At 75.4% G+C, this 57,011-nt stretch carries 52 protein-coding genes (2 of these 52 running past the window's edge); 28 read left to right on the top strand and 24 right to left on the bottom strand.

The annotated features are described in order from the left end of the window. The 3 genes from CRP39_RS23015 to CRP39_RS23025 all read right to left on the bottom strand — a co-directional run. Positions 1-99, bottom strand: the 5' portion of a protein-coding gene (locus CRP39_RS23015) for a MaoC family dehydratase (protein ID WP_097208820.1). The gene continues 756 nt to the left of window position 1, outside the view; only the first 99 of its 855 coding nucleotides appear in the window; the start codon lies at positions 97-99; its stop codon lies off the left edge, out of view. After that, positions 99-389 carry a hypothetical protein gene (locus CRP39_RS23020; RefSeq protein WP_245854055.1) on the bottom strand — a complete coding sequence of 97 codons (291 nt, stop codon included), beginning with the start codon at positions 387-389 and terminating at the stop codon, positions 99-101. The genes CRP39_RS23015 and CRP39_RS23020 overlap by 1 nt, the downstream gene beginning before the upstream one ends. An 84-nt stretch (positions 390-473) precedes the next feature. Further along, a complete protein-coding gene (locus CRP39_RS23025; RefSeq protein WP_097208723.1) occupies positions 474-1,757 on the bottom strand; it encodes an acetyl-CoA C-acetyltransferase in 1,284 nt (427 codons plus the stop codon). A gap of 88 nt (positions 1,758-1,845) precedes the next feature. On the opposite strand from CRP39_RS23025, the gene CRP39_RS23030 reads away from it, so the two are divergent. Together CRP39_RS23030 and CRP39_RS23035 are read left to right on the top strand one after the other, a co-directional pair. Continuing rightward, positions 1,846-2,499 carry a TetR family transcriptional regulator gene (locus CRP39_RS23030; protein ID WP_245854056.1) on the top strand — a complete coding sequence of 218 codons (654 nt, stop codon included), beginning with the start codon at positions 1,846-1,848 and terminating at the stop codon, positions 2,497-2,499. Then, positions 2,496-4,538: an acyl-CoA dehydrogenase family protein gene (locus CRP39_RS23035; RefSeq protein ID WP_097208725.1), complete on the top strand. Its 2,043-nt coding sequence runs from the start codon at positions 2,496-2,498 to the stop codon at positions 4,536-4,538. Before CRP39_RS23030 ends, CRP39_RS23035 begins: the two co-directional genes overlap by 4 nt. 157 nt (positions 4,539-4,695) lie before the next feature. Here the strand turns inward: CRP39_RS23035 and CRP39_RS23040 are convergent, their stop codons facing one another. Next, positions 4,696-6,231 carry an amidase gene (locus CRP39_RS23040; protein WP_097208726.1) on the bottom strand — a complete coding sequence of 512 codons (1,536 nt, stop codon included), beginning with the start codon at positions 6,229-6,231 and terminating at the stop codon, positions 4,696-4,698. 106 nt (positions 6,232-6,337) lie between these two features. Between CRP39_RS23040 and CRP39_RS23045 the strand changes: the two genes are divergently transcribed. Further along, positions 6,338-7,069 carry a trimeric intracellular cation channel family protein gene (locus CRP39_RS23045; RefSeq protein ID WP_097208727.1) on the top strand — a complete coding sequence of 244 codons (732 nt, stop codon included), beginning with the start codon at positions 6,338-6,340 and terminating at the stop codon, positions 7,067-7,069. A gap of 46 nt (positions 7,070-7,115) precedes the next feature. Here the strand turns inward: CRP39_RS23045 and CRP39_RS23050 are convergent, their stop codons facing one another. After that, complete coding sequence (locus tag CRP39_RS23050) at positions 7,116-9,956, bottom strand: SpoIIE family protein phosphatase (protein ID WP_097208728.1); 2,841 nt, start codon at positions 9,954-9,956, stop codon at positions 7,116-7,118. Positions 9,957-10,084: 128 nt separating this feature from the next. Here CRP39_RS23050 and CRP39_RS23055 point away from each other — a divergent pair, with 128 nt between their 5' ends. Both CRP39_RS23055 and CRP39_RS23060 read left to right on the top strand, forming a co-directional pair. After that, positions 10,085-11,236 carry an EAL domain-containing protein gene (locus CRP39_RS23055; RefSeq protein ID WP_245854057.1) on the top strand — a complete coding sequence of 384 codons (1,152 nt, stop codon included), beginning with the start codon at positions 10,085-10,087 and terminating at the stop codon, positions 11,234-11,236. Positions 11,237-11,346: 110 nt separating this feature from the next. Beyond that, the gene (locus CRP39_RS23060) at positions 11,347-11,520 is read left to right on the top strand and encodes a DUF1059 domain-containing protein (protein ID WP_097208729.1); all 174 of its coding nucleotides are present in this window, start codon (positions 11,347-11,349) and stop codon (positions 11,518-11,520) included. A gap of 57 nt (positions 11,521-11,577) precedes the next feature. Here CRP39_RS23060 and CRP39_RS23065 read toward each other — a convergent pair whose 3' ends face one another. Next, positions 11,578-12,501, bottom strand: a complete 924-nt coding sequence (locus CRP39_RS23065) for an aldo/keto reductase (RefSeq protein WP_097208730.1) — start codon at positions 12,499-12,501, stop codon at positions 11,578-11,580. Positions 12,502-12,729: 228 nt separating this feature from the next. On the opposite strand from CRP39_RS23065, the gene CRP39_RS23070 reads away from it, so the two are divergent. Further along, a complete protein-coding gene (locus CRP39_RS23070) occupies positions 12,730-13,014 on the top strand; it encodes an HU family DNA-binding protein (protein WP_089336247.1) in 285 nt (94 codons plus the stop codon). 229 nt (positions 13,015-13,243) lie between these two features. Beyond that, complete coding sequence (locus CRP39_RS23075) at positions 13,244-14,500, top strand: serine hydrolase domain-containing protein (RefSeq protein ID WP_097208731.1); 1,257 nt, start codon at positions 13,244-13,246, stop codon at positions 14,498-14,500. Between the two features lie 50 nt (positions 14,501-14,550). Here the strand turns inward: CRP39_RS23075 and CRP39_RS23080 are convergent, their stop codons facing one another. After that, the gene (locus CRP39_RS23080) at positions 14,551-15,012 is read right to left on the bottom strand and encodes a MaoC family dehydratase (protein ID WP_097208732.1); all 462 of its coding nucleotides are present in this window, start codon (positions 15,010-15,012) and stop codon (positions 14,551-14,553) included. A gap of 65 nt (positions 15,013-15,077) precedes the next feature. On the opposite strand from CRP39_RS23080, the gene folP reads away from it, so the two are divergent. The 4 genes from folP (at position 15,078) to CRP39_RS23100 (ending at position 18,555) form a co-directional block, all read left to right on the top strand. Next, the gene (gene folP, locus CRP39_RS23085; protein WP_097208733.1) at positions 15,078-15,938 is read left to right on the top strand and encodes a dihydropteroate synthase; all 861 of its coding nucleotides are present in this window, start codon (positions 15,078-15,080) and stop codon (positions 15,936-15,938) included. 65 nt (positions 15,939-16,003) lie between these two features. Continuing rightward, the gene (locus CRP39_RS23090) at positions 16,004-16,384 is read left to right on the top strand and encodes a VOC family protein (RefSeq protein ID WP_097208734.1); all 381 of its coding nucleotides are present in this window, start codon (positions 16,004-16,006) and stop codon (positions 16,382-16,384) included. A 55-nt stretch (positions 16,385-16,439) separates the two neighbouring features. Next, positions 16,440-16,865, top strand: coding sequence for a PaaI family thioesterase (locus CRP39_RS23095; protein ID WP_097208735.1), 426 nt, complete (start codon positions 16,440-16,442; stop codon positions 16,863-16,865). A 76-nt stretch (positions 16,866-16,941) separates the two neighbouring features. After that, complete coding sequence (locus CRP39_RS23100; protein WP_097208736.1) at positions 16,942-18,555, top strand: 4-coumarate--CoA ligase family protein; 1,614 nt, start codon at positions 16,942-16,944, stop codon at positions 18,553-18,555. On the opposite strand, the gene CRP39_RS23105 is transcribed toward CRP39_RS23100, so the two are convergent. After that, the gene (locus tag CRP39_RS23105) at positions 18,539-19,561 is read right to left on the bottom strand and encodes an AraC family transcriptional regulator (RefSeq protein WP_245854058.1); all 1,023 of its coding nucleotides are present in this window, start codon (positions 19,559-19,561) and stop codon (positions 18,539-18,541) included. The two genes, CRP39_RS23100 and CRP39_RS23105, sit on opposite strands and share 17 nt — an antisense overlap. Before the next feature lie 152 nt (positions 19,562-19,713). On the opposite strand from CRP39_RS23105, the gene CRP39_RS23110 reads away from it, so the two are divergent. Then, on the top strand, positions 19,714-20,385 hold the full coding sequence (locus tag CRP39_RS23110) for an NAD(P)-dependent oxidoreductase (protein ID WP_097208738.1): 672 nt from the start codon (positions 19,714-19,716) through the stop codon (positions 20,383-20,385). A 270-nt stretch (positions 20,386-20,655) separates the two neighbouring features. Then, positions 20,656-21,645: an NAD(P)H-quinone oxidoreductase gene (locus CRP39_RS23115; protein ID WP_097208739.1), complete on the top strand. Its 990-nt coding sequence runs from the start codon at positions 20,656-20,658 to the stop codon at positions 21,643-21,645. A gap of 78 nt (positions 21,646-21,723) precedes the next feature. Here the strand turns inward: CRP39_RS23115 and CRP39_RS23120 are convergent, their stop codons facing one another. Beyond that, the gene (locus tag CRP39_RS23120; protein ID WP_097208740.1) at positions 21,724-22,947 is read right to left on the bottom strand and encodes a cysteine desulfurase-like protein; all 1,224 of its coding nucleotides are present in this window, start codon (positions 22,945-22,947) and stop codon (positions 21,724-21,726) included. Between the two features lie 90 nt (positions 22,948-23,037). On the opposite strand from CRP39_RS23120, the gene CRP39_RS23125 reads away from it, so the two are divergent. Beyond that, on the top strand, positions 23,038-23,601 hold the full coding sequence (locus tag CRP39_RS23125) for a bacterial proteasome activator family protein (RefSeq protein ID WP_097208741.1): 564 nt from the start codon (positions 23,038-23,040) through the stop codon (positions 23,599-23,601). Positions 23,602-23,649: 48 nt separating this feature from the next. Here CRP39_RS23125 and CRP39_RS23130 read toward each other — a convergent pair whose 3' ends face one another. The 5 genes from CRP39_RS23130 to serS form a co-directional block, all read right to left on the bottom strand. After that, on the bottom strand, positions 23,650-23,931 hold the full coding sequence (locus tag CRP39_RS23130; RefSeq protein ID WP_183358965.1) for a hypothetical protein: 282 nt from the start codon (positions 23,929-23,931) through the stop codon (positions 23,650-23,652). 258 nt (positions 23,932-24,189) lie between these two features. Continuing rightward, positions 24,190-25,785, bottom strand: a complete 1,596-nt coding sequence (locus CRP39_RS23135) for a methyl-accepting chemotaxis protein (protein WP_172442595.1) — start codon at positions 25,783-25,785, stop codon at positions 24,190-24,192. Between the two features lie 198 nt (positions 25,786-25,983). Further along, positions 25,984-26,787: an HAD family hydrolase gene (locus CRP39_RS23140; RefSeq protein ID WP_097208742.1), complete on the bottom strand. Its 804-nt coding sequence runs from the start codon at positions 26,785-26,787 to the stop codon at positions 25,984-25,986. Between the two features lie 11 nt (positions 26,788-26,798). Next, positions 26,799-27,707, bottom strand: a complete 909-nt coding sequence (locus tag CRP39_RS23145) for an HAD family hydrolase (protein WP_097208743.1) — start codon at positions 27,705-27,707, stop codon at positions 26,799-26,801. Then, positions 27,704-28,999, bottom strand: a complete 1,296-nt coding sequence (gene serS / locus CRP39_RS23150; RefSeq protein WP_097208744.1) for a serine--tRNA ligase — start codon at positions 28,997-28,999, stop codon at positions 27,704-27,706. The genes CRP39_RS23145 and serS overlap by 4 nt, the downstream gene beginning before the upstream one ends. Before the next feature lie 147 nt (positions 29,000-29,146). Between serS and CRP39_RS23155 the strand changes: the two genes are divergently transcribed. The 3 genes from CRP39_RS23155 (at position 29,147) to CRP39_RS23165 (ending at position 31,346) form a co-directional block, all read left to right on the top strand. Continuing rightward, entirely contained in the window at positions 29,147-30,577 is a 1,431-nt protein-coding gene (locus CRP39_RS23155; protein ID WP_097208745.1) for a GuaB1 family IMP dehydrogenase-related protein, read from the top strand. A gap of 10 nt (positions 30,578-30,587) precedes the next feature. Continuing rightward, the gene (locus CRP39_RS23160) at positions 30,588-30,935 is read left to right on the top strand and encodes a metallopeptidase family protein (protein ID WP_097208746.1); all 348 of its coding nucleotides are present in this window, start codon (positions 30,588-30,590) and stop codon (positions 30,933-30,935) included. A gap of 81 nt (positions 30,936-31,016) precedes the next feature. Beyond that, positions 31,017-31,346 carry a GroES family chaperonin gene (locus tag CRP39_RS23165; RefSeq protein ID WP_245854059.1) on the top strand — a complete coding sequence of 110 codons (330 nt, stop codon included), beginning with the start codon at positions 31,017-31,019 and terminating at the stop codon, positions 31,344-31,346. Positions 31,347-31,419: 73 nt separating this feature from the next. Here CRP39_RS23165 and CRP39_RS23170 read toward each other — a convergent pair whose 3' ends face one another. Further along, the gene (locus CRP39_RS23170; RefSeq protein WP_097208747.1) at positions 31,420-31,914 is read right to left on the bottom strand and encodes a MarR family winged helix-turn-helix transcriptional regulator; all 495 of its coding nucleotides are present in this window, start codon (positions 31,912-31,914) and stop codon (positions 31,420-31,422) included. A gap of 79 nt (positions 31,915-31,993) precedes the next feature. On the opposite strand from CRP39_RS23170, the gene CRP39_RS23175 reads away from it, so the two are divergent. Then, positions 31,994-34,123 carry an MMPL family transporter gene (locus CRP39_RS23175; protein WP_097208748.1) on the top strand — a complete coding sequence of 710 codons (2,130 nt, stop codon included), beginning with the start codon at positions 31,994-31,996 and terminating at the stop codon, positions 34,121-34,123. Between the two features lie 61 nt (positions 34,124-34,184). Here CRP39_RS23175 and pheA read toward each other — a convergent pair whose 3' ends face one another. Next, the gene (pheA, locus tag CRP39_RS23180; protein ID WP_245854060.1) at positions 34,185-35,132 is read right to left on the bottom strand and encodes a prephenate dehydratase; all 948 of its coding nucleotides are present in this window, start codon (positions 35,130-35,132) and stop codon (positions 34,185-34,187) included. 110 nt (positions 35,133-35,242) lie between these two features. Here pheA and CRP39_RS23185 point away from each other — a divergent pair, with 110 nt between their 5' ends. The 3 genes from CRP39_RS23185 (at position 35,243) to larC (ending at position 41,024) form a co-directional block, all read left to right on the top strand. Next, a complete protein-coding gene (locus CRP39_RS23185; RefSeq protein ID WP_097208750.1) occupies positions 35,243-36,898 on the top strand; it encodes a GGDEF domain-containing protein in 1,656 nt (551 codons plus the stop codon). 113 nt (positions 36,899-37,011) lie between these two features. Continuing rightward, entirely contained in the window at positions 37,012-39,750 is a 2,739-nt protein-coding gene (locus tag CRP39_RS23190; protein WP_245854061.1) for a diguanylate cyclase domain-containing protein, read from the top strand. A gap of 101 nt (positions 39,751-39,851) precedes the next feature. Then, positions 39,852-41,024: a nickel pincer cofactor biosynthesis protein LarC gene (larC, locus tag CRP39_RS23195; protein WP_097208751.1), complete on the top strand. Its 1,173-nt coding sequence runs from the start codon at positions 39,852-39,854 to the stop codon at positions 41,022-41,024. Here the strand turns inward: larC and CRP39_RS23200 are convergent. Beyond that, positions 41,017-42,099: an MFS transporter gene (locus CRP39_RS23200; protein WP_097208752.1), complete on the bottom strand. Its 1,083-nt coding sequence runs from the start codon at positions 42,097-42,099 to the stop codon at positions 41,017-41,019. The genes larC and CRP39_RS23200 overlap by 8 nt on opposite strands. Positions 42,100-42,321: 222 nt before the next feature. Here CRP39_RS23200 and CRP39_RS23205 point away from each other — a divergent pair, with 222 nt between their 5' ends. Beyond that, positions 42,322-42,924 (top strand): TMEM165/GDT1 family protein, encoded by a 603-nt coding sequence (locus CRP39_RS23205; RefSeq protein ID WP_245854062.1) that lies wholly within the window; start codon positions 42,322-42,324, stop codon positions 42,922-42,924. Between the two features lie 128 nt (positions 42,925-43,052). Beyond that, a complete protein-coding gene (locus tag CRP39_RS23210; RefSeq protein WP_101811078.1) occupies positions 43,053-44,513 on the top strand; it encodes a GGDEF domain-containing protein in 1,461 nt (486 codons plus the stop codon). On the opposite strand, the gene CRP39_RS23215 is transcribed toward CRP39_RS23210, so the two are convergent. Next, a complete protein-coding gene (locus tag CRP39_RS23215; RefSeq protein WP_097208754.1) occupies positions 44,490-45,071 on the bottom strand; it encodes a TetR/AcrR family transcriptional regulator in 582 nt (193 codons plus the stop codon). The genes CRP39_RS23210 and CRP39_RS23215 overlap by 24 nt on opposite strands. A 66-nt stretch (positions 45,072-45,137) precedes the next feature. Between CRP39_RS23215 and CRP39_RS23220 the strand changes: the two genes are divergently transcribed. Further along, positions 45,138-45,518: a hypothetical protein gene (locus tag CRP39_RS23220; protein WP_097208755.1), complete on the top strand. Its 381-nt coding sequence runs from the start codon at positions 45,138-45,140 to the stop codon at positions 45,516-45,518. 7 nt (positions 45,519-45,525) lie between these two features. On the opposite strand, the gene CRP39_RS23225 is transcribed toward CRP39_RS23220, so the two are convergent. Beyond that, a complete protein-coding gene (locus tag CRP39_RS23225) occupies positions 45,526-46,431 on the bottom strand; it encodes a haloalkane dehalogenase (RefSeq protein WP_097208756.1) in 906 nt (301 codons plus the stop codon). A gap of 77 nt (positions 46,432-46,508) precedes the next feature. After that, positions 46,509-47,096, bottom strand: a complete 588-nt coding sequence (locus tag CRP39_RS23230) for a DinB family protein (protein WP_097208757.1) — start codon at positions 47,094-47,096, stop codon at positions 46,509-46,511. Between the two features lie 92 nt (positions 47,097-47,188). Between CRP39_RS23230 and CRP39_RS23235 the strand changes: the two genes are divergently transcribed. After that, positions 47,189-47,944: a MerR family transcriptional regulator gene (locus tag CRP39_RS23235; protein ID WP_097208758.1), complete on the top strand. Its 756-nt coding sequence runs from the start codon at positions 47,189-47,191 to the stop codon at positions 47,942-47,944. A gap of 73 nt (positions 47,945-48,017) precedes the next feature. Here CRP39_RS23235 and CRP39_RS23240 read toward each other — a convergent pair whose 3' ends face one another. After that, complete coding sequence (locus CRP39_RS23240; protein WP_245854063.1) at positions 48,018-48,827, bottom strand: methyltransferase domain-containing protein; 810 nt, start codon at positions 48,825-48,827, stop codon at positions 48,018-48,020. Positions 48,828-49,326: 499 nt separating this feature from the next. Here CRP39_RS23240 and CRP39_RS23245 point away from each other — a divergent pair, with 499 nt between their 5' ends. Further along, positions 49,327-50,418 carry an FUSC family protein gene (locus CRP39_RS23245; protein ID WP_097208760.1) on the top strand — a complete coding sequence of 364 codons (1,092 nt, stop codon included), beginning with the start codon at positions 49,327-49,329 and terminating at the stop codon, positions 50,416-50,418. Between the two features lie 67 nt (positions 50,419-50,485). Here the strand turns inward: CRP39_RS23245 and CRP39_RS23250 are convergent, their stop codons facing one another. Beyond that, on the bottom strand, positions 50,486-52,018 hold the full coding sequence (locus tag CRP39_RS23250) for a glycerol-3-phosphate dehydrogenase/oxidase (RefSeq protein WP_245854064.1): 1,533 nt from the start codon (positions 52,016-52,018) through the stop codon (positions 50,486-50,488). A 16-nt stretch (positions 52,019-52,034) separates the two neighbouring features. On the opposite strand from CRP39_RS23250, the gene CRP39_RS23255 reads away from it, so the two are divergent. Further along, positions 52,035-53,741 carry an FAD-binding oxidoreductase gene (locus tag CRP39_RS23255; protein WP_097208761.1) on the top strand — a complete coding sequence of 569 codons (1,707 nt, stop codon included), beginning with the start codon at positions 52,035-52,037 and terminating at the stop codon, positions 53,739-53,741. Between the two features lie 191 nt (positions 53,742-53,932). Here CRP39_RS23255 and CRP39_RS27075 read toward each other — a convergent pair whose 3' ends face one another. Both CRP39_RS27075 and CRP39_RS23260 read right to left on the bottom strand, forming a co-directional pair. After that, the gene (locus tag CRP39_RS27075; protein WP_172442597.1) at positions 53,933-54,097 is read right to left on the bottom strand and encodes a hypothetical protein; all 165 of its coding nucleotides are present in this window, start codon (positions 54,095-54,097) and stop codon (positions 53,933-53,935) included. Beyond that, complete coding sequence (locus tag CRP39_RS23260) at positions 54,090-55,538, bottom strand: FAD-binding oxidoreductase (RefSeq protein ID WP_097208762.1); 1,449 nt, start codon at positions 55,536-55,538, stop codon at positions 54,090-54,092. The genes CRP39_RS27075 and CRP39_RS23260 overlap by 8 nt, the downstream gene beginning before the upstream one ends. A 177-nt stretch (positions 55,539-55,715) precedes the next feature. On the opposite strand from CRP39_RS23260, the gene CRP39_RS23265 reads away from it, so the two are divergent. Further along, on the top strand, positions 55,716-57,011 hold the start of the coding sequence (locus tag CRP39_RS23265; protein ID WP_172442598.1) for an ATP-binding protein. It continues 2,112 nt past the right edge of the window; only the first 1,296 of its 3,408 coding nucleotides appear in the window; its start codon is at positions 55,716-55,718; the stop codon falls past the right edge of the window.

The raw sequence follows: 57,011 nt of genomic DNA on the forward strand, positions 1-57,011 counted from the left end.
GGTGTCCGGCAGCGCGCCCCCGCGTCCCCGCGCGGTCGCCGCCGCCCGCGCGAACAGCGCCGCCGTCGACGGCGCCTCCTCCAGTTCCCTGCGCGTCATCACGCCCCCAGCATCGACTGGCCGCACACCCGCACCACCTGGCCGTTGACCGCCGCGACCCCCGGTGAGGCCAGCCAGGCGATCGTCTCGCCGACGTCGACGGGCAGACCACCCTGCTGCAGGGAGTTGATCCGCGACCCGATCCCCCGGGTGCCCAACGGCATCCTCGCCGTCATCTCGGTGACGATGAAGCCCGGCGCGACCGCGACGGCGGGGCGGGGCAGCCCGAGCCGCTCGGTGATCGTCGCCCCGAGGCCCGAGGCAGCGAAGTCGCGGTACCGGTCACTCACGAGGTGGTTCCTCCCAGAAAGCGTCGGTTTCCGCGGAAACCGACGAGTGAGCGGCGTCGGTTTCCGCGGGAACCGACAGAGGGGTCAGGACTCGAGGATCGCGACGACGCCCTGGCCGCCGGCCGCGCAGATGGAGATCAAACCGCGCCTGCCCCGGCCGGCCTCGTGCAGCAGCTTCGCCAGCGTCGCGACGATGCGGCCGCCGGTCGCGGCGAACGGGTGCCCGGCGGCCAGCGACGAGCCGTTGACGTTCAGCTTCGACCGGTCGATCGGCCCCAGCGGTGCGTCGAGGCCGAGCTTCTCCCTGCAGAACGACGGGTCCTCCCAGGCCTTCAGCGTGGCGAGCACGGTGGAGGCGAAGGCCTCGTGGATCTCGTAGAAGTCGAAGTCCTGCAGCGTGAGGCCGTTGCGGGCCAGCAGCACCGGGACGGCGTGGGCCGGGGCCATGAGCAGCCCCTCACCGGCGTGCACGTGGTCGACCGCGGCGGTCTGGGCGTCGACGAGATGGGCCAGCACCGGCAGGTCGTGCGCCGCGGCCCACTCGTCGGAGGCCAGCAGGACGGCGGAGGCGCCGTCGGTGAGCGGGGTCGAGTTGCCCGCGGTCATCGTGGCGCCCTCACCCTTCCCGAAGACGGGCGTGAGGGCGGCCAGCTTCTCCACCGAGGTGTCCGGCCGCAGGTTCTGGTCGCGGGCCAGGCCGAGGTACGGGGTGACCAGGTCGTCGAAGAAGCCGCGGTCGTAGGCGGCGGCGAGGTTGCGGTGCGACGCGACGGCCAGCTCGTCCTGCTCATGGCGGCCGATCCCCCACTCCTTCGCGGTGATCGCCGCGTGGTCACCCATGGCCAGGCCGGTGCGCGGCTCGGCGTTGCGCGGCGCCTCGGGCACGAACATCCCCGGGCGCACGCCGGCGAGGGCCTTGAGCCGCTGCTGCACCGTCCTGGCGTTGCTGAGCGTGATCAGCACACGGCGCATCTCGTCGTGGATCGCCAGCGGGGCGTCGGAGGTGGTGTCGGCACCACCGGCGATGCCCGACTCGATCTGGCCGAGGGCGATCTTGTTGGCGACCAGGATCGCCGCCTCCAGCCCGGTGCCGCAGGCCTGCTGGACGTCGTAGGCGGGCGTGGTGGCCGCCAGCCGGGAGCCGAGGACGGACTCGCGGGTCAGGTTGAAGTCGCGCGCGTGCTTGAGGACGGCGCCGGCGACGACCTCGCCCAACAGCTGGCCCTGCAGGCCGAAGCGGGCGACCAGCCCGTCGAGGGTGGCCGTGAGCATGTCCTGGTTGGAGGCGGAGGCGTAGGCCCCGTTCGACCGGGCGAACGGGATGCGGTTGCCGCCGACGATCGCGGCCTGTCGCGTCTGCGGAGCCATGGGAGACCTCCCGGGTCGCTGCCGGACGGCAGAAATGGCCATTTCTGCCCTGTGCGCGGTACTCACGGTACTGGGTACCTTGGGTATCGTGGAACTCGGAGAATCGGGAGGACGCCGGCGCGACCGCCGGGACTCCCGCTGGGACGACCACCGCCGCGCCCGGCGCGAGCAACTGGTCGACGCGACCCTCGCCGCCGTCGGCCGGCACGGGGCCGGCGTGGGCATGGACGAGATCGCCGCCGCGGCCGGCACCAGCAAGGCCGCCGTATACCGGCACTTCGCCGACCGCACCGAGCTGCACGTGGCCGTCTGCGCACGGGTCGCCGCGCAGCTCACCGCCAAGCTGCGCGAGGCGATCACCTCGAGCACCGGGCCCCGGCAGATGGTCGCCGCCGCCGTCGACACCTACCTGGCGTTCCTCGAGGCCGACCCCGAGGTCTACCGCTTCGTCGTCCACCGGCCGGCCGGCGACCGTCCCTCGGCCCCCGACCCCATCGGCACCCTGTCCGACCTGGTCGGCGACCAGGCCGCGGCCCTGGTCGCCGTCGCCTTGGAACAGGCCGGCCGCGACCCCGCCGCCGCCGCGCCCTGGGGCCACGGCCTCGTCGGGCTGGTCCGCTCCGCCGCCGACTGGTGGCTGCAGGCCGACCGCCCCATGGCGCGGGCCGACCTCGCCGCCCACCTGACCGATCTCGCCTGGGCCGGCCTGTCCGGCGTCGTCCCCGAGGAGGACCAGAAGTGACATCGAACCTGCCGACCGCCGTCGACCCGCGGGCCCTGACCGAGGTGCTCGACGGCCGGTGGGCGCACGTCCGCCGCGACGCCCGCGAGCACCTGCACGACCCCGGACTGCTGCCCGTCTACGGCGAGAGCGTCGCCGAGGCGCGCGAGCGGGTGACGCGGGTGGCGCGGGTGCTCGCGGAGTCCGGCCGCGTGGCGCTCGGGTTCCCCAAGGAGTACGGCGGGGCGGACGACGCGGGCGGAGCGATCGTCTCGGTGGAGATGCTGGCCTTCCAGGACCTGTCGGTGATGGTGAAGGCCGGCGTCCAGTGGGGTCTGTTCGGCGGCGCCGTCCAGCTGCTCGGCACCGAGCGGCACCACGCCGCGTACCTGCGCGACATCATGAGCTTCGACCTGCCCGGCTGCTTCGCGATGACCGAGACCGGCCACGGCTCCGACGTCCAGCAGCTGCGGACGACGTGCACCTACGACCCCGCGACGCAGACGTTCGACCTGCACACGCCGCACGAGGCCGCCCGCAAGGACTACATCGGCAACGCGGCGAGGGACGGCCGGATGGCGGTCGTCTTCGCCCAGCTGGTCACCCAGGGCGAGGGCCGCGGCGTGCACGCCTGGCTGGTGCCGATCCGCGACGAGCAGGGCAACCCGCTGCCCGGCGTCACGATCGGCGACGACGGCCCCAAGGCCGGGCTCAACGGCGTCGACAACGGCCGGCTCAGCTTCGACCACGTGCGCGTGCCGCGCGAGATGCTGCTGGACCGCTACGGGCAGGTCGCCGAGGACGGCGCGTACACCAGCACCATCGAGCACGAGACCCGCCGCTTCTTCACCATGCTGGGCACGCTGGTCCGCGGCCGGGTCAGCGTCGGCGGATCGGCGTCGTCGGCCACGAAGCTCGCCCTCGACATCGCCGTCCGCTACGGGGAGGTGCGCCGCCAGTTCACCGCTCCCCGCGGGGACCGCGAGGTCGCGATCAACGACTACCTGGCGCACCAGCGCAAGCTGCTCCCCGCCCTGGCCGCCACCTACGCGTACACGTTCGCGCAGGAGGAGCTGGTCAGCACGATGCACGACGTCCAGGGGGCGGACCAGGTCGACGAGCGGGCGCAGCGGGAGCTGGAGTCCCGCGCCGCCGGACTCAAGGCCGCCCAGACCTGGCACGCCACCCGCACCATCCAGCTGTGCCGGGAGGCCTGCGGCGGCGCCGGCTACCTGCAGGAGAACCGGCTGCCGCACCTCAAGGCCGACACCGACGTCTTCACCACCTTCGAGGGCGACAACACCGTCCTGCTGCAGCTGGTCGCCAAGGGGCTGCTCACCGGCTACCGCGACGCCTTCGGCTCCCTCGACGGGTGGGGCCGGGTCGGGTTCGTCGCCGACATGGTCCGCGAGACCGTGCTGGAGCGGACCGCGGCCCGCGGGCTCATCGCCCGGCTGGTCGACGCCGTCCCCGGCCGGGACGACGAGGTGCCGATGCTCGACCGCGGCTGGCAGCTGAAGGTGTTCGAGGACCGCGAGAAGCACACCCTCGAGAGCGCCATCCGCCGGCTGCGCCGGGGCGCGGCCACCGCATCGAGCGCCACGCCCGCCCCCGACCCGTTCGACGTCTTCAACGACGTCCAGGACCACGTGCTGCAGGCCGCGCAGGCGCACATCGACCGGATCGTGCTCGAGGCGTTCGTCGCCGGCATCGAGCGCACCACGGACGACGCCGCCCGCGCCCTGCTCGACCGCCTCTGCGACCTCTACGCGTTGTCGACCGTCGAGGCGCACAAGGGCTGGTTCCTGGAGCACGGCCGGCTGACCGCCCCCCGGGCCAAGGCGCTCACCGCCACGGTCAACGCGCTGCTCAGGGAGCTGCGGCCGTACATGGTGACCCTGGTCGACGCCTTCGCCATCCCGGAGGACTGGAAGGGCGCGGCGATCCTCCGCGAGGAGGCGGCCCGCCAGGAGGCGATGCACGCTCACGACACGACGACCCACGACACCGTCCTGCCCGCGGGGACGGCGACGGCCGTGGAGGTCCCACCCGGCCAGTGAGGCCGCCGCTCCCCTCCCGTTCCCCCGCCGTCCCCCCTGCCTCCCCCCGCTCCGCCCCGCCCGCCTGGCCCCTCCCCTGCTCGCCTCCCGTTGCGGGGCGAGGGGCGCGGGCGCAGGGCGGGGTGGAGGGGGCGAGGCGAGGGGCGCGGGGAGCCGCTCAGCGGGCCGGTGGGCGCGGGAAGCCGCCGACCAGCTGCTCGAAGGCGTGCGCCACCTTCAGCGGCGTGGTGTCCTCGAACCGGCGGCCGACCAGCATCATCCCGACCGGTAGGCCCTGCGAGAGCCCCGCCGGGACGCTCGTGGCCGGGTGGCCGCTGACGTCGAACGGCGCGCAGTTGACGATCATCTCCAGCGCGCGGGCCACCCGGGTCTCCAGCGGGTCGTCCGGCGCCGGGATCTCCGGGGCGACCATCGGCACGGTGGGCATCACCAGCAGGTCGACGTCGGCGAGCGCGGCGTCGTACTGACGGCGGACCTCGGTCGCCAGGTTCCGGGCCATCGCGTAGTGCCGGGTCTGCTCCATCTCGTAGGACCACCGCCCGGCCAGCGCCACCGCGGTGACCGTCGGCGACCACTGGTCGACCACCTCGCGCCGCTGCCGCCCGTAGTGGGCGACCAGGTCCGGGTCGTAGCGGCCCTCGTAGTTCCAGCCGTAGGCGTTGCCCTCGATCATCTGCACCGTCGCGCCGTCGGTGGCGATGACGTTCCAGACGTGCAGCGCGTGCCGGTGCCACGGCAGGTCGAGGTCGACCACCTCGATGCCGAGCTCCCCCAGCCGCTGCGCGGCGGCCCGGACGGTGTCGTCCACACCGGGCTCGGAGAGCTCCTCCCAGCCGAAGCCCTGCGCGACCACCCCCACCCGCAGCCCCGCGACGTCCCCGCCGAGGGCGGCGGCGTACTGCTCGGGGGCGAGGCCGGCCGGCTGGCGGGGGTCGTGGCCGTCCCGGCCGGCGAGGACGTCGAGCATCGCGGCGGCGTCGGCGACCGTGCGCGTCATCGGGCCGAGGTGGTCGAGGGTCAGCTCGATCGGGAACGCCCCGGTGTAGGGCACCAGGCCGTGTGTGGGCTTGTGGCCGACGATGCCGGAGAACGCCGCCGGCATGCGGATCGAGCCGCCCTGGTCCCCGCCGACGGCGAGGTCGACCTCCCCGGCGGCCACGAGCGCGGCGCTGCCGCTGGAGCTGCCGCCCGTCGTCCGGGACGGGTCCCACGGGTTGCGCACCGGGCCGGTGACGGAGGTGTGGCTGCCCCCGGAGAAGCAGAGGTCCTCGCAGACGGACTTGCCCGCGACCGTCGCGCCGGCCGCCAGCAGCCGGGTGACCACGGTGGCGTCCTCCCGGGGGACGAAGCCCTCGACGGTGCGCGAGCCGTTCATCATCGGGACGCCGGCGACCTCGACGTTGTCCTTGACCGCCACCGTCCGGCCGGCCAGTGGCCCCTCGGCGGCCCCGCGGATCTCGGTGGTCACGTACCAGGCGCCCAGCGGGTTGTCGGCGTCGGACGGACGGCTGCTCGGCCGGTCCTCCGGCGCCTGCGGGGCGATGCCGGCGTAGAGCTCCTCGACCGCGTCGTAGGAGCTGAGGAACGCGGCGACGATCGGCGTGTAGGACGCCACGTCCTCCGCACTGGGCTTCATGCCGTAGCTGGCCGCGAGCGCGGCGACCTCGTTCTCGTCCGGCGGGCGTACGGGCACGGCGACCTCCAGGGCAGCGGCGGGTGTGCTCGCAAGCTAGCGACGACGCCGCCGTCCTGTCACCGGGAACCGGACCGTACCCGCGGGCCGGGGAGAATGCCGGCCCGTGGAGACGATTGCCGCGGTGGCCGAGACGCTGCGGGTGCCGGCCCCCGTCGACCTCGCCGCGATCGTCGTCGGCGCGCTCACCGGCGGCCTGCTCGCCGCCCGCGAGGGCTTCGCGGTCTCCGGCGTCCTGCTGCTGGCCGTCAGCGGCGGGCTCGGCGGCGGGCTCATCCGCGACGTCCTGCTGGCGCAGGGCCCGCCCGTGGCGCTGACCAACCCGGCCTACCTGCCCACGGTGGCGATCACCGCGATGGTCACCTTCTACTTCTCCGGCTGGCTGTCCCGGCTGACCGCGCTGCTGGTCGGGCTCGACGCGGTCACCCTGGGCTTCTTCACCGTGATCGGCGCGCAGAAGGCCCAGCTCGTCGGTCTCTCCAGCGCCGCGGTCGTGTTCGTCGGCACCGCGACCGCGGTGGGCGGCGCCCTGATCCGCGACGTGTTGCTGGCCCAGCGGGCCGAGATCGTCCAGCCCGGGCCCTACAACGCGGTGGCGGCGCTGCTGGGCGCCACCGCCCTCACCATCCTGTCCGGGCCGCTGGGGATGGACCCGATCCCGGTGGCGGCGCTGGTCATCGTGCTGGTGGCCGCGCTGCGCGTGCTGTCGGTGTGGCGCGGCTGGGAGGCGCCGGTGGCCCTCGACCTCCCGCTGCGGGCCCGCAGCCGGCTCGGTCGCGTGCGCGGGGCCCGGCCGCCGGGCCGCCGCACGAAGCTGCGGCGCCGCGACCGCACCTGAGGGAGGGCCCCGCCCTCCACCCCCTGGCAGGAGGACCCCGTCCTCCTCACCGGTCGACGCCGGCCTCCGGGTTCACCTCGGGTGCGGGCTCGATGCCCGGCGGCAGGATCTGCGGGCCGGCCTCGGCCGGCCGGGGCTCGGTCTGGGTGTGCAGGCGGACGGCGAGCAGGGCGACGTCGTCCTCCGCGTCCGGCAGGAACAGCCGCTCGAGCACGAGGTCGCAGAGGGCCTCCAGCGGCAGGTCCGCGTACTCGCACAGCACCGCCAGCAGCGCGTCGGTGCCGGCGTCGAGGTCCCAGCCGCGGCGCTCGACCAGCCCGTCGGTGTAGAGGAACACGGTCGAGCCGGCCGGGAGGTCCACCAACCGGTCCGACCGTGGCGTCGACGGGTCCACCCCGAGCAGCAGGTCCGCGGGCAGCCCGTCGAGGACCCGCACCTCCCCGTCGGGGGAGAGGACCACCGGGGGCGGGTGTCCCGCGCTCGACCAGCGCAGGCGGGTCCGGTCCAGCCGCAGGTCGGCGTCCTCCTGCTCCAGGCGCGCGACCAGCGAGGTGGCCACGGTGTCCAGGGCGAGCCCGCGGATGGCGCGGTCGAGCTCGGCCAGCACCTGCGACGGCGCGGCGCCGCTGGAGTAGCTGATGCCCCGCAGCAGGCCGCGCAGCTGCCCCATGGCCGCCGCGGCCCGGCTGTCGTGGCCGACGACGTCGCCGATGGCCAGCACGGTGGCGCCGCCGGCCTCCAGGAACGCGTCGTACCAGTCGCCGCCGATCTCCGCGCCCGCCGCGGCCGGCACGTACCGGACGACGATCTCGCAGTGGTCCGGCTCCGGCGGGGCGGTGAGCATGCTGTGCTGCAGGGCGTCGGCCAGCACGCGCTGCTGCCCGTAGAGGCGGGCGTGGTGCAGGGCCAGCCCGGCCCGCCGGCCCACCTCCACGGCGGTGTCGATCTCGGCCTGGGCGTGCGGCGCCCTGCCCGGGCCGCCGAACAGCCCGAGCGCCCCGAGGGTCTGGCCGCGGGCGACGAGCGGGACGATCACGCCCGAGGCGACGCCCAGCCGGTCCAGCAGCTGCCGCGTGGCCGCCTCGGGCAGGGCGGCCTCGATGCGCGCCACGTCGATCTCCGGCAGCACCAGCGGCCGGCCGGTACGGGTCACGACGCGGGCCGCCGCCTGCTCCGTCATCACCGTGACCATCGAGTGCACGTACAGCTCGAGCTCTGCCCGCAGCGCCGGGTCACGGTGCGCCGAGGCCATCTCGTGCATGCGGCCCTGCTCGTCGGTGACCACCAGCCAGCACCAGTCCCCGAGGGTCGGGACGACGAGGTCGGCGAGCTGGCCGACCTGCTGGCTGATGTCGAGGCTGCCCGACAGCACCCGCCCGGCGTCGGCGAGCAGCTGCAGCCGGGAGTTGGCCGCGGCCATCGCGGCGACGGCCTCGGCGCGGACCCGGTCGGCCTGCAGGCGGGACGTGGTGAGCGCGATCTGCGCGGCGAACGCCTCGAGCAGCTCGACGTCGGGCTCGGTGAAGCTGTGCTCGGTGGTCCAGACGACGGTGAAGCTGCCGATCAGCCGGCCCTCGACGCGCAGCGGGAAGGTCGCCAGCGCACGGGTACCCAGCACATCGTTGATGCCGGCGAGCCGCGGGAACCGCGCCTCGGCCGACGCCGCGTCGGCGAACAGCATCCGCTCCCCGTGCTCGGCCACGTACTGGATGGGGAGCTCGTCGTCGTCCATCGGGACGCCGCCCGGCGGCAGGACGACGTCGGCCTCGGTGGCCACCACCTCGAGGATCCGGCGGGTGAGGTGCAGGTAGAGCCGGCCGTCCTCCGGGTCGCGGGTGGCCAGGCCGATCGCGTCCGCGCCGAGCACACGCGCGCCGCGGAGCGCGATCTCGGCCAGCTGCGGGATGCGGGTGGCGTTGGCCAGCTCGGCGGCCACCTCCGCGATCGCCGCGGCCCGCTGCACCGCCGACATGCGCCGCGCCGCCTCCTCGCGGGCGGCGGTGACGTCGATGACCGTGCCCAGTACCCGCACCGGTTCGCCGCGCGGGTCGGTGATCACCCGGCCGCGGGACACCGTCCACACGACACCGCCGTCGACCCGGCACATCCGCGCCTCGATCATGAACGCCGAGCGCTGCGCGATCGCCGACCGCATGGCCTCGGCCACGGCGGCCTGGTCGTCAGGGTGCACGTGATCGGCCAGCACCTCCTCGAGCGAGTCGTGCTCGACGGCGCCGTCCAGACCGAAGAGGGCCGCGCAGCGCTCGTCCCAGCGCATCGCCCCGGTGCGCAGGTCCCGCTCCCAGATGCCGATGGAGCTGGCCTCCAGGGCGATGTCCAGCCGGGCCAGCGAGGTGCCGATCGCCGTCCGGGCGGCCGACAGCTCCAGCTCGGCGATCACCGAGGCCGCCAGCTGCTCCAGCAGCGCGGCGTCGTTGACCGACCAGGCGCGCGGCACGGGGTCGTACACGGCGAGGACGCCGACGACGTGCCCGGAGTCCGCGACCAGCGGCACGCCCAGGTAGGCGGCGACCTGGCCCGAGGTCACGGCCGGCAGGTCGGCCACCGCGGACAGCGCCGCGGCGTCGGGCACGACCAGCGGCGCCCCGCGGCGCACGGTGATCGCGGAGATGGCGCCGGTCAGCAGGGCCGGGCCGCCGATGACGCCCGGCGGCAGGCCGTACCCGCCGACGACGGTGTCCTGGTCGGTGAGGATGGTGACCTTGGCGTGACCGGCGCCCACCAGCCGGGCGGCCAGGGCGGAGAGCCGGTCGAAGGCGGCCGGGCCCGCGACCTCGACCAGCAGCCGGCGGGCGGCGGCGATGCGGTGGGGGTCGCGGAGGACGTCGACCCCCCGCGGCAACGGGGACGGCAACGGCGACGCCATGCTCTCCCCCTCCGCTGCTGCAGCGGACCCCGTGCGCTGACCGCGAGACTGGTCCATGCTGTCACGCTCGCCGGAGCCGCCCCCGGACCGGATCCCGGGCGCGTCACCGGTGTTGCTCCCCCACCGGGGTGAGCGCCCGCCACGGGCCGGTCAAGCCGTCCTCCGGGCGGGTCGATGGGGTCGGCATGTCGGTGACCCGCACGAGCACCCTCCCGGACTGCCGTCCGCTGCTCGCCGACCCCGACGACCTGACGCTGGTGTTCCAGCCGATCGTCGACCTGTCCGCCGCCCGGGTCGCCGGGTACGAGGCGCTGTCCCGCTTCCCGGGCACCGCGGGCCTCGACGTGTGGTTCGCCGCCGCGGCCGAGTGCGGCCGGGCCGCCGAGCTCGAGGCGCTGGCCATCACCAAGTCCCTGGCCGCCGTCCCGTTCCTGCCCGGCGACACGTTCCTGACCGTCAACGTCAGCCCCCACCTGCTCGGCACCGAGCCGGTGCAGGAGGCGCTGGCCACCCGCCCGGACCTCACCCGGGTCGTCGTCGAGCTCACCGAGCACACCCCCGTCGACGACCTGGTGGCCCTGCGCCGCCAGGCCGACGAGCTGCGCTCCCGCGGCGCGCTCATCGCCCTGGACGACGCCGGCTCCGGCTACTCGGGACTGCAGCAGATGGCCACCGTCCGGCCGCAGCTGGTCAAGCTCGACCGCGCGCTGGTGACCGGCATCGACACCGACCCGGTCCGCTCGGCGCTGACCGAGATGGTCGGCGAGTTCGCGGGCCGGATCGACGCCTGGCTGCTGGCCGAGGGGATCGAGACCACCGGTGAGCTGGCCGCCTCCATCCGCCTCGGGGTCCCGCTGGGCCAGGGGTGGGTGCTCGGCCGCCCGGGCCCCGACTTCGCCCCGCTGGCCCCGGAGGTCGTGCGGCTCGTGCAGACCCAGGTCGCCCGGGCGCGGCTGACCGACAGCGTGGCGAGCCTGCTGCGGCCGGTGCGCCAGTGCAGCGCGGGCGAGTCCACGCCCGGCGTCGCGCCGGCGGTGCTGGTGGGGGACCTGGGGAACCCGGTGGGGCTGCTGCTGGCCGACGCACGGACCGGCGCGACGTTCACCGCGCCGGTGTCGCTGCGGGTGCACCCGTCCGGGGGCGTCACCGAGACCCTGCAGCGAGCGCTGACCCGCCCACCGGCGCACCGTTTCGACCCCGTCGTCTGCACCGACCCCACCGGCACCGTCGTCGGCCTGCTGCGGGTCGAGGACCTCGCCTCGGCCGCCGCCGCGCGCTGAGAGACGCCCCCCTGCCCCGACCGCTCGCACGCCCGCGGCGGGGTCCTGCAGGAGAGCCACCGACCGCCCGCACGGGCGACCCGGCCGGCACCACCCGACAAGGAGTTCCCATGAAGACCTTCGCCTGCGGCGACGTCATCCCCGGCTGCAGCGCCCGCTTCTCCGCCGTCGACGAGGGCGGCATCCTCTCCGCCGTCGCCGGCCACGCCGCCGCCGACCACGGCGTCACCGACGTCACCCCGGAGCTGGTCGCGGCCGTCCGCAGTCACATCCGCGCGGCCTGACGCCGGGATGGAGGAGATCCGCGGGGAGGGTGACGCCCGCGGATCTCCTCCACCAGGTCAGGACGAGGCGTCGGTGAGCAGCTGCCGCTCGTCGTCGGTCAGCACGAGGTCCTGCATCGGCAGCAGGTCGGCCAGCTGCTCGACCGACCGGCCGCTGGCGATCGGCGCGACGACGGTCGGCTGGTCGGCCAGCCAGCGCAGCGCCACCGCCGCCCCCGGGACCCCGTGCGCCTGCGCCACCTCCTGCAGCGCGGCCAGCACGCGGTCGCCACGCTCGCCCACGTACACCGCCGCGCCCTTCGCCCGTGGCGAGTCGACCGGCTCCCCCGCCCGGTACTTGCCGGTCAGTAACCCCCTGGCCAACGCGTAGTACGGCAGCACGCCCAGCCCGCGCTCCGCGACGACGTCCCGCAGCTCCGCCTCGTAGGCCGGCCGCTCCATCAGGTTGTAGTGCGGCTGCAGCGCCGCGTAGCGGGTCAGGCCGAGCCGCTCGGACGTGTCCAGGGCCTCCGTCAGCCGCGTCGCCGAGTAGTTCGACGCCGCCACGTACCGGACCTTGCCCGCCTGCACCAGCTCGTCGAACGCCTGCAGCGTCTCCTCCAGCGGCGTCGTCCCGTCGTCGTAGTGGGCGTAGTAGAGGTCGATCCGGTCGGTCCGCAGCCGGCGCAGCGACCCCTCGGCCGCCGTGCGGATCGCCGCCGCCGACAGCGGGTGCTCCTTGTCCAGCGGCGAGGCCTTCGTCGCCACGACGACCCGGTCCCGGGCGCCGCGCGCGGCCATCCAGGCGCCGAGGATCTCCTCCGACCGCCCCTTCCCGTAGGACTCCGCGGTGTCCACGAACGGGGCCTCGGTGCTCGGCGTCGCGTCGGCGAAGCGGTCCAGCAGAGCGGCGGACGTCGCCTCGTCCGCCGTCCAGCCGAAGACGTTGCCGCCCAGGCAGAGGGCGCTGACGGTCAGGTCGGTCCCGGGGATCTGCGGCATGACCCCACGCTAGATGGAGGACCCTCCTGCCCCGTCGCCCGCAGGCTCGCGACGGGCCCTGCAGGAGGGCCGCGTCGCCGCCCGATCGGGTGGACCGATGGGGCGTGGGGACCCGTCCGACCCCCCTCTGTGGCGGATCGTCAGCCCGGCATGGCACCGTGCCCCCGGTCCGACCTCGGCCGATCCGCCGTGGTCGCACCACCCACAGACACTCTCGAGAGGAAGACCGTGAACAAGGCCGAACTCGTCTCCGCCATCGCCAAGCGGGCCGACGTGCCCGCCTCGACCGTCGACTCGGTGCTCGCCGGGCTCCAGGACGAGCTCGTCGACGCCATCACCCGCGGCGAGAAGGTCGCCGTCTCCGGCCTGCTGACCGTCGAGCGGACCCAGCGTTCCGCGCGGACCGGCCGCAACCCGCAGACCGGTGAGTCGATCGACATCCCCGCCGCCAACACCGTCAAGGTGACCGCCGGCTCGAACCTGAAGAAGGCCGCCAGCAACGTCCCCGTGTGACCGGCGGCGTCCCGGCGACGTCCCCGTGTGACCGGCGACGTCCCGGCGACGTCCCCGTGTGACCGGCGGCGTCGTGGTCTGATCGGTCGCGTCCGTGGCGACGTGCCGGTCCATCCGGAGCGTCCGTCGGGCCGGCGGCCGCACCCGTGTGGCCTGACTCACAGCGCCGTGGGTCAGGATGCGGGGCGGGCGCCGCCCGACGGCGGGCGCGCTGGCGAACGGAGGGCACGTGACGACGGCACTGCAGGTGGACACCGATCCGGCCGAGGTGGGCTTCGACCCCGGCCGCCTGGACCGCATCGACCGGCGGCTGGCCCGCTGGGTGGACGAGAGACGGATCCCGGGCTTCCTGGTGACCGTGGCCCGGCACGGCCGCCTGGTGCACGTGGGCCGCGCCGGCCACCGGGACGTCGAGGCCGGCCTGCCGGTGGAGACCGACACCCGCTGGCGCATCTACTCGATGACCAAGCCGGTGACCTCCGTCGCGGCGATGATGCTGTACGAGGAGGGCGCCTTCGAGCTCTCCGACCCCATCGCGACGTGGCTCCCGGAGTTCGCCGACACCCGCGTCTACGTGGCCGGGTCGGCGCTGAAGCCGGTGACCGCCCCGCAGACCGAGCCCATCCGGGTGTGGCACCTGCTCACCCACACCTCCGGTCTCACCTACGGCTTCCACAACGCCCACCCGGTCGACGCGATGTATCGGGCCGCCGGCCACGAGTGGGGCACCCCGGCCGGCGCCGACTCCGCCGAGGTCTGCCGGCAGTGGGCGGCGATCCCCCTGGTCTTCCAGCCGGGCTCGGAGTGGAACTACGGCGTCTCCACCGACGTCCTCGGCCGGCTGGTCGAGGTGCTGTCCGGCCAGCCGCTGGACGAGTTCTTCGAGCAGCGCATCTTCACCCCGCTGGGCATGCGGGACACCTCCTTCGGCCTGCGCGAGGAGGACGACCCGGAGTCGCTGGCCCGCCTCTACACCGCCGTCCCGGGACAGCCCGGCGGCGCGCCCACCGGCTACGCCCCGCTCGACACGATGGGCGCCGGCGCGCTGCGGAAGCCGGCGTTCCTCTCCGGGGGCGGCGGCCTGGTGTCCACCGCCGGCGACTACCTGCGGTTCGTCGAGCTGCTCCGTCGCGGCGGCGCCCACGACGGCGGCCGGCTGCTCGGGCCGCGCACCATCGCGCACATGACCCGCAACCACCTGCCGGGCAACGCGGACCTGGAGACCTTCGGCCGGCCGCTGTTCGCCGAGACGCCACTGCGCGGGGTGGGCTTCGGCCTCGGCTTCTCGATGGTCATCGACCCGCCGCGCTACGGCGTGGTGGCCAGCGCCGGCGACTACAGCTGGGGCGGGGCGGCGTCCACCGCTTTCTACGTCGACCCGGTCGAGGACGTGACGGTCGGCTTCTACACCCAGCTGCTGCCCTCGAGCACGCTGCCGATCCGCAACCACCTCCGCCAGTTGGTCAACCAGGCCCTGGTGGACTGACGCACCCGCCCCTTGTGTCGGTTTCCGCGGAAACCGACACAAGGGGCGGTTCAGAGGTAGCGGCGGGAGAGGGTGGTCGCGACCATCGCCGGCTTCGCGCCGCCCTCGACCTCCACGATCACGGTGAGCGCCAGCTGGACGCCGCCGTCCACCGGCGTCGCCGAGTCCAGCACCGCGCCGGCCCGCACCCGGGCGCCCACCGGCACCGGCGCGGGGAAGCGCACCTTCGCCGTGCCGTAGTTGACCACCATCCGGAACCCGGTGAACTCGACGATCTGCGGCGTCAGGGAGGGCAACAGCGACAACGTCAGGAACCCGTGCGCGATCGGTCCACCGAACGGACTCTCCCGGCGGGCCCGCTCGGGGTCGACGTGGATCCACTGGTGGTCGCCGGTGGCCTCGGCGAACCGGTCCACCCGCTCCTGGGTGATCTCCACCCAGTCGCTGTGGCCCAGGTGCTGCCCGACCAGGCCCTGTACGCCCTCGATGCCGTGCGCCGTCGTCGCTGCCATCCGTCGTCCTCCCGTCGCCCGCCGATCTGGTTGGCTGACTCCACCACAGACGGACGGAGGACGGGTTGCTGCGCCTGGGAGCCCTCGACGTGCCGCCCGGGCGGCTGGTCGTCATGGCGATCGTCAACCGCACGCCCGACTCCTTCTACGACCGCGGCGCCACCTACGAGCTGGCCGCCGCGGTCGAGCGGGTGGACCGGGTGGTCGCCGAGGGCGCGGACATGGTGGACGTCGGCGGGGTGAAGGCCGCCCCCGGTGAGGACGTCGACGCCGCCGAGGAGATCCGGCGCACCGTCGACCTGGTCGCCGCCATCCGCGCGGCCCACCCGGCGCTGCCCATCTCGATCGACACGTGGCGCGCGGAGGTGGCCCGTGAGGCGCTGACCGCCGGCGCCGACGTCGTCAACGACGCGTGGGGCGGCGTCGACCCGGAGTTGCCGGCCGTCGCCGCCGAGGCCGGCGCGGGCCTGGTCTGCACGCACGCCGGCGGCCTGCCGCCGCGCACCCGCCCGCACCGGGTGACCTACGACGACGTGGTGGCCGACGTGGTCACCCGGACGGCGACGCTGGCCGAGGCCGCCGTCGCCGCGGGCGTGGACCGGGAGCGGGTGCTCGTCGACCCCGGGCACGACTTCGGCAAGAACACCCGCCACTCGCTGGAGGCGACCCGCCGCCTGGACGAGCTGGTCGCCACCGGGTGGCCGGTGCTGGTGGCGCTGTCGAACAAGGACTTCGTCGGCGAGTCGCTCGACGTGCCGCTGGACGAGCGGCTCACCGGCACGCTCGCGGCCACCGCGGTGAGCGCCTGGCTCGGCGCGACGGTGTTCCGCGCCCACGACGTCGCCGCCACCCGGCAGACGCTCGACATGGTCGCCGCGATCCGCGGCGACCGCCCGCCCGCGCGCACGATCCGCGGGCTGGCCTGAAGGCCCTGGTCGCGACCCCCCGACCGGCCTACCCTGCGGCGCACGTCGGCACAGGAGGTGGCGGGATGAGCGGCCGGGTCGTGCACTTCGAGATCCCCTTCGACGACGGGGACCGCGCGCGCAGCTTCTACAAGGAGGCTTTCGGCTGGCAGGTCCAGGAGATGCCGGAGATGGCCTACACGCTGGTCACGACCGGCCCGAGCGGCGACCAGGGACCGACCGAGGCCGGGTTCGTCAACGGCGGGATGCTGGCCCGGGCGGACGCCACGTCGGCCGGGCCGGTCGTCGTCGTGGACGTGGAGAGCATCGACGTCGCGCTCGAGCGGGTGACCGAGCTGGGCGGCGCCACGGTGTCGCCGAAGACCGCTGTGGGCGACATGGGGTTCGCCGCCTACGTGCGTGATCCCGAGGGCAACGTCGTGGGCCTCTGGGAGAGCGCCGGCTGACCGTGCGGCGGCCGCGGCGGACGGAGGCGCCCCTGCCTCGATAGGTTCCGGGACCATGGCCGCCACCGGGTTCCACACCGCCGACGAGCTCAACGCCCTGCTGCCGGGCACCCTCCCCGGGTTGCTGGGGCTGAGGATCACCGCGCACGAGCCCGGCCGGCTGGAGGCCGCCCTCGACGTACGACCGGAGCTGCTCGCCCCGAACGGCTACCTGCACGCCGCCACCGTGGTCGGCCTGGCCGACACCTCCTGCGGGCTGGCCACCCGCGCGCTGCTGCCCGAGGGCTCCACCGGGTTCACCACGATCGAGCTGAAGAGCAACTTCCTGGGCACCGTCCGGGACGGTCGGATCGCGGCGGTGGCCACCAACGCCCACGCCGGCCGGACGACGCAGGTGTGGGACGCCGTGGTGACGGCGGAGGGCTCCGGCAGGACGATCGCGCTGTTCCGCTGCACCCAGTCGGTGCTCTGGCCCCGATGACCCGGTCCACCCGGGCGGGTGTCCCCCCTGTGTCCCACGCCACGCCGGATGTGAGACTGGCGCCACACCTGACGAGATGAGGAGCTCCTCCGTGGCGCTGGCCAGCCTGTATCCCGACGTCGAGATCCCCGACCTGTCGGTCCCCGCCTACGTCCTGGCCGCCGGCGCGGAGCGACCGGACGCGCCGGCCCTGGTCGACGGGCTCACGGGCGACACCATCACCCACAGCCAGCTCGCCGCCTACGTCGACCGCGTCGCCGCGGCGCTGCACGCCCGGGGTCTGCGCAAGGGCGACGTCGTCGCCGTCTTCTGCCCCAACACCCCCTGGTACCCGGTGGTCTTCCACGGGATCGCCGCCGCCGGCTGCGTGATGTCGCCGATCAACTCGCTGTACACGTCCGAGGAGATCGCCTTCCAGCTGCGCGACTCCGGCGCGAAGGTCCTCATCACCGTCTCACCGTTCCTCGACCGGGCGATGGCCGCCGTGCAGACGGCGCCGGTCGACGAGGTCGTCGTCATGGACGGCGCCGAGGGCCACGCCTCGCTGCTCGACCTGCTCAGCAGCGACGCGCCGTCCCCCCGGGTCGACATCGACCCGGCCACCGACCTCGTCACGCTCCCCTACTCCAGCGGCACGACCGGCCTGCCCAAGGGCGTCATGCTCACCCACCGCAACCTGGTGGCCAACGTGCTGCAGATGCGGCCGATCATGAACGCGCACGAGGGCGACGAGCGGATCATCGCCGTCCTGCCGTTCTTCCACATCTACGGCCTGACCGTGCTGATGAACCAGGGCCTGGTGGCCGGCACGGTGGTGACGCTGCCCCGCTTCGACCTCGAGGACTTCCTCCGGGTCATCCAGGACCAGCGGATCACGCGGGCGTTCGTCGCACCGCCGATCGTGCTGGCGCTGGCCAAGCACCCGCTGGTCGACCAGTACGACCTCTCCTCGCTGCGCACCATCACCTCCGGCGCCGCCCCGCTCGACGAGGGGCTGGCGCTCGCCGCCGAGCAGCGGCTGCGCAAGGGCGCCCCCGAGGGCGTCACCGTCGCCCAGGGCTACGGGATGACCGAGCTGTCGCCGGTCTCGCACAGCACGCCCGACGCCGGCATGGAGCCGCCCGGCCTGACCGGGCCGGTGCCGAAGGGCTCGGTCGGCGTGTCGGTGCCGAACACCGAGTGCCGGCTGGTCGACCCGGCCACCGGGGAGGACGTCGGCCCCGGCCAGCGCGGCGAGCTGTGGGTGCGCGGGCCGCAGGTGATGAAGGGCTACCTGAACAACCCCCAGGCCACCGCGGAGACCCTCGACGGCGAGGGCTGGCTGCGCACCGGGGACGTCGCCGTCGTCGACGAGCGGGGGATCTACACCGTCGTCGACCGGGTCAAGGAGCTGATCAAGTACAAGGGCTACCAGGTGGCCCCGGCCGAGCTGGAGGCCGTGCTGCTCGGACACCCGGAGATCGCCGACGCCGCCGTCATCGGGGTGAAGGACGCCGACAGCGGCGAGGAGCTGCCCAAGGCCTTCGTCGTCCGGGCCGCAGGCTCCGCGCTGACGCCCGAGGCGGTCATGGAGTACATGGCCGGCAAGGTGGCGCCGCACAAGAAGGTCCGGCTCGTGGAGTTCATCGAGCAGGTGCCGAAGTCCTCGGCCGGGAAGATCCTGCGCAAGGACCTCAAGGCCGCGAACTGAGCACACCCGTGGAGGAGGTGCCGGCCGCGCCTGGTGCGGCCGGCACCTCCCGCCGGCCCTCGCCGTTCCGGACCGCACCCGGCGGCACGCCCGCCACCCGCTTGTACGCGCGGGAGAAGGCGGCCTCGGACTCGTAGCCGAGGTGGCGGGCGAGTTCCCCGGCTGTCGCCCCCTGCGTCAGGGCGACGGTGGCCAGGTGCATCCGCCAGCGGGTCACGTAGTGCATCGCCGGCTCCCCGGCGAGCTCGGTGAAGCGGGCCGCGAAGGCCGATCGGGACATCCGGGCCGCCCGGGCGAGCCGTTCCAGGGTCCACGACTCCCCCGGCGAGCGGTGCACCTGCGCGACGGCCCGCCCCAGCAGGGGGTCGCGCAGCGCGCGGAGCCAGCCGGGGCCGGTGCTGCCGGAGTCCAGCCACCCGCGGACGGCCTGGATGACGACGACGTCGGCCAGCCGGGTCACCACGGCCTCGGCGCCGGGCCGGTCGTGCCGCGCCTCGTCGGCCAGCAGACCGAGGAGCACCGGCAGCCAGCCCGCGCGGTCGGCGGCGTCCCCCTCGACGTGCAGGACCGGTGGCAGCAGGTCCAGCAGGTGCGCGACACCCGGGCGCTCGGGCTCGACCACGCCGCAGACCAGCCCGGCGGGCGCGCCGCCGCCCCCCAAGCGCATCACGGTGAAGTGCTCCCCGAGGGCCTCCTGCGGCAGCCGGTCGGCCCGGCCGGCGATCCGGACGCCGGGGCCGCTGCGCAGCAGGTGCCCGCGGCCGTGCGGGACCAGCGCGAGGTCACCGGCGCGCAGCGTGTGCGGCACGCCGTCCACCTCCAGCAGGCAGGTGCCCTCGGTGACGACGTGGAAGCTCATGCACCCGTCGAACGCCGGCATCTCCAGCCCCCACGGCGCGGTGGCCTCCACCCGGCAGTGGAACGTCCCCCGGACCCGCAGGTCGAACAGCACCCGGCCGACCGGGTCGACGGGGGTCCACGGGGGCGCGGGCGTGCCGTCGGTCATGGCGTCACCCTCACCGCCGCGCGGCAGCACGTCCAGGCCCGCTGGACGAACGGTCACGGACGGTGGACGGACGGGCATGGGCCGGGGACCGCGGCCCGCCCAGGATCGGTCGTGCCGGCCGGCCGGGCCGGCGCAACCGGGAGGAGCAGGTCATGCGGGTTCTGGTCGTCGGGGCCACAGGGGGATCGGGCAGGGCGACGGTGGACGCCCTCGTCGCCCGCGGGCACGAGGTGACGGCGTTCGCGCGCCGTGCGGAGGCGGCGTTCGGCGGCCGGGCCGGCGTGCGGGCGGTGGACGGGGACGTCACCGTCGCCGGTGACGTCGACCGGGCGGTCGCTGGTCAGGACGCCGTCGTCGTCACGCTCGGCATCAGCGAGCACCCGCTGCGGGTGCGGCTGCTCGGAGCCGCAGGCACTCCGCTGGACGTGCGCTCGCGGGGCACGCGGAACGTCGTCACGGCCATGCGGACGCACGGCGTCCGGCGGCTGGTCGTGCAGTCGTCCTACGGTGTCGGGGAGACGCGCAGGCGGCTGCCGCTGTCCACTCGGCTGGTGTTCGCCCTGCTCCTGCGGCCGCAGATCGCCGACCAGGAGCGCCAGGAGCGGGTGGTGCGCGACAGCGGCCTGGACTGGGTGATCGCCCAGCCCGTCTACCTGACCGACGGTGACGAGGGGGCCACCACCTCCGCCGACGGCACCGTGGAGCAGTGGCGGGTCTCCCGCCGGGCCGTCGGCACCGTGCTGGCCGGCGAGGTGGAGGGGACCGGACGGGCCACTCTCGCGGTGTCTGGCACCGTGCGGACGCCGACGCCGGCGGGAGGGTGACCGCCCCGGGCGCACCGGCGGGGACAGGGCGGTGCGCCCGGGGCGGGTCGGTGCGGCCGGGGACCCCGGACGGCGGCGCGGCGGGCCAGCCAGCGTCCTCGCCCAGGCGCAGCGCGAGGCGCACGCGGCGCGGCCCGGAGCAGCTGGGCACCGCCCTGAGCCCGCGAAGGGCGGGGAGGACGGGGTCAGCCCTCCGCCCGTGGCCCCGTCCCGGGCACCGCCCTGAGCCCGCGAAGGGCGGGGAGGACGGGGTCCTTCTAGGGTCGGAGCATGCGTGCGGTGACTCTCAGTGGACCGGGTGGGCCCGAGGTGCTGCAGTGGGCCGAGGTGCCCGACCCGGTGCTCAAGCCGGGCGAGGTGCTCGTCGACGTCGTCGCCACCGCGGTCAACCGCGCCGACCTGCTGCAGCGCGCCGGCAACTACCCGCCGCCCCCGGGGGCCAGCGAGGTCCTCGGCCTGGAGTGCAGCGGGGTCATCAGCGAGGTGGGCGAGGGCGTCACCGGCTGGGCGGTCGGCGACGAGGTGTGCGCGCTGCTGTCGGGTGGCGGCTACGCCGAGCGGGTCGCCGTCCCCGCAGGGCAACTGCTCCCCCGCCCGGCGGGCGTGGAGCTGGCCACCGCCGCCGCGCTGCCGGAGGTGGTGTGCACGGTGTGGTCGAACGTCTTCATGCTCGCCGGGCTGACCCGGGGCGACGACTTCCTCGTCCACGGCGGCTCGAGCGGCATCGGGACCATGGCCATCCAGCTCGCCGCCCGCGCCGGCGCCCGGGTGTTCACCACCGCCGGCAGCGCCGCCAAGCTCGACGTCTGCCGCGAGCTCGGCGCCGAGGTCACCATCAACTACCGCGCCGAGGACTTCGTCGAGTGCGTCCGCGAGGAGACCGACGGCGCCGGCGTGGACGTCGTCCTGGACAACATGGGCGCCAAGTACCTGGCCCGCAACGTCGACGCGCTGGCCACTGGCGGGCGGCTGGTGTGCATCGGCATGCAGGGCGGCACGAAGGCCGAACTCGACCTCGGCAAGCTGATGCGCAAGCGCGGCTCCGTGCACGCCACGACGCTGCGGGCCCGCCCGGCGACCGGCCCCGGCGGGAAGGCGGAGATCGTCGCGGCCGTCCGGCACGACGTGTGGCCGGACGTCGAGCGGGGCGTGGTCCGGCCGATCGTCGACCGCCGGCTGCCGATGTCCCGGGCCGCCGAGGCGCACCGGGTGGTCGACGCCAGCGAGCACGTCGGCAAGGTGCTGCTGCTCAACGAGTAGAAGGACCCTCCCGCCCCCCACCACTCGCACGCTCGCGGCGGGACCCCGCAGGAGGGCCGTTCCAGCACGTCACCACGCTCAGCGGGGGCGGAGCGAGGCCACCGAGTCGACGAGGTAGCCGACCTCGTCGGCGGTGTTGTAGTGCATGAGGCCCAGCTGGACCGCGCCGCCCTCCTCGTTCACCCCGAGGGCGTCGAAGAGCTCGCGGGCGTAGAAGTCGCCGTCCCAGGCGCAGATCCCGCGGCGGGCGAGCTCGACGGCGACCTGCCGCGGTCGCATGCCGGCGATCGTGAACGACAGCGTCGGGGTGGTGTCGGCCGCCGAGCCCAGGACCTGCACGTGCCGCATGGCGCGCATCGCCTGGTCCAGCCAGGAGAACAGGCCACCCTCGTACTCGGCGACGGCGGCCATGGAGGTGCGCAGCCGCTCGCGGCGGGACCCGGTCGCCTGGTCGCTGAGGCCGGCCAGGTGCTCGACGGCCGCGGTGACCCCGGCCAGCAGTTCGAACGGCGGCGTCCCGCTCTCGAACCGGTCGGGCACCCGGTCGGGGACCGGCGCCAGCTTCTCCGGGTGCAGCTCATCGAGCAGCGCCGGGTCCGCGACGACGGCACCCACGTGCGGGCCGCACCACTTGTCCGCCGCGACGGCGAGGAAGTCCGCGCCGAGCGCCCCGACGTCGAGCAGGGCGTGCGCGGCGGCGTGCACCCCGTCGACGTAGACCAGCGCCCCCGCCGCGTGCGCCCGCTGCGCGATCGCCGCGACGTCCGGCCGGGTCCCGAGGGCGCTGCTGGCGGCGGTGAGGGCGACCAGCCGGGTGCGGTCGGTCAGCAGCTCCTCGTACTGCCACGCCGGCAGCTCGCCGGTCTCGATGTCCACCTCGGCCCACCGGACCACGACGCCGTGGTGCTCGGCGAGCTGCACCCAGGGGCGGATGTTCGCGTCGTGGTCGAGGCGGCTCACCACGATCTCGTCGCCGGGCCGCCACGTCCGGGCCAGGGTGCGGGCCATCGTGTACGTCAGCGCCGTCATGCTGGCCCCCAGGACCACCCCGGCCGGGACCCCACCGACGAGGTCGGCCACCGCGGCCCGGGCGCTGGCGACCAGCCCCTCGGCGCGGGCCGACGACGGGAAGACCCCGCCACGGTCGGCCACCGGCACCCGCATCGCCTGCGCCACGGCCAGCACGACGCTCTCGGGCAGCAGGGCTCCGGCGGGACCGTCGGCGTGCACGAAGCCGTCGGAGAGGCCGGGGAACAGGCCGCGGACGCGCGCGACGTCCAGGCGCCCCTCCCCCGGTTCCATGGTCTTCGACCCTAGACGCTGCGCGCCGGGTGCCCGCGCGCCTTCCGGGCCCCCGGCGGACTCCCGCCCGGGCGGGGCAGGATGGGGGGCATGACCGCACCGGGAAACGGGAGTGAACGCCCTCAGCAGGTCGTCGTCGTCGGCCCCGACGGCCGGCCGGTCGGCACGATGCCCATGCCGCAGGGACCCGACGGAGGCGCCGACGGCGCCGACGGCGAGGCGACCATCGGCGACATGGTCGAGCAGCCGGCCAAGGTCATGCGGATCGGCACGATGATCAAGCAGCTGCTCGAGGAGGTCCGCGCCGCGCCGCTCGACGACGCCAGCCGCCAGCGGCTGCGCGACATCCACGCCTCCTCCATCCGCGAGCTGGAGCAGGGCCTGGCGCCGGAGCTGCGCGATGAGCTGGAGCGGATCACGCTGCCCTTCGCGGAGGACGAGACGCCGTCGGACGCCGAGCTGCGGATCGCGCAGGCCCAGCTGGTCGGCTGGCTGGAGGGCGTCTTCCACGGCATCCAGACCGCGCTGTTCGCCCAGCAGATGGCCGCCCGCGCCCAGCTGGAGGAGATGCGGCGGCGTGCGCTGCCCGGCGGCCAGCAGGGCCTGCCGGCCCCGCAGCCCGACTTCCGCCCCGGCGGCGGGCAGTACCTGTGACTCCGTCGGGGGCCGGGACCAGGTGACCTGATCCCGGCCCGGCCCTCCTCAGACGGTGAACCGGCGGACGGCGTCCTGCAGCTCGCCGCTCATCCGGGCCAGGTCCGCCGCCGCCCGCTGCGCGTCGGCCACGCGCGCGTTGGTCTCCTCCGTGCCCGCGGCCAGGCCGGTGATCGCCGTCGCGATGTCCCGTGACCCACCGGCGGCCTCGGCCACGTTGCGGTTCATCTCGTTGGTGGTCGCCGTCTGCTCCTCCACCGCCGTGGCGATCGTGGCCTGGAAGTCGTTGATCTCGGCGATGACCGAGCTGATCTGACTGATCGCGTCCACCGCGCCGGCGGTGTCGGCCTGGATCGCCTCGACCCGCCGGGAGATGTCCTCCGTCGCCCGCGCGGACGGGTCGTGAGAGGGGCAGCATCCATGCTGGGGACTCCTGCGTCGGGCGACCACGCCTGGAGTGGCCGCTACGGGACACCTCGGCTGGACTGGCTCCACCTTGAGCCGAACGTCACACCGGGCCCGCCGGTGTCTCCCGGCACGCCGACGGCGCCGCCCCACCGGGGGGCGGCACCGTCGTGGTGCCTGCGATCAGAAGCGGAAGCCGCCCACCATCTCGCGCAGCCGCGTGGAGACGGCGGCCAGCTCCTGCGCGGCCTCCCAGGAGGCGCCGACGTGCTCGGTCGTGGACCGGGCGACGGCGGCGACGTCGTCGATGCCGGTGGCGATCTGCTCCGAGCCGGTGGCCGCCTCGGCCACGTTCCGGTTCATCTCCGTGGTGGTCGCGGTCTGCTCCTCCACGGCCGCGGCGATCGTCGTCTGGTAGTCGTTGATCCGGGAGATCACCTCGGCGACCTCGGCGATGGCGGTCACGGCGCTACCGGTGTCGGCCTGGATGGCCTCGACCCGGCGGGCTATGTCCTCGGTGGCCCGCGCCGTCTCCTGGGACAGCTCCTTCACCTCGTTGGCGACGACGGCGAACCCCTTGCCCGCGTCCCCGGCGCGGGCGGCCTCGATCGTGGCGTTGAGGGCCAGCAGGTTGGTCTGCTCCGCGATCGACGAGATCACCTTCACCACCTCGCCGATGGTGCGGCTGGACTCACCGAGTCGGGACACCGTCTCGGTCGTCGTCCCGACGGCGGTGACCGCCCGGCCCGCCACGGAGGCGGCCTCGGTGGCGTTGTGCGCGATCTCCCTGATGGAGACGCCCATCTGCTCGGAGCCGGTCGCCACCGTCTGCACGCTGCGCGAGACGTCCCCGGCCGCGGCCGCGACGACGGCGGCCTGGGCCGAGGACTCCTCCGCGCCGCTGGAGATCTGCCGGGACAGGTCCTCCACCCGGGCGCTCGCTGCGGTCAGTGCCCCGATCGCCGTGGAGAAGCCGGCCATGAGGCGGCTCAGGGACTCCAGCGCGGTGTTCGTGGACCGGGCCATGCGGCCGATCTCGTCCCCGCTCCGGACCTCCAGCCTGCGGGTGAGGTCGCCCCCGGCGACCGCGACGAAGGCGCTCTCGGCCTCGGCCAGCGGCCGGGTGATCCCGCGGGTGATCCGCCAGGCGATGAGGGTGGCCAGCACGGCGGCCGCCGCGCAGATCAGCACCATCGTGAGGAGGAAGCCCGACGCGATCCCGCGCGCCTCGTCGCTGAGCGTCGCGTTCATCGCCTCCTCCATGTCGATGAGGACGTTGATCGCGGCCAGCCACTCGACGAACAGCGGCTTGGCCTGCTCGGTGAGGAGCTGCAGCGCGGCCGCGCCCTGCCCGGAGGACATCAGGCTGACGACCTGGTCGATCAGCGGCAGCGTCGCCGCCTCGATGCGCTTGATCTCGGCGAGTGCGGCGACCTCGTCGTCCCCGACGTTGGCCGCGTCGGCGAACAGCTCGTCCATCGGGCCGGCCGACGCCGTGTACTTGTCGGCCAGTTCCGCGATGAGATCGACCTCCTGCTGGAGCTCGGCGGGGGTCGTGCTGAGGACGACGTCGCGCAGCGCGATGGCGCGGTCGTGGACGCTGCCACGGAAGTTGATGGCGTACCGCTGCTTGACGCTGTTCAGGTCGTTGATCGTCGTCAGGTGGGCGTTGATCGTCTCCACCCGCCAGACGCCGATACCGGTCAACCCGACCATCGCGAGGACGACGACGAGGAAGCCGAGGACGAGTCGTCGGCTGATGGACAGGTGCTTTCCCATGGCGCACTCCAGGCTGACCGCGGACCTGCGGAGAGGGGCTCTCCGTCGCAGCAGGTGTCGGCGCGCGGGACGGCGTGTTGAGCCGAACGTGAAACGACTACACCCCGTCAGATGGGTCGCGCACGACCGATCTGACCAGCAGATGCGCACCCCCGGAACGGACGACGGGCGCCCTCCCCGGGCGGGGACGCGACGCCCTCAGAGCGACGCGAGGAAGGCCGCGACCCCGTCGTCCTCGTTGGTGCCGGTGACGTCGGTCGCCGCGGCCAGCAGGTCCGGGTGCGCGTGCGCCATGGCCACCGCCCGCCCGCCGGCCTCGCGGACCCAGTCGAAGGCGGCGATGTCGTTGGGCATGTCGCCGAAGACGACGACGTCCTCGGGGCCGACGCCGTGCTGGGCTGCGACCTTGGCCAGACCGGTGGCCTTGGTGACGCCGAGCGCGGAGATCTCGGCCAGCGCGTCGCTGGAGGAGTTGGTCACCGTCGCCCGGCCGTCCACCACCGTCTCGACCAGGGCGACGAACTCGTCGCGCGGGAGGTGCTCGTGGCGGGCCAGCAGCTTGGCCACCGGCGCGGCGACCAGCTCCTCCAGCGACGCGACGGACACGCCGGGGGCGTTCACGTCCCAGCGCGGCTGGTAGACCGGCTCGTGGCGGAACTCCAGGCCGTACTCGACGGCGAACCAGGTGTCCGGCTGCTGACGGCGCAGTTCGCCGGTCACCTCCTGCAGCACCTCGGGCTCGAGGGGGTCCTCGTCGAGGATCTCGAACTCCTGGAGGTCCAGCAGCACCGCGCCGTTGCAGCAGACGGCCGTGCCGTGCCGCAGCACCTCGCGGATGCGGGTCATCCAGCGCGGCGGCCGGCCGGTGGCCAGCACGACCGGCACGCCGTCGGCCCGCCAGCGCTCCAGTTCGGCGACCGTGGCCGCGCTGACGGTGTCGTCCCAGTGCAGCAGCGTGCCGTCCATGTCGCTGGCGATCAGCTTCGGCTTCCAGTCAGACATCGCACACCCGGTCAGACACCGAGGACCGCCTCCAGGTAGCGGGCCACGCCGTCGGCGTCGTGCCCGCTGGTGAACAGCGTCGTGGCGGCCCGGACGGCGGGGTGGGCGTTGGCCACCGCGACCGCCCGCCCGCCGGCCTCGCGGACCGCCTGCAGCATCGGCAGGTCGTTCGGCATGTCACCGAAGGCCAGGACGTCGCCGAACGCCACGCCGTACCGCTCCAGCGCCACGGCCAGCCCGGTGGCCTTCGTGATCCCCGGCGGCAGCACCTCGATGAAGCCCAGGCCGGCGTGGGTGACCTCGGCGTCGACCGGGTCGACCACCTCCCGGGCGAGAGCGAGCAGCTCGTCCTGCCCGAGGGTGGAGGAGCGCAGGAAGACCTTGAGCACCGCCCCTGCGGGCAGCACCTGGTGCCGGGGCAGGAGGTGCGCCGGCTCCGGATAGGGCCAGTCGAAGCCGTGCTGCACCCGCAGCGGGGAGTGCACCTCGCCCTGCTCCGCGGCGTCCTCGACGGCCACGATGAGCTCGCCGGCGACCGCCTCGATCCGCTCGATGACGGCCGTGGCCTGATCCCGCGGCAGGCCGACGGTGCGCAGCACCTCGTCCCGCTCCAGGTCCACGACGAAGCCGCCCTGCGCGAGGACGGCGATACCCCGACCGTCGAGCGCGCCGCGCACGCTGTCCAGCAGCCGGGGGCCGCGGCCGGTCACGCCCACGAACGGGATGCCGGCGTCCCAGCAGGCGGTGAGCGCGGCGCGGGTGCGCCGGCTGACCTCGCCGTCGGAGGTCAGCAGGGTGCCGTCGAGGTCGCTGGCCACGAGCTTGGGCCGCCACGTGCCGACGTCCCCCAGGTCGACGACGTCGTCGGAGCCGGCATGGCCGCCGAACGCCGGCAGCACGGCCGGTGGGTCCGCGCTCATGCGACCGGCACCGGCGCCGCCAGCGTCATGCCGGGGGTGAGGACCTCGTGTCCGCCGAGCCACGGGCGCAGCGCCGCCGGTACGTGCACCGAGCCGTCGGCGCGCTGGTGCACCTCGAGCAGGCAGGCGATGGTGCGCGCGATCGCGCACAGCGTGCCGTTGAGGGTGGCGGCGGTCTGGTTCTTCCCGTCGGCGTCGCGATATCGGATCGCCAGCCGCCGGGCCTGGAAGGTGGTGCAGTCCGACGTGCTGGTCAGCTCGCGGTAGGTGCCCTGGCTGGGGAACCACGCCTCGATGTCGTACTTGCGGGCCGCGCTGGTGCCCAGGTCGCCGGCGGCGATGTCGACCACCCGGTAGGGCAGCTCCAGCGCCTGCAGGAACTCCTCCTCCCAGGCCAGCAGCCGCAGGTGCTCGTCGGCCGCCTCCTCCGGGCGGCAGAAGCTGAACATCTCGACCTTGTCGAACCAGTGCACGCGGATGATGCCGCGGGTGTCCTTGCCGTAGGAGCCGGCCTCCCGGCGGAAGCAGGACGACCAGCCGGCGTAGCGGCGGGGCCCCGCCGACAGGTCGAGCACCTCGTTGCCGTGCATGCCGGCCAGCGCCACCTCGGAGGTGCCGACCAGGTAGAGGTCGTCGCGCTCAACCCGGTAGACCTCCTCGTCGTGCTCGCCGAGGAAGCCGGTGCCCTCCATCGCCTCCGGCCGCACCAGCGCGGGCGCGACGACGGGGGTGAAGCCGGCCGCGACCGCGCGGCTGATCGCCAGCTGGGCGAGGGCGAACTCCAGCAGCGCGCCCGGGCCGGTGAGGAAGTAGAAGCGCGCGCCGGAGACCTTCGCCCCGCGCTCCATGTCGATGGCGCCGAGCGCCTCGCCGATCTCCAGGTGGTCGCGCACCGGGAAGTCGTAGGAGGGGACCTGGCCGACGGTGCGCATCGTCACCGCGTCGTCCTCCCCACCGGGCGGGACGCCGTCGTGGACGACGTTGGCGATGCGCAGGTGCGCCTCCCGCAGCGCGGCGTCGGCGGTGCGCAGCGCCTCCTCGGCCTCCTTCACCTGGGCGGCCAGCGCCTTGGCCCGCTCGAGGACGGCGGGCCGCTCCTCGGGGGCGGCCTTCTTCACCGCCTGCGAGGCGGCCTTCTGCTCGGCGCGCAGGTCGTCGGCGCGCTTGACCGCCTCCCGGCGGGCGGCGTCGGCGGCGAGCAGGGCGTCGACCCGGGACTCGTCGGCCCCGCGGGCGCGCTGGCTGGCCTTGACGAGGTCGGGGTGCTCACGCAGGAGTCGCAGGTCGATCACGTACCGATCGTAGGTGGGGCTCCGGAGCCGGGCTCCCCACAGTCGAGGGAGGCGCTCCCCGCCGCGATCACGGCGCCGTGACCACGCCGGGGCGCCGTCCACCGGTCACGACGCCGTGATCGCCGGGATCTCGGGGACACTGGGGGCATGCGCTTCCTGGGTGGCACCCGTCCGGCGACCGACCTGACCTACGCCGACGTGTTCATGGTGCCCAACCACTCCACCGTGGGCTCCCGGCTCGAGGTCGACCTGACCACCCCCGACCGGGTGGGCACGACGATCCCCGTCGTGGTCGCGAACATGACCGCGATCTCCGGACGCCGGATGGCCGAGACCGTCGCCCGCCGCGGCGGCCTGGCCGTGCTCCCCCAGGACATCCCGGTGGACGTCGTCGGCGAGGTCGTGTCCTGGGTGAAGTCCCGGCACCCGGTCTACGACACCCCGATCACCCTCGACCCGTCGTCCACCGTGGCCGAGGCGCTGTCGCTGATGCACAAGCGCGCACACGGGGTCGTCGTCGTCGTGCGGGACGGCCGCCCGGTCGGGGTCGTCACCGACGGCGCCTGCCAGGGCGTCGACCGCTTCACCCAGCTCGCGCAGGTCATGACCGAGCCGCTGACCGTCCCGGCCGGCACCGACCTGCCCAAGATCTTCGACGTCCTCTCCGAGGAGCGGGTCAACGCCGCGCCCGTGGTCGAGGGCGACCGGCTGGTCGGGCTGATCACCCGCACGGGCGCGCTACGCTCGGCCCTCTACCAGCCGGCGGTCGACGCCGACGGCTTCCTCCTCACCTCGGCCGCCGTCGGCATCAACGGCGACGTCGCGGGCAAGGCCGGCGCGCTGCTGGCCTCCGGCGTCGACGTGCTCGTCGTCGACACCGCGCACGGGCACCAGGAGAAGGCGGTGGAGGCGGTCCGCGCGGTGCGGGCGGTCGCCGGCTCGACGCCGGTCGTCGCGGGCAACGTGGTCACCGCCGAGGGCACCCGCGACCTCATCGCGGCGGGCGCGGACGTCGTCAAGGTCGGTGTCGGCCCGGGCGCCATGTGCACCACGCGGATGATGACCGGCGTCGGCCGGCCGCAGTTCTCCGCCGTGGAGGAGTGCGCCGCGGCGGCCCGCGCGCTGGGCAAGCACGTGTGGGCCGACGGCGGCGTGCGCCACCCGCGCGACGTCGCGCTGGCGCTGGCCGCCGGCGCGGCCAACGTGATGGTCGGCTCCTGGTTCGCCGGCACCTACGAGAGCGCCGGCGACATCCACGACGACGGCTCCGGCCGGATGTACAAGGAGTCCTTCGGCATGGCCTCGGCGCGCGCGGTCAAGGCCCGGACGTCGGCGCAGAACGGCTTCGAGCGGGCCCGCGCCGGCCTGTTCGAGGAGGGCATCAGCTCCTCGCGGATGTACCTCGACCCCGCCCGCCCGGGCGTCGAGGACCTCATCGACCAGATCGTGGCCGGGGTGCGCTCGTCGTGCACCTACGCCGGCGCGCGCACCGTCGACCAGCTGCACGAGCGCGCGGTGCTGGGGGTGCAGAGCGCGGCCGGCTACGAGGAGGGCCGCCCGCTGCCGACGAGCTGGTGACCCCGCGCCGGTGAAGCCGCTGCCGCTCCCCGTCTTCGAGGCCCTGGTCGCCGACGCCCTCGACGCGGTCCCGGCCGAGCTCATGGAGCTGCTCGACAACGTCGTCGTCCTCGTCGAGGACCGCAACGACGAGGAGCCCGAGCTGCTCGGGCTCTACGACGGCTACGCGCTGACCGAGCGCGGCTGGCAGTACGGCGGGGCCCTGCCGGACCGGATCATGATCTACCGCGAGGCCATCTGTGACATCTGCTCCACGGCCGAGGAGGTCGTCGAGGAGGTCACGATCACCGTCGTCCACGAGATCGCGCACCACTTCGGCATCGACGACGACCGCCTGCACGAGCTCGGCTGGGGCTAGCCGTGTCGGTTCCCGCTGTCGGTTTCCGCGGAAACCGACAGCGGGAACCGACACAGGAGGCGCCGCGTAACGTGACCGGGCGTGGCTGACGTCAAGGGCTCAGGGCTGCCGATCAAGATGCTGCACGACCGCATCCTGGTCGCGCTCCGCAGGGAGGACGGCGAGCGCCGCTCCACGGGGGGCATCCTCATCCCGGCGACCGCCCAGGTGGCCAAGCGGCTGGTCTGGGGCGAGGCGCGCGGGGTCGGCGGCAACGTCCGCCAGGTGAAGGTCGGCGACCAGGTCCTGTTCTCCCCCGAGGACCAGCACGAGGTCGAGGTGCACGGCGAGGAGCTGATCATCCTGCGCGAGCGGGACGTGCACGCCGTCGCCGCCGAGCGCATCGAGGAGTCCACCGGCCTCTACCTGTGAGTGACACGCCGGCCACCGGCGCGGCCCGGCAGCTCTCCCCACGTCGGATGGCCCGGCTCGCGGGTGTTGCTCCCTACTCCGCGGGGGGGCCGGTGTCCTCGGGCGGCTCGGCGCGGGCGTGCCGGCTGACCACCCCGGTCACGTCCTCCAGGAACCGGCGGACGACGGCCAGCTCCTCGTCGCTGTAGCCGGCCATCGCCGTGACCAGGTCCCGGTTGAGCCCGCCGAAGTGCTCCGCCCCGGCGGCCATCGCCTCCTCGGTCATCTCCAGCGCCACCCGGCGCCGGTCGGCGGGGTCGCGCACCCGGCGCAGGTGGCCGACCCGCTCCAGCCGGTCCAGCAGCGCCGTCACCGAGGCCGAGCTGAGCTCCACGGCCGAGCCGAGGGCGCCCGCGGTGAGAGACTCCCCCCGCCGGGCGGCGTCCATGACCGCCACCAGGGCACGGACGTCGGTGCGGTTGAGACCGTGCAGCAGGGCGAACCGCTGACCGACCGCATCCAGTTCCACGGTCAGCCGGCGAAGGAGGAGTGCCACCTCCTGCCGCGCCCGGTCGGCGTCCTCGGACACGCATCACCTCCGTTTGGCGCGCGGCAGCCGCCCGCCGTAATCTCTCGACGATCGAGATTATCGACCATCGAAGGACATCATGCCCCGCTCGAAGTCCGTCGTCCGCTGGCTCGTCCCGGCACTGATCGCCGTGGCCTGGCTGGCGCTGGCCGGGCCCCTGGGTTCGTTCAGCGGCAAGCTCGCCTCCGTCTCCGAGAACGACTCCACGGCGTTCCTGCCCAGCAGCGCCGAGTCGACGCGCGTCACCGAACTGCAGGCCGGCTTCCGGACCGAGCGGACGCTTCCGGTGATCCTGCTGTGGGAGAGCGGGGACGGCGCGCTCGACGGGGCCCAGCTGGCCGAGATCGGCGAGCGCACCGCCGCCGCCGTCGCCCTCGCCGAGGAGTCCGACGCCCTGGTCGGCGAGCCCTCCCCGCCCATCCCCTCCGACGACGGCGCAGCGGCGCAGGTGGTGCTGCCGTTCAGCCCGGATCTCGGTGACGTGCTCGGCGAGGTGATCGCCGAGCTGCGCGACCTGCCCGCCGTCGACGGCGCCACCGCGTACGTCACCGGGCCGGGCGCTGTCTTCAGCGACTTCGCCGAGGGGTTCTCCGGCATCGACGGACTGCTGCTGGTCGCGGCGTTCGGCGTCGTCCTGCTGATCCTGCTGGTCGTCTACCGCAGCCCGCTCCTGCCGCTGCTGGTCATCGGCACCGCCGGCATGGCGCTGGTGGTCTCCCTCGCCGTCGTCTACTTCCTGGCCGATCAGGGCTGGATCACGGTCAACGGCCAGAGCCAGGGCATCGCCTCGATCCTGGTCGTCGGCGCGGCCACCGACTACGGCCTGCTGCTGGTCGCCCGGTACCGCGAGGAGCTGCGCCTCGAGGAGTCCAAGTACACGGCGATGCGGATCGCGCTCCGGCAGTCGTGGGAGCCGATCGTGGCCAGCGGCGCCACGGTGGTCCTCGGCGTCCTCTGCCTGCTGTTCTCCGACCTCGGCTCCAACCGGGGTCTCGGGCCGGTCTCCGCGGTCTGCATCGCCTTCGCCATGCTCGCGGCGCTGACCTTCCTGCCGGCCGTGCTGGTGCTCTTCGGCCGGGCCGCGTTCTGGCCGTTCCGGCCGCGCCACGGCGTCGAGCAGCCGCAGGGTCGCGGCTGGCAGCGGGTGGCGGCCGGCGTCGGGCGCCGTCCGGCCCGCGTGCTGCTGGGCAGCGTCGCCCTCCTGCTCGCGCTGGCCGCCTTCGCGCCCACCTTCGACGCCGGCGGCATCGCCCTGTCCGACGCCGTCCGCGGCGGCTCCCCGTCGGCCACGGGCCAGGAGGCGCTGGCCCGGCACTTCGAGGCCGGCGGTGCGAGCCCGGCGGTCGTCATCACCCCGGCCGACGACTGGCAGGCGGTCGCCGAGGCGGCCCGCGGCCTCGACGGCGTCATCGACGTCGTGCCCTTCACCGGTGAGCAGGCCGGCCCGCCCGGAGCCGGCTCCGCCGAGCCGGTGGAGGTCGACGGGCTGGTCCGGCTCGACGCCACCCTCGCCGACGCCCCCGACAGCGAGGCCGCCCAGCAGACCGTCACCGAGCTGCGGACGGCGGTGCGCGACGTCGACCCCGAGGCGCTGGTCGGCGGCTCCAGCGCGAGCGACCTGGACACCCAGGAGAGCGCGGCCCGCGACCTCGCGGTGATCGTGCCGCTGGTGCTGCTGGTGATCACCGTCGTCCTGGCGCTGCTGCTGCGGGCGCTGGTGGCGCCGATCCTGCTCGTCGCCACCGTCGCCCTCAGCGTGCTGTCGACGGTCGGCGTCAGCGCTCTGGTCTTCGACCACCTCTTCGGCTTCCCCGGCAGCGACCCGCAGGTGCTGCTGATCGGCTTCGTCTTCCTGGTGGCGCTCGGGATCGACTACAACATCTTCCTCATGACCCGGGCCCGCGAGGAGTCGATGCGGCACGGCACGAGGGACGGCGTGCTGCGGGCCCTGGCGGTCACCGGCGGCGTGATCACCTCGGCCGGGCTGGTCCTCGCGGCCACCTTCGGGGCGCTCACCGTGCTCCCGCTGGTGATCCTCATCCAGCTCGGGTTCCTCGTCGGCTTCGGCGTCCTGCTCGACACCTTCCTGGTCCGCTCGCTGCTGGTGCCGGCGGCGGTGCACCTGATCGGCGACCGGGTGTGGTGGCCCGGCCGGCTGGCCACGAGGCGGACGCGACCGGAGCCGGAGCGCGAGCTCGAGCGCGTCTGAGAAAGGACCCCGCGTCCCCCCATCCCTCGCACGCTCGGGACGGGACCCTGACGCGGGGCCTTCAGGCGCGGCCCTCGCGCACGGCCTGCAGCCAGCCGGCGGCCTCGGCGAAGGCGTCGTCGGCGGCGGTCGGCGGCACCGGCTTGTTCTCCCGGCCGTCGGCCCGCGGGTACGAGCCGAGGAAGCGGACGTCGTCGCACACCCGGTGCAGGCCGGCCAGCGCCTCCCCCACCCGGGCGTCGGCGGCGTGGCCCTCGCAGTCGAGGGAGAACGAGTACACGCCCAGGCGCTCCCGCGTGGGGCGCGACTCGATCCGGGTCAGGCTGATCCCGCGGACGGAGAACTCGCGCAGCAGCTCCAGCAGGGCGCCGGTGCGGTCACCGACCACCGCGACCAGCGAGGTCTTGTCGTTGCCGGTCGGGGCGGGCAGCGGCCCGGGCGGGGCGACGAGCACGAAGCGGGTGACCGCGCCGGGGTGGTCGGCGACGTCCTCGACGAGGGGGGCCAGCCCGTACCGCTGGGCGGCGATCGGCGCGCAGACCGCGGCGTCGACCTCGCCGTCGGCGACCTGCCGGGCCGCCCCGGCCGTGGACGTCGCCGGCAGCGGGACGACGCCGGGCAGCAGCTCGGCGAGCCGGCGAGCGGTCTGCGCGAGCGCGTGCGGGTGGCTGGCGACACTGCGGACGGCGGCGAGCTCGGTCCCCGGCCGGACGGCGAGGACGAAGGAGACCGCCAGGAACACCTCGCGGGTGATCAGCAGGGGGTCGCCGTCGGCCAGCGCGTCCATGGTCGCCGGCACCGCACCCTCGACGGAGTTCTCGATCGGCACCAACGCCGCGTCGGCCTCCCCGGACCGGACGGCGGCGAGCGCGGCGGGGACGCTCGCGGCGGGCTGCCGGGACCCCTCGCCCGGGGGAACGGCGCTGCTCAGGGCGGCTTCGGCGAAGGTACCCTCGGGCCCGAGATAGGCGAAGCGCGTCGGGGGCTGCGTCCGGGGCATCGCAGGCATCCGACGAGGGTAGTGCGGTCGGACCGGAGCGTTCGCCCCACCCGGGAGAGCTGCGTCACTCCCCGCACCCGACGACCGCACCGGTCGTTGACCCGTCGATGGAGGGATGCGTGACCGCCGGCCCGGACCGCCTCGTCGAGGGTGAGCTCGATGACGCGCTCTGGTGCCTGCTGGCGGCCAGCGACGACGACGACCCCACCCGCTTCACCGCCGAGCACGACCGGGTCGAGCCCGTCCTGGTCGCCGCCACCGAACCGCTCTGGACGGCCTGGCGGCACGCGTTCGCCGCACGGCGGAGCCTCCTCGAGGGCGACCGGGAGGCCGCCGCGGCCGGCGTGCGGGCCGCCCGGGACGCGCTGATCCGGTGCCCACCCGACGCCCGGACGGCGCTGACACTGGCCTACCTGGCCCACGTGGAGGTCGCCTCCGACCACTTCGACGCCGCGATGCTCACCGCGATCGACGCGAGCCTGATCGCGGAGAGCCCGGGCGTCGGCGGGCCGTCGCGGGAGCTGCACCAGGCCCACCAGTGGCTGTCGCTGACGCTCACCGCGCTGGACCTGGAGGAGCTGGCGGTCGCCCAGGCGCTGTCCGGGCACCGGGTCGCCGCGGCGCTGCCCGACCTGGCCGACCAGTGGCGGCTGCTGCAGCTGTGCGCCCAGCAGCACGCCGAGCTGGCGCAGACGCTGCACCGGCGCGGCGACACCGACCGCTCGCGGGAACTGGCCGACGTCGCCGTCGAGTGCGCGCAGACCGCCCGCGCGCTGGACTGGGAGCCCGATCCCGCCGAGCAGAGCCTCCTGGACGTCGTCCAGGCCTGGGGGCTGGCCTGCCGCGGCGACCTCGACGACGCCCTCGGCCCACTGCGGAGCGCGCACCGGCGGGTCCACCGCGACGGCGGCATCTGGCTGCGCGGGTACACCGACCTGGTCCTGGCCCGCCTGCTCACCCGCCTGTCGCAGTCGCAGGCCGGCGGTGGGCACGGCGCCGAGGCCACCGACCTGCTCGTGGACGCCGCCGGGGCCTTCGCCGCGACCGGGGACCGTCGGCGCTACCGGCAGTGCCTGCTGGAGCTGGGGCAGAGCACCGCGGCGATGGGCCGGCCGGCCGAGGCGCTGCACTGGCTGGAGGCCTACCGCGCCGACACCGGGCGGGCGCACGCGCGCGGCCGGGAGCTGTGGGCGGAGATGTTCGTCCGGCGCAGCCGGCTGCGGGAGGCCGAGCGGCAGACCGCCGTCCTGCGCCGGCACGCGATGGAGGACCCCCTCACCGGCCTGGGCAACCGGCGCAGCGCGGAGCGGCGGCTGAGCAGTCTGCGGCTCGGCGACGAGCCCCTGTCGCTGGCCGTGGTGGACGTGGACCGGTTCAAGGAGGTCAACGACGACACCTCCCACACGCACGGCGACGAGGTGCTGCGGCGGGTGGCCGGGCTGCTGCTCGAGCACAGCCGCACCGGCGACGAGGTGTACCGCTGGGCCGGCGACGAGTTCCTCGTCGTCCTGCCGACGGCCACCGAGAGCCAGGCGCTGGTCGCCATGGACCGGCTGCGGGCGGCCGTCGCCGCCGCCGACTGGGGGGACCTGCAGCTCGCCGAGCCGGTCACCGTGAGCATCGGGGTCGCGACCGAGGCGGGCGCCGGCGAGGGGCCGTTCGGGTGGCGCTCGCTCTTCGACACCGCCGACCTGCACCTGTTCACCGCCAAGCGCAGCGGCCGCAACCGCGTGCGGGCCCCCGGCGGGCGCGCACCGTGCGAGGGGGCACCGTGAGCGCGCAGGCCGGGTGGGACGGCTGTGACGAAACGGACGACGGGGGGCACAACCGTCGGCGCGCCCCCCGGCCGGTGCTCGACTCGGCGCGGGACGCCGTGCACAGTGCGCTCGTGCCACCGGGAACCCTGCACCAACGGGTGACCGCCGCCCTGACGAACTGGCAGCTCGACGACGCCGAGGAGCTCCTCGCCGACGTCGAGACCGACATCTCGCCCTACGAGGCCTCCCCCGCCGACGATGCGCCGGCCACCCTCGGCCGCGCCTGGGCCGACACGCTGCGCGCCGAGCTGCTGGTGCGCCGGCTGCGGGTCGCCGGCTTCACCGTCGTCGGCGACCCGGTGGAGCCACCGCACGGCACCGGGAGCCCGCCCGCCCTCGACCTGCACGCCGGGGTGGCCGGACTCCTCGACGGCGCCCCGACCGGCTCCGGGACGGCGGTGGACGGCGACCCGCGGGCGGAGTCGGCGTCCCGCGCAGCGCTGGCGATCGCGCTCGTGCGCTCGGCGAAGGCCGCGTTCGACGCCAGCGACGACGACCTGCAGCGCGCCGCCGGCCTGGCCCGGCACGCCCGCATCGAGCTGCTCTCGCGCCGCATCGACGCCGCGATGGACGAGGCGGTCGAGGCGGCCAGCCTGCTCGACTCGACGCTGCCGCCGTCCGCGCTGCTGATCGACACCCTCGGCACGCTGGCCGCGGTGCTCGCCGACCTCGAGCTCATGCCGCTCGCGCTGGACTACCAGCGGCGGGCGCACGAGGCCGCCGCGGCGGTCCCGGCGCCGGAGCTCCCGTCCGACGCCGACGGGCCCGACGTGCTCGTCGCCCGGACCGCCACCCGCCTGGGCGAGCTGTGCGCCGAGCTCGGCGAGGCGCTGCTGGACGACGGCGTCCCCGAGGTCGCGGCCGTGCACTTCGCCGAGGCCCGGGAGCTCGCCGAGCGCGCCTTGGCCCTGCTCCCGCCCGAGGCGGCCGGTGCGGTCGTCGCCGCCCAGGTGGTGCACGGCTGGGCGCTGGTCGGCCTCGGGGAGCACGCCGCAGCCGCCGCACCGCTGCGCACCGCCGTCCGGGTCACCGCCGCCGAGGGTGACCGCGCCCTGCTGTCGGCCGCGCTGCTGGCGCTGGGTCGCGCGCTGCGCCGCCAGGGTGACGGCCGCGGCGCCGACGAGCAGCTGGCCCGGGCGCTGGCCGTCGCCACCGAGCACGGGCTGCCGCGGCTGCGCCGGGCCGCGCTGCGGGAGCTGTGCACGCTGCACTCGGAGCTGGACGACGCCGGCCGCGCGCTCCCCTACCTGCAGGCCTACCTCGCCGACGAGCTGGACCGCGTGGACGAGCGGCGCACCCGCTGGGTGGAGCTGTTCGGCCGGCGCAAGAGCCTGCTGGAGACCGAGCGGGCCGCCGGGCAGCTGCGCCGGCAGGCCTACGAGGACCCGCTCACCCACCTGCCCAACCGGCGCTACGCCGAGGCCCGGCTGGACGTCCTGCTCTCCTCCGGCGCCGTCCCCGCCCTGGCCGTCGTCGACGTGGACCGGTTCAAGGAGGTCAACGACACCGCCGGGCACCCGACCGGGGACGCGGTGCTGCGCACCGTCGGCGAGCTGCTGATCGCCGGCGTGCGGGACACCGACGAGGTGTGCCGCTGGGCCGGGGACGAGTTCGTCGTCCTGCTGCCGGAGACGACCGCCGAGCAGGCCGAGCGGGCGCTGGAGCGCACCCGGCGGGCGGTCGCCGCGTACGACTGGGCGGGTCGGGGCGTGGAACTCCCCGTGACCATCAGCGTCGGCATCGCCTCGGCGACCCGCGGTGACGACCGCCGCACCCTGTTCGCCGCCGCCGACGGGGTCCTGTACGACGCCAAGCGCAGCGGCCGGAACCGCGTCGTCCGGCTCTCGGCGAAGACCCAGACCCGCGCCGGCGACAGCCCGCTCGACGCCCTCTTCGGCCCGTCGACACCTCCTGCGACGGCTGTGACGGACGGGTCCGGAGGGGACGACACGACCCCGGCCGGTACCCGGGAGCCGGCCGTCCCGGCGCCTAGGGTCCCTGCCGTGCAGCCTTCCCCGCTGGACGACCCGGCCGGCGACCCCGGCGGCTTCGCCCCCCTCCTCGTCGAGCCCGTCGACCCACCCCTCGGCCTGGGCAGTCCACTGGAGCCCGCGCTGGGCCCGGTCCCGCCGGTCGCCGCCCACCCGGCGGAGCCCGCACCGCCGCCCGCCGCCCCTCGCCACGATGCGCCCGCCGAACCCGACGTCATCTGGGCCACCGGCCGCGGCACCGAGCAGGTCCTGGCGCTGGTCCGCGAGGCCCGCCGGAACTTCCCCGACCGGCCAGCCGTGGTCGTGCGCGCGACCGCCGAGACCCTCGTCGCGCTGGCCAGCGAGCACGACGCCTACACGACCGTGGACGCCGCGGCGATGTCGGCGGCGGTCGGCCCGCTGCCCGACCCCGCCGGCCGCATCGGCGTCCTCTGCGGCGCCGGCGGCGACCTGCCCGTGGCTGCCGAGGCCGCCTTCGCCGCCCGGGTCACGGGCACCGAGGTGGTGCGGGTGGACGACGTCGGGGGCAACCGGCTGCGGCCGCTGCTCACCGACCGCTCCCTGCTCGACGACGTCGACTGCCTGGTCGTCGTCGCGGGGATGGATGCCTCCCTCGCCGGCCTGGTCGGCGCGATGACCGACGTGCCGATCGTCGCCGTCCCGACCTCCACCGGGCAGCCCGGCTCGTTCGGCGGGTTCAGCGCGCTGCTCACCATGCTCAACTCGGCCTCACCCGGTGTCGTGGTCAGCAACATCGACAACGGCCACTCCGCCGGCGTCTTCGCCGCGCGGATCGCCCGCAGGACCCGGCGCGGCTGACCCTCCTCCGTTGATCATCGTCGGGTGGCCGGTCGCCTCGGCGTGGCGGGCCGCCACCCGCCGATGATCAACGGCGGCTCAGCGCAGGGGATGATCGCCCGGTGATCGGTTGGCTGGACCTGGCCGCGGGTGCATCCGGGGACCTGCTGCTGGGTGCCCTCGTGGACGCCGGCGTGCCGCTGGACGTCCCGGCGGCCGCGGTCGCCGCGCTGCCGGTCGAGCCGGTCCGGCTGACCACCGAGCAGGTCACCCGGCACGGGCTGGGCGCCACCCGGGTGCACGTGTCCGCGCCGCCGTCGGCCCACCACCGCACCTGGGCCGACGTGCGGCAACTGCTGGCCCGCGCCGACCTGGCACCGGCGGTGCGGGCGGGGGCCCTCGCCGTCTTCGAGCGGCTGGCGGTCGCGGAGGGGCGGGTGCACCGGGTCGCCCCGGACGCCGTCCACTTCCACGAGGTCGGGGCGCTGGACGCGCTCGCCGACGTCGTCGGCGTGGTCGCCGCGTTCGAGCACCTCGGCCTGACGCGGCTGACCGCCTCCTCCGTGGCGCTGGGCAGCGGCTCGGCGCGCAGCGCGCACGGCGTGGTGCCCGTCCCGGCGCCCGCGGTGCTCGAGCTGCTGGCCGGGGTGCCCGTGCACGCCGGCCCGGTGCCGGCCGAGACCTGCACCCCGACCGGCGCCGCGCTGCTCGCGGCGCGGGTGGAGGAGTGGACGACGCTGCCGGCTATGCGGGTGCGGCGGGTCGGCGTCGGCGCGGGCGCCCGCGACCCGGAGCAGCTGCCCAACGTCGTCCGGCTGGTGCTCGGCGAACCCGAGGCGCCCACCCCGGCGACGACGGTCGTGCTCGAGGCCAACGTCGACGACCTCGACCCCCGGCTGTGGCCGGGGGTGCTGGAGACGCTGCTGGCCGCCGGCGCCTCGGACGCCTGGCTGACCCCGATCCTGATGAAGAAGGGGCGCCCGTCGCACACGCTGTCGGCGCTGTGCCCGCCCGCCGCCGTCGCCGCGGTGCAGGCCGCGGTGTTCGCGACGACGTCCACCATCGGACTGCGGGTCGTGCCGGTGGGCAAGGTGGCGCTGGAGCGCGCCGCCGCGTCGGTCGAGGTGCTCGGTGGCCGGGTGGGGGTCAAGCTGGCCCGCGACCGCGGGCGGCTGGTCAACGTCAGCGTGGAGTTCGACGACGTCGCTGCCCTGGCCCGCGACCGGCAGCTGCCGGTCAAGGAGGTGCTGCGGGCGGCCACCGCCGCCGCCGAGGCCGCCCACCCGGTCACCTGACCGCGCCGAGCCTGCTCCGCAGGCCGGCCGCCACCACCGGGACGACGGCGAGGACCACCACCGCCACCCCGCCCAGGCCGCCGAGCGCCCACGCGGCGAACACCGGCAACGACGCGAGCTCCACCCCGAGCCCGGCCACCGACGTCACCGTCGCCCGGTGCGGCCCGGTGATCCGGTGCTGCAGCCGCGCCTCACCGACGACGAGCACCGCGATGTAGAGGCCGTAGGCGGCACTCAGCGCGACCAGCGCCGCCGGCCGCGCCCAGCCCGCCGACACCAGCAGCAGCAGGCCGGCGAGCACCAGCAGCGCGGGCAGCGCGCGGTCGGGCAGCCGCTCGGCGCGACCGGCCAGCGCGCCGCCCAGGGCGCCCGCCAGCGAGGCGGCGAGCACCGCGAACGGGACGGCGGCGGTCGGGACCCCCCAGCCGCCGGCCAGCACCGGGAAGTACTCCTCCATCGCGTCGAGGCCGCCGAGCAGGGCGACCGCCAGGACGGTGAGCCGCAGCCCCGGACGGCGCAGCGTCTCCGCCAGTCCCTGCCGCAGCGGCACCTCGTCCTCGCCGTCGTCCGCCGCGTGCCGGACCTCGGGGAGGCGCAGCGCGAGCGCGGCGGCGGCCAGGCTGACGCCCACGCTGACCCAGCCGACCAGGGGGTAGCCGCCGACGGCGAACAGCGCGCTGGCCGCGATCGCCGTCGGCACCTGCACGAGCAGTTCGGCGGCGGTCATCCAGCCGTTGACCCGGGCGTAGGACCCGGCCGCGCCGACCGCGGTCAGGCCGTCGTAGACCAGCGCCTCGGCCGCGCCGGACACCAGCGCCGAGGACACGCCCCACAGCACGAACCCGACGGCGAAGGCCGCGGTCGCGGGGGCCGCCGTCCACACGGCGAAGCCGGCCGCCTGCAGCACGCCGCCGAGCACCACGACGCCGCGGCGCGACCACCGGTCGGCGAGGATGCCGGCCGGCACCTCGGTCAGCAGCCCGGTGACCGACCAGACGGCGAACAGCGCCGAGACCTGCGCACCGGTGAGCCCGGTGTCGAGGAACAGCAGCGCGTAGAGCGGGTAGTAGGGCACCAGCTCCGACAGGGCAGCCCAGCCGACCGCCAGCCGGGCCAGGGGCCGGGCCGCGGGCGGGAGGGGATCCGGGGACGGGGGTCAACGGAACGGCATGCCGGGACGGTAGCGCCGCGCCGTCCCGCCCGCACGCGGGTTCCCGGAGGGGGCTCAGCTACCGTGGAGCACCGGAATGGACTGCCCGCGCCCCGCCCGGCAGTGCCGAGCGGAAGAGAGTCCCCCGTGCTGTCCCTGACGGTCATCGCGACCGCGTACGTACTCGTCCTGCCCGTCGAGCTGCCGGACAAGACGCTGTTCGCCAGCCTGGTCCTGGCCACCCGGTTCGCTCCGCTGCCGGTCTTCGTCGGCGTGGGGGCGGCGTTCGGCGTGCAGGTGGCCATCGCCGTCACCGCCGGCAGCCTGCTCTCGCTGCTGCCCGGGCCGCTGGTCAGCGGCGTGGTGGCGGTGCTGTTCCTGGTCGGCGCGGTGCTGCTGTGGCGCAGCGCGCGCAGCGGGCCGGAGGACGCCGGGGAGGCCGCCGAGCGGCGGGAGCAGACGTCGTTCCTGCGGGCGGCGGCGATCTCCTTCGGCGTGCTGTTCGCCGCCGAGTGGGGCGACCTCTCGCAGCTGGCCACGGCCGGGCTCGCCGCCCGATTGGACGACCCCGTGTCGGTGTTCATCGGCGCGTGGGCCGCGCTGCTCACCGTCTCCGGGCTGGCGGTCTTCCTCGGCAAGAAGCTGGCCGACCGCCTGCCGGTGGCCCTCATCCGCCGGGTGGCGGCCCTGCTGTTCCTGGTGTTCGCGGTCGTGGCGGCCGTCGAGACGGTGCGCACGCTGACCTCCTGATCCGAGACCACCCCGTCCGGGGGAGGTGCCGGACCGGCGGCTCAACCGGATCGCCGGGGGCGTCGATGAGACAGCAGGACGGCCGGAGGCGCCGTCCGGTCAGGACGACGCCGAGGAGCCGTGGACCCGTGACCGAGCCGGCAGGTGGGCGTGCCGCGGAGCGCGCCGCGCTGTTGCGCGAGCTGGAGGTCCTCGACGTCCGCTGCGACCCCGAGGTGGACGGCGTCGTCCGCGTGGCCGCCGCCCTGACCGGGATGCCGTACGCGACGGTGCACCTGCTCGACGGCGAGGACCAGCGCCAGCTGTCCCCGCACGGCTTCCCCGGTGGGTCAGCGCCGGGGAACTCCTCGGTCGGCGCCGTGCTGGCCGGGTGGGAACCGGGCGTGTACGCCTTCGACGACCTCGCCGCCCACCCGCGCTTCGCGACCAACCCGTGGGTGGACGGTCGCCGCAGCCGGCTCCGCGGCTACGCCAGCGCCCACCTCGTCATCGACGGCGTCACCGTCGGGACGCTGGCCGTGATGGACGACCGCCCGCACGCCCTCACCGACGACGACCGCGACCGCCTCGGCGACCTCGCCGCCGTGATCGTCGGGGTCTTCGTACGGCGCCGCGCCCTCCGCCAGCTGGCCGACGTCGCCGCCGCCACCACCATCGCCCGCCGCGAGGCCGAGCAGGCGCACGCCGAGCTGACCCGGTCCGAGGCGTTCGTCCGGGCACTGCTGGACGCGCTGCCCGTCGGGGTCGTGGCCGCCGACGCCGAGGGTCGCCTGAGCCTGTTCAACGAGGTCAGCCGCCGGTGGCACGGCCTGGACGCCCAGCCCGACATCGCGCCCGGGGACCTCGCGTCCGTCTTCTCCCTCACCGACCCGGCCGGCCGACTCCTCGAGCCGCACGAGGTGCCGCTCGCCCGCGCCTTCGCCGAGCGCCGCATCAGCGACGTCGAGATCCGCATCGCCCCCGTCGGGCGGGCCGGCCGGCTGCTCTCCACCTCCGGCTGCGAGGTCCGCGGGGAGGACGGCGAGCTGCTCGGCGCGGTCATCGCCATGGCCGACGTCACCGCCCAGCGGGAGCTGGAGCAGGCGCTGCGCCGGGCGGCCCTGCACGACCCGCTCACCGGCCTGCCCAACCGCAGCCTGCTGCTCGACCGGCTGGAGCAGCTGCTGCCGCCCGGCCGGCGGTCCCCGGTCTCCCTCGCCGTCCTCTTCTGCGACCTCGACGGCTTCAAACCGGTCAACGACGCGGCCGGGCACGCCGTCGGCGACGAGGTCCTGGTGCGGGCGGTCGAGCGGCTCACCGGCGCGGTCCGTCCCGGCGACACGGTGGCCCGGGTGGGTGGCGACGAGTTCGTCGTCCTGTGCCCGGGCGTGCCCTCGGAGGAGGCCGCGCAGGAGGTCGCCGATCGGATGGATGCCGCCTTCGACATCCCCCTGCGCAGCAGCCGGGGTACCGAGCACCGGGTGGGCGTGAGCGTCGGCGTCGCGCTGTGCACCCCCGACGACACCCCCGACACCGCGCTGGCCGCCGCCGATGCGGCGATGTACCGCATCAAGAGCCGGCGGCGCTCAGCCCGCGCCGTCCCCGCCTGACACCTCGGTCCGCACCAGCGCCAGCCGGCCGACCAGTGCGCGCAGCCGGCCGTCGAGGTCGACGGCCGCCACCCCCGCGGCCCGCAGCGTCACCACCCCGTGCAGCGCCGTCCAGACGAGGACGGCGTCCCCGCGGGCGTCCCGGCTCGCCGAGCGCCCGGCCTCCTGGCAGGCGGCGACGGCGTCGGTGAGCACGTCGAAGGCGACCCGACCGCCGGGGACCTCTCCCTGCCGGAACATCGCCCGGTAGCGGGCCGGCGCCGCGAGGCCGGCCGTGACGTAGGCCCGGCAGCCGGCCACGAGCCGCTCCACCGGGTCGTCGATCCCGGCGACCGCCGCGTCGATCGACGCCCGCAGGGCCAGGAAGCCCTCCTCCAGGACGGCCTCGACGAGGGCGCCGAGGTCGGTGAAGTGCCCGTACACCGCAGGCGCGGTGACCCCGGCCTCGCGGGCGACCGCGCGCAGCGTCACGGCCTCGACCGAGCCGGTGCGCTCGATCAGCTCGGCGGCGGCGGCGACGAGATCGGCGCGCAGCCGACCGGGGTTCCGTGGGGGCACAAAGTCACTTTACATACGTTTAGCCCCGGCCTAGCCTCACACTTTACAACCGTAAAGGAGGCCGCCGTGCCACTCATCCCCGATCTGCCGTGGCAGGCCGATGCCGTCGGTGGCAGCCCGGGCGTCGTCGTGCTCACCCAACTGCACCTGCGCCGCTTCCGCGACGTCCCGGCCTTCCTGCGCGACTCACTCGCCATCCGGAAGCAGGCCATGCGGTCGCCGGGGGCGCGCTCGCTGTTCCTCCGGGCGCGACCCCTGGCTCGCCACTTCACCACCGTGTCGTGGTGGGACGACCCGGCCGCGATGGCCGCCTTCGTCCGGACCGACCCGCACCGCTCGGCGATGCGGCGCTGGGGTCCGGAGATGCGGGCGTTCAGCAACCGGTCGTTCCCGGGCACCGCCGGCGTCGTCCCCACCGTCGCGGAGGCGGAGGCCCAGCCGGCGTGAACCGGCGTCAGCGCAGCGTGGGGATCCAGTCGGCGAGCGCCCGGCCGATCTCGTGCGGGGAGTCCTCGGGCACGAAGTGTGCCCCGGGCACGGTCACCTCGGTCAGCGCCGCCCACTTGCGCACGAAGGCACGCGGCCGGCCGACCAGCAGGAACCCCGGGTCGGCGTTGAGGAACAGCTTCGGCACGTCGCTGGTGCGCAGCCACTGCCCGTACCGGGCGACGACGTCCCGGACCTTCGGGGGCACGTTCTCGATCGGGATCTGGCGGGGCCACTCCAGCGTCGGCCAGCGGTCCCCGGGGGCCCCGAACGGCTGCCGGTACCGCTCGTGGGCCTCGGGGCTCAGCCCGCGGGCGACCGAGGCGGGCAGCAACCGCTCGACGAAGACGTTCTTCCCCAGCACCGCCGCCGGTCCGTCCGCCCCGCGCATGGTGCGGAAGATGTTCCTCGACTGCGCCGGCCAGTCCGCCCAGGTCAGCGGGGTGACGATCGCCTCGGTGAAGGCCAGGCCGCGGACCGCGCCGGGGTGCCGGTGCGCCCAGTCGAAGCCGAGCGCGGAGCCCCAGTCGTGCGCCACGACGGTGACCCGCTCGGTGGCACCCACCTGGTCGAGGAAGCGCTCCAGGAACCCCGCGTGGGTGGCGAAGGAGTAGGTGCCCGGCCCGGGGTCGGGCAGCTTGTCCGACTCCCCCATGCCCATGAGGTCCGGAGCCAGGCAGCGGCCCAGGTGCTGCACGTGCGGGATCACGTTGCGCCACAGGTAGGACGACGTCGGGTTGCCGTGCAGGAACAGGATCGGGTCCCCCTGGCCCACCTCGACGTAGGCCATCTCGAGGGTGCCGTCGGCCCGCCGGTCCACCCGGACACGCTTGCGGGGGAAGGGGTCCTCGGGCGAGACGTCGTCGGCGGCCATGCCCGCGATCCTCACCCATCCCCCGGGGGGCCACCCGTCGGGCCCGGTGCGGCGCCTCCTCTGCGGCCGGCCGCGCGTCAGACCTGCCGGCCCGCCGCCTCCCGCGCGGCCGCCTCGATGCGGTCGCGGAAGGCCGCCCACTCCGCGTCGCCGCGCTCGGGCAGATTGGGATTGGCCGCGCTCATGCCCACCGCGCCGTCGATGAGCTCCCGGACGACGTCGGCGTGCCCGGCGTGCCGGGAGATCTCGACGCACACGTGCACCAGGAGGGTGTGCAGTGTCGGGTGCCGCCGTTCCTCCGCCCACCACGGCACCTCACCGACGGCGTCCAGCGGCAGGGCCGCGATGGTGGCGTCGGCGTGCGCGGCGGAGAACCGGTACAGCGCCACGACGTCCGCGCGGGTCTCCCCCGCGGTCGCCCACATGTCGGCGTCGTCCTCGGCGCCCTCCCTCTCCCAGGGGTCGGGAACGCCGCTCGGCCGGCCGAGCACCTCCCCGAAGTAACCGAGCTGCACGTACGCGACGTGCTTGACCAGGCCGAGCAGGTTGGTGCCGGTGCGGGTCATCGGCCGCCGGACGGAGTACTCGTCGAGGCCGTCGAGCTTGCTCAGCAGGTCGGCGCGGCGGATCCGCAGATAGGAGTGCAGGGTCGCCTTCTCGTCCATGGCCGGGCACCCTGCCGCATCCTGCCGACATCGTGCTTGACCCTGACGCGACGTCAGGCTGTGCACTCGTCCCCGTCAGAGAGGAGGACGCCGTGAACGTGGGAGAGGTGGCCGCCCTGGCCGGGGTCACGGTGCGCACGCTGCACCACTACGACCGCATCGGGCTGCTGTCGCCGTCCGGCCGCACGTCGACCGGCTACCGGCAGTACTCGCCGGCCGACCTGGACCGGCTGCACCAGGTGCTGCTCTACCGCGACCTCGGCTTCCCCCTCGAGGAGGTCGCGACGCTCGTCGACGACCCGTCGGCCGACCCCGCCGAGCACCTGCGCCGCCAGCACCGGCTGCTGCAGGACCGGCTGGAGCGGACCCGGGCGATGGTCGCGGCCGTGGAGAAGGAGATGGAGGCGAGAGCCATGGGGATCGACCTGACCCCGCAGGAGAAGTTCGAGCTGTTCGGCGACTGGCTGCCCGAGGAGTACGAGGCCGAGGCCGAACAGAGGTGGGGCGACACCGAGGCGTGGGCCCAGTCGCAGCGGCGGACCCGCGCGTACACCAAGGACGACTGGGTCCGGGTCAAGGGCGAGGGGGAGGACGTCGAGACGCGGTTCGCCGCGGCGCTGCGCGCGGGCGTCCCCGCCGACTCCGAGCCGGCGATGGACCTCGCCGAGGAGCACCGGCAGCAGATCAGCCGGAACTTCTACGACTGCACGCTGGAGATCCACGCCGGTCTCGGACGCATGTACGTCGAGGACGAGCGGTTCACCGCGCACTACGAGCGGATCGCGCCGGGACTGGCGCAGTACGTCAGCGACGCGATCCGGGCCAACGCCGCCCGCCGGGAGCGCTGACCCCTCCCCGTCGAGGTCGTGCGATCTCGCACCGGCCGTGCGGGATCGCGCGACCTCGACCGGGGGTGGCGACTCAGACGCGGATGAGCAGCTCGCCGTGCATCATGCCGAGCCAGCCGTCGTCCGCGGCTGCCCAGCGCAGCCACGCCGCGGCGACCTCCTCGAGCTCGACCGGCGTGGCCAGGCCGTAGGCCACCGCCTGCTCGGCGAAGGACGACGCCGTCGCGCGCCCCGCCCAGGAGTTCCCCCACCACTCGCGCTCGTCCGGGGAGGCGTAGCACCAGGACGACGTCGTCGCCGTGACGTCCCGCAGCCCCGCGGCGTGCGCCCAGGCCAACAACCGGCGACCGGCGTCGGGTTCGGCGGCGTTGCGCCGCGCGACGCCGTAGTAGACCTCCAGCCACCGGTCCAGGCCCGCGTCGGCAGGGAACCAGGTGAACGTCGCGTAGTCCACGTCCCGGACGGCGACCAGCCCGCCCGGCCGGCAGACCCGCGCCATCTCGCGCAGCGCGGCGACCGGGTCGGTGAGGTGCTGGAGCACCTGGTGGGCGTGCACGACGTCGAAGGCGTCGTCCGGCGCGTCGAGGGCGTAGACGTCGCCCACGGTGAAGGTCGCGGCGGCACCGGTCCGGGCGGCGAGCTCGCGCGCCTCCGCGAGCGGCGCCGGGGACAGGTCCAGGCCGACCACCCGGCCCGGCGCCACGTGGGTGGCGAGGTCGACGGTGATGGTGCCGGGGCCGCAGCCGACGTCGAGCAGGTCCAGCCCGGGGCGCAGGTGCGGGAGGAGGTGGGGCGCCGAGTTCTCCGCCGTCCGCCAGCGGTGGGACTGCAGGACCGGTTCGGCGTGCCCGTGCGTGTAGGTGTCCACGACGTCAGCCTGCACCGTAGAGTCCATACAGTGGAACTGCTCTCTCATTCTATGGGACGGCGGGTTGCTGGCCGGGCCCAGGGGCGTGGGTGGGCCCGTGGACACCGTGTGGGCACAGCTGCGCCGTCCGTGCGCCGGGCGGAGGCCGCCGCGCGGGTCCGCGACGAGTCCCGGGCCCTGGACCGGATGGCGGTCCGGCTCGACGACGTGACCGCCGTGGTGGCGGAGTACCCGCCGCACCGCGGCGTCGACCGGCCGGACCCCGGTACCGCGAACCGGCTCGCCGCGGCGCTCGCCGGGCTGGTCGACCGGCTGCGGTCCACGACCCTCGACGAGGACCCCGACTCCCTCGCCCTGGCGGCCGTGGCCGTCGGCATCCAGCGCTCGCTGCTGGCCCTCGACGCGGTGGAGACCCCGGTCACCCGACCGCCCGGCCGTGACCCTGCCCACGCCCCCGGCGAGGCGGCGCTCCGGTCCCGGCGGGAGCGGCCGCCGTCGGTCACCCTGGGTGCCCGTGGACACCCTGTGGGCGCTGCTGCGCCGTCCGGCCCTGCAGCGGGGAGTGCGGGCGGCAGTCGCGGCGGGGCTGGCCTGGCAGGTCGCCGTCCTGCTGCCGCCGCTGCTGTCGGACTACGCCTACTACGCCCCGCTCGGCGCGGTCATCGCCGTGCACCCGACGATCGCCGACTCCGCCAGCGCCGCCTGGCGCAGCGTGCTGGCGATCCTCACCGGCTTCCTGCTGGCCGTCGCCGTCTACGAGCTCACCCGCGCGGTGCCCAACGCGCTGACCATCGCGCTCATCGTGGGCCTGGCGATCGCCGTCGAGCAGTGGGGGCTCTGGCGCGAGCAGGCCAGCTGGGTCAGCTTCGCCGCCGTCCTCATGCTCACCGTGGGCCTCGACGACCCCGACACCTACGTGCTGCGCTACGCCGGGCTCACGCTGCTGGGCGCGGCGATCGGCGTGCTGGTCACCACCGTGCTCTTCCCGCCCCTGCAGCTCACCCGCGCCGTGGAGCAGATCGGCCGCACGCGCGCCCTGCTCGGCGAGCACCTCCACGCCATCGCGGGGACCCTGCGGGACGGCCGGGTGCCCGACGCCGCCGAGTGGGCGGGCCGGGCCGGGCGGCTGGACCGCGCGCTGGACCGCATGCGCGCGGCCGAGGCGCAGGTCGAGCGGTCCCGCCGGGCCAACCCGCGCGCCCGCCGGTGGCAGGGCCGCGCCACCAGCATCCGCGAGGAGTCCCGCGCGGTCGACCGCGTCGCCGTCCTCGTCGACGACCTCACCTCGCTGGTCGTGGAGTTCGAGCCGCACCGCCGCGGGATCGACCTGGTGGACGCCGGCACCGGCTGGGTGCTCGCCGACGCGCTCGACGGCCTGGCCGACGTCGTGCGCACGCCGTACCACAGCACCGACGGGACGACGCCGGACGAGCGCGACGCCGTCATCGCCGCCGCCACCGGCGCGCTGGACCGGCTGGTCGGGTTGCTGCGCACCGCGACCGTCTCCGACGACGAGGGCTTCTTCGCCCTGGGCGCGGTGGCGGTCGGTGTCCGCCGCGGCCTGCTGGCCCTCGACGCCCACCTGCGGCACCAGCAGGTGGCCTGACCCGCCGACACCGGCGATCTCGGCGGCATCGGCGGCTGATGGTGCCGAGACCGCCGATCTCGGCGGCTCAGAGCTCCTCGGCCAGCACCTGCTCCGCGACCGGGACGGCGCGCTCCCGGTCGGCGGGCACCAGGCCGATCCGCACCCGCCGGTCGAGCAGGTCGGCGACGGTCCGGGCCCCCTCGGCCCGGACGGCGAACCGCAGCTCCCCCACCGTCTCCGTCCGACCCTCCACCACCGGGTCGGCGCCGAGACCGGCCACGACCGGCGCCTCGGTGCCGTGGCGCGCGACCAGCCGCTCCGGCGCCGCGACCCGCTCCAGGGCCCGGCGCGGCGCGGCGCCCACCAGCGGCAGCCGCGCGGTGCAGGACCGCGGGGTGCCGCGGCCCAGCCGCGCGACCACGGCGTCGACGGCCTGCTCGGCCATGGCGCGGTAGGTGGTGAGCTTGCCGCCGACGACGGTGAGGACCGGTCCGTCCCAGCGCAGCAGGTGCCGGCGGGACAGGTCGGCGGTCGCGTCGCCGGGGCCGGTGCCGGCCGACGCGGGCAGCACCAGCGGGCGCAGCCCGGCATAGGCGCCCACGACGTCGGCGCGGGTCAGGGGCTCGGCGAGGACCTGGTTCACCGTCGCGAGCAGCTGGGCCACCTCGGCGTCGTCGGGCGCGGGGTCCTCGTCGCCGACCGGACCGGGCACCGGCTCGTCGGTCAGGCCCAGGTACACCAGGCCGTCCGGCTGCGGCAGCGCGAAGACGTACCGCGACCGCGACCCGGGGAGCGGCACCGTCAGCGCGGCCGACGGCGAGCCCAGCCGCGCGGCCGGGACCACCAGGTGCGAGCCGCGCGAGGGCACCAGCCGCACCCCGGGCGCCAGCCGCTGCGCCCAGACGCCGGTGGCGTTGACGACCACACCGGCCCGCAGCGACAGCGCCTCGCCGTCGTCGGTCTCCACGTGCACGTCGGCGCCGTCGACCGCCCGGACCGCCGCGCCGGTCAGCACCCGCGCCCCGCACTCCGCCGCCGTCCGGGCCAGCGCGACGACGAGACGGGCGTCGTCGGTGAGCTGGCCGTCCCAGAACACCGACCCGCCGCGGCGCCCGCGCACGCCCGGGGTCAGCCGGGTGACCTCGGCGGCGTCCACACGGCGGGTGCCGGGCAGCGAGCGCCGCCCGCCGGGCACCGACGCCCGGACGGCGTCCCCCAGCCGGCCGCCCAGGCCGGCCAGCGTGCTGACCCCGCGCCCGGCCACGTCGGGGACGAGGAAGGCCAGCGGGCGGACCAGGTGCGGCGCGGTCGCCCCCATGAGGACGGCGCGCTCGTGGGCGCTCTCCCGCGCCAGCCCGAGCTCGCCGTGGGCCAGGTAGCGCAGGCCCCCGTGCACCAGCTTCGAGGACCACCGGCTGGTGCCCGCGGCGAGGTCGGTGCGCTCCAGGAGCGTGACCGACAGCCCGCGCGCGGCGGCGTCCAGGGCCACGCCGGCGCCGGTCACCCCGCCGCCGACGACCACCACGTCGACCGAGCCGCCGGCCACGGCGTCGAGATCTGTGGCCCGCCGCGCGGCGGAGAGCACACCGGCGCCGTCGGCAGGTCCCCCGCGCAGCACCCGGCAGACTGTAGCCGTGCCCGAGCACCCCGAACTGACGATCCAGGGCTGGGGCGCCCCCACCCGCCCCCGCGACGCGACGGTGGCCCCCGGCCGGGAGGGCGACGACGGCACGCTCGTGTTCGCCCCCTTCCCGCCGCTGGCCGAGGTGCTGCCCAAGGCGGCCCGCAGGCACCTGGCCCGCGAGCTGGGCTGGACGCCCCGCGCGACCCCGCCGGTGGCCGTGCGCGAGATCCGGCTGGCGCCGTCCCGGCTGGCCGAGGAGTGCCGGCTGCGCCTGGTCGAGCTGCTCGGCGAGGAGCACGTCCGCACCGACCGCGACAGCCGGCTGCGGCACGCCGGCGGCCGGAGCTACCTGGACCTGCTGCGGCGGCGGGAGGGCGACGCCTCCGACGCCCCGGACGCCGTCGTCACCCCCGGCAGCACCGGGGAGGCCGCCGCGCTGCTGGGGCTGTGCAGCGAGATGGGCGTCGTCGTCGTGCCCTACGGCGGCGGCACCAGTGTCGTCGGCGGGCTGTCGGGCAGCGACGCCGACGACCGCCCGTCGATCTCGGTGGACCTCGGCCGGATGGCGGAGGTGACCGCCCTCGACGTGCCGTCGTCCCTGGTGACCGTGGGCCCCGGCATGCGCGGCCCGGCGCTGGAGGAGCACCTCGGGGAGCACCGGCTGACCCTCGGCCACCTGCCGCAGAGCTGGGAGTTCGCCACCCTGGGCGGCTACGCGGCAACCCGTTCGGCGGGGCAGGCCTCCACGGGCCTGGGCCGGTTCGACGACCTCGTCGCCGGGCTGACGCTGGCCACCCCGACCGGGGTGCTGGAGCTGGGTCACCCGCCGGCCTCCGCGGCCGGGCCGGACCTGCTCGGCCTGGCACTGGGCTCCGAGGGCGCGCTCGGCATCATCACCGAGCTGCGGCTGCGCGTCCGGCCCAGGACGCGGGCCGGGCGGTACGAGGGCTGGTCGTTCCGGTCCTGGGCGGCGGGGCTGGCCGGGCTGCAGCGGCTGGCACGGCACGACCTGCTGCCCGACGTCGTCCGGCTGTCCGACCCCGACGAGACCCGCGCCAACCTGCTCATGAGCGGCGGCGCCGGAGCGCGCGCCCTGCGCGGGTCGCTGCGGGCCCGGCGGCACGGCGCGGGCTGCCTGCTCGTGGTCGGCTGGGAGGGCGTGCCGCACCTGGTGCGCGCCCGGGCGAAGGCGGCGGCGTCGGTGCTGCGCGACGGCGGGGCGGTCCGGGTGGGCCGGCGGGTCGGGGAGTCCTGGCGCCGGCACCGGTTCAGCGCGCCGTACCTGCGCGACTCGCTGATGGACGCCGGCCTGCTGGTCGAGACCCTGGAGACCGCGGCCACCTGGACGGCGCTGCCCGGGGTCTACGACGCCGTGCGCGGGGCGCTGCGCGAGGCGCTGGGCAGCCGGGGCCGGACGCCGCTGGTGCTCAGCCACGTCTCGCACGGCTACGCCACCGGCGCCTCGCTGTACGTCACCGTGCTCGCCGACCGCGACGACGACCTGCCCATCCAGCAGTGGCTGACCGCCAAGCGGGCCGCGACCGACGCGCTGGTGGCCGCCGGTGGCACGCTCACCCACCACCACGCCGTCGGCGCCGACCACCGCCCGTGGCTGGAGCGCGAGGTCGGCCCGCTCGGCGTCGAGGTGCTGCGGGCGGTCAAGCAGCGCCTGGACCCGCGCGGCGTCTGCAACCCCGGCGTCCTCCTGCCCGACTGAAGGAGGAACCCTCCGCCCTTCCCTGCCGCACGATCAGCCTGGCTCAGCACACCGCGTCCTGGCTCACCGCCGGAGGTGAGCCAGGACGCGTGACGACCAGCCAAGCTGATCGTGGTGAGCCCCCCGGGGCACGCGGGTGCAGGGCGTGCCGTCGGAGCGGACGCCGTCACGACGACGGTGCGTCGGGGTGGTCAGCCGGCGGGGTCCTCCCCCACCGGGTCGCCGCCCTCGTCGGGGGCCTGGACGTGGGTGCGGTCCTCCCCCGACCCGGGCGGCCGGCGGCGGCGGAGGTGCCGGGGGAGACGACGGGGCCATGGTGGCTGGGCCTGCCGCCAGTCGTCGTCCTCCTCAGCCACGGGGGTCGAGCGCGTACCCGGAGCTGAAGACCCCCTCGGGGTCGACCGCCTGCTTGAGGGCCAGCAGCCGCTCGGCCACTGCCGGCGGATAGGCCGCGGCCACCTCGGCGGGGCCGGTGACGTCGCCGAGGAAGTTGACCATGCAGCCGGGCGCCGCCCAGGGGCGCAACGCCGCCAGCACTCCGCGACCGACGTGCGGCAGGACGTCGGCCAGCTCGGGCACCGCCGGGCCGAGGACCATCACCGACCAGGCCGCGTCCCGGCCGGACACCGCGTTGGGCACCTTCGGCGGGCGGGCCAGGGCACCGCCCAGCATCCGCAGCTCGGCCATGACCAACGGAACCTCCACCTGTGGCCCGGCCGCGGCGAGGAACGCGTCGACGGTCTCCTCGGTCAGCTCCGCCAGCAGCATGCCCTTCTCCCAGCCGGGCATCGGGTCCTTGGGGTCCATGTGCACGGCGTCCATCTCGGTGGTCCGCAGCGGGCCGATGAAACCGAGCACGATCCGGCCGGCCGCCTCCATGGGCTTGACCAGCCGCCCTCCCTCGGTGGGGTCGTCGCCGCAGTAGGCGTAGCGCAGGTGGACGACGGTCTGCCCGCGCAGCGGCTCGGGCAGGTCCGGCAGCGGCGGTAGCCGCAGGACGGCGATGGAGGTGCCGACCTCCTCGGGCAGCGTCGGCGCCCAGGTGCGGAAGGCGTGCAGGACGGCGGCGGCGTCCTCGGCGGCGAAGAAGATGCCGCCCCCGATCAGACTGCTGACCGGCACCAGCTCGAACTCCAGCGAGGTGACGATGCCGAAGTTGCCCTTGCCGCCGCGTACCGCCCAGAACAGCTCGGGCTCGCTCTCGGCGCAGACGGTCCGCAGCACGCCGTCGGCGGTGACGATGTCGAAGGAGAGGACGGCGTCCGCGGCGAAGCCGTACCTCCGGCCGAGCGACCCCATGCCGCCCCCGACGGTGTAGCCGACCACCCCGACGTCGGACGTCGAGCCGCACAGGCCGGTCAGCCCGTGCTCGGCGGCCACGGCCAGCACCTTCTCCCACTTCACGCCTGCCTCCACGCGGGCGGTGCGGCGGACCGGGTCGACGGTGACGCCCTGCATGCGGCGGGTGGAGACGAACACGGTGCCGGCGGCGTTGCGCACCGGCCCGTGCCCGGTGGCCTGCACGGCGACCGGCAGGCCGTGGGCGACGGCCCAGGAGACGGCGGCGGCGACGTCGGCGGCGCAGGTGGCGCCCACCGCGACCGCCGGGGTGTGCTGGACCGCGAGGTTCCAGGCGGCGACCTCGGCGGCGATGCCCTCGTCGCCGGCGGCGTAGACCGGGCCGTGGACGCGGCTGCGCAGCGCGTCCACGTCGGCGGCCGGGGCGGTCTGCGGCAGTGGGTCGGCGGCCGGGCGCGGGGCGGGCACGGTCGCGGAGCGGGCCTGGGTGACGCTCATGACGGGAGTTCCTCAGGGGGACGGTCGCGGGGACGCCGCGGGCTCGGGATCGGACGGGGACGACCCTGCCGACGTCGACTTGCCGGGCACTTGCAGGCCGCTTGGGTGCGCGCTTGCGCGGACCGGCGCGCCCGAGACCCTCCCGTTCCGGCGCCGGGCCTGCGAGGATCCCGCCTCGTGCGCTACCGCGTCCTCGGGCCGCTCGAGGTCACGGGCCCCGACGGTCGGCCGCTGGACGTGGGTGGCGCCAAGCCGCGCGCGCTGCTGACCCTGCTGCTGGCCGAGGCCGGCCGCGGGGTCGCCATCGACCGCATCGTCGCGACGCTGTGGGGGGACGACCCGCCACCGACGGTCACCGGCACCCTGCAGGCCTACGTCTCCCACCTGCGGCGGGTGCTCGAGCCCGGCCGCGGCCCCCGGCAGGCCCCGAAGGTCCTGCTCACCCGCCCCCCGGGCTACCTGCTGCAGGCCGACGCCGCCGAGCTGGACAGCCTGCGGTTCACCCAGCTGGTCGACGAGGGCGACCGGGCGGTCGACGGCGGCGACCCGGCGCGCGGCGTGGCGCTGCTCGACCAGGCCCTCAAGCTGTGGCGGGGACAGCCGCTGGCGGAGCTGGGCGACCAGCCCGCCGCGGCCACCGACCGGCTGCGGCTCACCGAGCTGCACGTCCGGGCCCGGGAGCGTCGCTGCGACGCGCTGCTCGCGATGGGCCGGGCCGACTCCGCCGTTCCCGACCTCGAACACCTGGTCGCCGAGCACCCGCTGCGCGAGCGGCTGTGGGCCCGGCTGGTGACCGCCCTGTACGCCGCCGACCGGCAGGCCGAGGCCCTGGACGCGCTGCGCCGGTGCACCGAACTGCTCCGCGACGAGCTCGGCATCGATCCGGGACCGGAGCTGCGCGACCTGGAGCGGGCGGTGCTCCGCCAGGACCCCACGCTCACCGACCGGCTGCCCCGGCCGGTGCTCTCCATCGTCCCGCCGCCGGCCCCCATGCCCTCGGTCACGCCCGGCAGCGAGAGCCTCGTCGGCCGGCAGGCCGAGATGGCCCACCTGCGCGCGGTCTCCGAGCAGGCGACCGCGGGGCGGCCGGGGATCGTCGTCCTCGGCGGAGAGGCCGGGATCGGCAAGACCCGGCTGGCCGAGGCCGCGGCCGACGCCGGGCGCGCGGCCGGGTGGTCGGTGGCGTGGAGCCGGTGCGCCGACGACGCCGGCGCGCCCCCGCTGTGGCCGTGGACCCAGGTCCTCGAGCAGCTGGGCCAGGAGCCGCTGCCCCCGCTCCCCGACGACACCGGTGCCGACGCCGACGCCGCCCGCTTCGGCCTGTTCCAGGACCTGCGGGCCCGCCTCGCCGCCGCGGCCGGCCGCCCCGTGCTCGTCGTCCTCGACGACCTGCAGGGCGCCGACACGACGTCCGTGCAGCTGCTGGGCCTGCTGGCCCGGCACCTGCCGCGGGTGCCGCTGATGCTGATCGTC

It is taken from the genome of Geodermatophilus sabuli, from assembly GCF_900215145.1.
Lineage (GTDB): Bacteria > Actinomycetota > Actinomycetes > Mycobacteriales > Geodermatophilaceae > Geodermatophilus > Geodermatophilus sabuli.

Bases quoted from the DNA above. Each gene is read 5' to 3' on its own strand.
- CRP39_RS23025 (WP_097208723.1), bottom strand. From the start codon at position 1,757: ATGGCTCCGCAGACGCGACAGGCCGCGATCGTCGGCGGCAACCGCATC.
- CRP39_RS23050 (WP_097208728.1), bottom strand. From the start codon at position 9,956: ATGGCGTCGCCGTTGCCGTCCCCGTTGCCGCGGGGGGTCGACGTCCTC.
- CRP39_RS23060 (WP_097208729.1), top strand. From the start codon at position 11,347: ATGAAGACCTTCGCCTGCGGCGACGTCATCCCCGGCTGCAGCGCCCGC.
- CRP39_RS23065 (WP_097208730.1), bottom strand. From the start codon at position 12,501: ATGCCGCAGATCCCCGGGACCGACCTGACCGTCAGCGCCCTCTGCCTG.
- CRP39_RS23080 (WP_097208732.1), bottom strand. From the start codon at position 15,012: ATGGCAGCGACGACGGCGCACGGCATCGAGGGCGTACAGGGCCTGGTC.
- CRP39_RS23090 (WP_097208734.1), top strand. From the start codon at position 16,004: ATGAGCGGCCGGGTCGTGCACTTCGAGATCCCCTTCGACGACGGGGAC.
- CRP39_RS23095 (WP_097208735.1), top strand. From the start codon at position 16,440: ATGGCCGCCACCGGGTTCCACACCGCCGACGAGCTCAACGCCCTGCTG.
- CRP39_RS23100 (WP_097208736.1), top strand. From the start codon at position 16,942: ATGAGGAGCTCCTCCGTGGCGCTGGCCAGCCTGTATCCCGACGTCGAG.
- CRP39_RS23105 (WP_245854058.1), bottom strand. From the start codon at position 19,561: ATGACCGACGGCACGCCCGCGCCCCCGTGGACCCCCGTCGACCCGGTC.
- CRP39_RS23110 (WP_097208738.1), top strand. From the start codon at position 19,714: ATGCGGGTTCTGGTCGTCGGGGCCACAGGGGGATCGGGCAGGGCGACG.
- CRP39_RS23115 (WP_097208739.1), top strand. From the start codon at position 20,656: ATGCGTGCGGTGACTCTCAGTGGACCGGGTGGGCCCGAGGTGCTGCAG.
- CRP39_RS23120 (WP_097208740.1), bottom strand. From the start codon at position 22,947: ATGGAACCGGGGGAGGGGCGCCTGGACGTCGCGCGCGTCCGCGGCCTG.
- CRP39_RS23125 (WP_097208741.1), top strand. From the start codon at position 23,038: ATGACCGCACCGGGAAACGGGAGTGAACGCCCTCAGCAGGTCGTCGTC.
- CRP39_RS23135 (WP_172442595.1), bottom strand. From the start codon at position 25,785: ATGGGAAAGCACCTGTCCATCAGCCGACGACTCGTCCTCGGCTTCCTC.
- CRP39_RS23140 (WP_097208742.1), bottom strand. From the start codon at position 26,787: ATGTCTGACTGGAAGCCGAAGCTGATCGCCAGCGACATGGACGGCACG.
- CRP39_RS23145 (WP_097208743.1), bottom strand. From the start codon at position 27,707: ATGAGCGCGGACCCACCGGCCGTGCTGCCGGCGTTCGGCGGCCATGCC.
- CRP39_RS23155 (WP_097208745.1), top strand. From the start codon at position 29,147: ATGCGCTTCCTGGGTGGCACCCGTCCGGCGACCGACCTGACCTACGCC.
- CRP39_RS23175 (WP_097208748.1), top strand. From the start codon at position 31,994: ATGCCCCGCTCGAAGTCCGTCGTCCGCTGGCTCGTCCCGGCACTGATC.
- pheA (WP_245854060.1), bottom strand. From the start codon at position 35,132: ATGCCTGCGATGCCCCGGACGCAGCCCCCGACGCGCTTCGCCTATCTC.
- CRP39_RS23225 (WP_097208756.1), bottom strand. From the start codon at position 46,431: ATGGCCGCCGACGACGTCTCGCCCGAGGACCCCTTCCCCCGCAAGCGT.
- CRP39_RS23230 (WP_097208757.1), bottom strand. From the start codon at position 47,096: ATGGACGAGAAGGCGACCCTGCACTCCTATCTGCGGATCCGCCGCGCC.
- CRP39_RS23260 (WP_097208762.1), bottom strand. From the start codon at position 55,538: ATGAGCGTCACCCAGGCCCGCTCCGCGACCGTGCCCGCCCCGCGCCCG.